This window comes from uncultured Fibrella sp. (genome assembly GCF_964250085.1).
Classification (GTDB): Bacteria; Bacteroidota; Bacteroidia; order Cytophagales; family Spirosomataceae; genus Fibrella.
This window is the reverse complement of record NZ_CAXUEC010000002.1, coordinates 519,044-576,714: the sequence shown is the minus strand read 5'-3', so window position 1 is coordinate 576,714 and position 57,671 is coordinate 519,044. Positions and strand designations below refer to the sequence as shown.

Below are 57,671 nucleotides of genomic sequence, written 5' to 3'. Positions count from 1 at the left end.
CCCGATGTGATGGCCCACGAACTATGTCACGACGAGTTATTCGCTCGCCTGGGCTGGCTGACGATCAAGCGGCAGGTGCCCCAGTGGTTCAACGAAGGACTGGCGTTGATGGTCGATTATCGTTTTTCAAGTGGTGGAAGCACAGCCCGCGAACGATTTCTGATCTACGATGCCGAATGGAAATACCGGGCTTACGGCCCCGAAGGGCTCAGCCCGCAGGTGGTGCCGGTACTGTCGTCGCTCGAGACGACCCGCGACTTTTTCTACGGAGACTACAGCCGCGTGATGCTGGCGTACCTGACGGCTGGCCGCGAGGTGTCGCGCTGGTTGGCTACGGTTGGCCCATCGGCACTGCCCCGCCTGATCTCGGACTTGGCTGAGGGTCAACGGTTCATGGATGTATACCAGTTTGCTCACATCAGGAAGGCAGGTACGTCGCAAAAAAATGTTCAGTCCGCAAACAGTCCGTCGCATTAACGGATTAGTATCTTTGTAAATAGTCCCCCAACGCTTTGCTCCGATATGACCAACAACAAGTATGTAACCGCGACGTCCCGTAATCCAGGGACCACCACCGTCAAAGAAGCGTTTGACAAGCTGTTACAGGTCTACAAGCTACGGGGGCGCTTCAACGAAACGTACCTGGAAGCGTACTGGGGAAGAATGATGGGGCAGGCCATTGCCTCGCGTACGACCCGTCTCTACGTCCGCGAGAGCACGCTCTACATCGAATTGTCATCGGCCCCGCTCCGTAGCGAGTTGGTGAACGCCAAACAGAAGGTAATTCAGTTGGTCAACAAGGAAGTAGGATCGGAAGTCATTTCCGATGTCGTCTTCATCTGAGTCCAGAGTTGGTATTGCACGCGCAACCAGACCAGCACACAGGGAACCGCTTTGATGCTGTAGGGCACAAAGAACTCATTCTGCCACACTTTAGGGAATAGGTCGGTGGGTGAGAAAGAAGTAAAAATAATCACCAGTGCCAGCAGCACCTTGTCGAGCGTCGACACCGGCGAGTCGAGCGTTACCCACCACAGGGCTACCCCAACTACGGCTAGTACGTAGGTCGGCGACTCCGCCATTTTGTTGAAAATAATCACAAACAGCAGAAAATACGCCAGCATACGCCGCTGATACGTACGATCCTGCCAAAGGCTGATTCGCGCAAATGGCGCCAGAAAAAGTGTAATGCCGATCAGTTCGAGAATGCGCAGATTGCCGTCTGTTTTCGCCATGCCGAACCAGGCCACCAGAATCCCCGGCACCGAAATCAACGTACCCAACTTACTATCGACCACCACACGCCCCCATTCTACGTATTCGCTCACTACACTACTCCAGGGAATCATTGTCCAGGGAGCCAGGCCAAGCAGTATCGTCCAGACGACCATAGCGAGTAAGAACTGCCCTTTTTTGGGGTAGAACAGAAAGAAAATGGCGGCTCCTACCCCGTAGAATTTGATGTACAGGCATAGGGTGAACAACAGCGCCGCCAGCCATACCCGCTGGTTGCGCAGGTAATAAATACCCAGCAGCATAGCACCCACAATGAAATTATTGCTCTGCATGTTCTGGGCGGTGATCAGGGCTTCGGCAAAGACGATCAGCAACACGATCGTCCGTTTCCGGTTGGCATCGGCATAATCGCTGAGGTAATACCAGATACCTGCTACCAGCATAGCCGCGTTCAGCAGGTTCCAAAGCAATACCCCGAGCCAGTTGGGCAGGTAATAGAATGGCCCCATCAGCCAGGCAAACGTGGGGCTGTACTTATAGTTGTCTTCAAACAACGTTGGGTGCAGGCCGTAAATCGTCTTGTCGATCAGAAGGTTATGAAACGGCTTGGCAAACATCAGGTAGTTATTAAACTGCCCGAGTGCATATTTCTGGCCCGCCACGGCAGTGAAAATAACCAGCGTAATGGCGGCCATCCGGTAGGGCGTCAGCCAGCGAAAGGTGCTGGTAGGAAGCGTGTTTGTCACGAGAGAAAGTGTGTTGATAAGAGTTTCAAGTGTTCTTGGCTGTGTTCTTCGCGCTCGGTTCGGGCTATGCCCGGTGCAAGTAATGCTCCGCTACGATAAGCATGTCAAATTCAAATTGATAGCTTAAAAGAAAAGCCATCGAAAGCGGAGCATCACTTGCACCGGGCATGGCCGGTGTAACCGAGCGCGAAGCAATACACCACTAGGTCAGTGTATCTGCAAATTCACCCATAGTCGTATACTCACCGTGTTGCCGAAGAAACCGGAGCAGGGCTTCAACCCGGTCGAGGAGTTCATCGCGGGAGTAGCGCTTAACGTACCCGGGAATCTTGTCAAATTGGGCCAGATCGGTGAATTCCCAGGGGTGTACGTACAGGTTCACAAACCCGTCGGCGCGGAGGGTTTGCAGGCAGAGTTGCTTGTACAGCGCAAATGGGAAGTTTTTCAGGCTGAGCCAGAACAGGGGTAACCTGATATGCGGCGTTACCGAAGCCGGAATCTGCCAGATCGTTTTCTCGCGGAAGGGCAGCCGGGGCTCGCCCCAGTGGTTGTAGCGGCCGGGGATGAACGTGGGATGCAGTGATGAGTTGTATACGTACCCGGCCGCTACCAGGTCGTCGGGGTTGGTTTCGCCCATCCGTGCCCGCCGGAATCCCCGGATGGGTTGGCCGAGCAGGCCTTCCAGCGCCTGTTTCGACGTGGCCAGATCAGCCGGTTCAAACGTGGTGTGGTAATACCCGTGCGACGCTATTTCGTGGGTTTTGGCCAGGCGTTTCATCAACTTGGGTTCGTGCAGGGCGTAGTTGGCCGTAGTAAACAGCGTGGTTCGCGCCTGCAACGCATCAAACCGCTCGGCCAGCAGGCGCAGTCCTTTAGTCGAGACGGCAATCTGGTCGCTGAGCGAGAGGTCGTGGCCATATTCGACGGCCGTATCAAACTCCTCTACGTCAACGGTGAAGAGTATATGTCGGGGGTTGGTAGTTGCCATGTAATGACTTCCTCAATCTCGCTTGTGTCACCGATGATGTACGGCGGGCGACGTTTCACCTCCACAAACGTTTTCCCCAAATATACGCCCATAATACCGATGACGATGAACTGAACCCCGCCAATGAGCACTGTCAAGACAACCAGCGTGGTCCAGCCGGAGACAGTGGCGTTGGTGAAAAAGTATTCATACAGCACTTCCATGCCCACCAGTACGGCCAGCAGCGCCATCACAAAACCAACGGCAACCGACACGTATAACGGTTTGGTGCTGAACGAAGTGATGCCCATCATGGCCAGTTGCAGCATCTTTTTAAACGAGTATTTGGTTGTGCCGGCAAAGCGGGCAGCGGGTTCATATTCGATGCGGCATTGCCGGAAACCCATCCACGAAATCATGCCGCGCAGAAAGAGATCGTTCTCTTTAAACTGTTTCAGTACGTTCAGTACTTTCCGGTCGAGGAGGCGGAAATCAGCGGCGCCGTCTTCAAGCTCCAGGTCAGAAGCGGCGCGAAGAAACTTGTAGAAATTGCGCGACGTAAACCGTTTTTTCCAGGGGAGATTCGGGTCGGGCGTGCGAACGGTATACACTACATCGAACCCCTCGCGCCATTTTTTAATCAGTGTTGGAATCAGTTCGGGTGGGTGTTGCAGGTCGGCATCGAGGCTAATGGCGCAGTCGCCCCGTGCATGGTCGTAGCCAGCCCGCAAGGCTACCTGATGCCCGAAATTCCGGGAGAACGACAGAAAACGAACTTCGTCAAACGTCTGGCTCAATTGCCGGAGCACCGCTTTTGTCTGGTCGGTACTGCCATCGTCGATAATCAGGATTTCGTAAATTCCCAGTGGTTCCATCACCGCCCGAAGCCGCTCAACCAGGAAGGGGAGGTTGTCTTCTTCGTTGAAGGCGGGAATAACGAGACTGATCAGGTTAGGAATAAGCGGGGCGTTCATGAAAGGCAGCAGGCTACACAGAAAAAACTGGTAACAAATATACAAACGAGAGTGGCTGTACCTACCTACAACCAGTCGCCCAGTAACGTAAGTAAGTCTTGCTCAGTAATATCGCCCGTCATCTGGATATCGGCCTGCTGGTAAACCGGTAACCGCTGAATCTGCTTTTGCCGTAACACATCGAGTAGTGCCTGATCATCAGCGTCGAAAAGTGGCCGTTCAGGCGTCGTGGTAGGAAACTGCCGGGCGTGCGTGATCATGCGTTGAGCCAGTTCCTCGGGCGCCACGTCCAGAAAGACCGATAAACCCGTTGCTTTGATATAGGCCATGTTATCGTGAAAACAGGGCATACCGCCACCTGTTGCAATCACCAGGCTACCGCCCGGCCTGATCGTTCGGAGCACACGGGCCTCTGCTTCGCGGAAATACGCTTCGCCTTTCTGCGCAAAAATATCGGCCACACTGCGCCCTTCTTCCCGAATAATCAGCCGGTCGGTATCAACAAAATGATAATGTAGGGCACGGGCCAGTCGCTTGCCAAGCGTACTCTTGCCCGACGACGGCATGCCAATCAGGTAAATGTTCTTCATGATAGATGGGACGGAAGTCCAACGGTCAGGGTCTAACATCCAAAGTCGCTCCGCTACATCTGGTCAAGGTGATGTAGCGGAGCGACTTTGGACGTTAGGCCCTGACCGTTGGACTTCTAAGTTTACTTCACCGCTTCCAATACCTCGGCTTTGCCCGGTGTGCGGTTGTTATGCCATTTGCCACGTACCACGCCATTGCTGAGTAACCACGTACCTGGATCGGCGCGCATGATGGTTTTCAGTACGGTGGCGTCGCCTTTATACGCGGGAATATCGAGCAAAAACTCTTTCTTGAACGCATTGATGGCTTCGTCAGATGCCGAGGTCAGCAGCAATGGCGTCACCGTCGTTCCTTTCAGCTCGTTGACCAGCGTTCGGATGGCGGGCAACGTACCTGCGTCGATCGTGGCGGGGTCTTTCACGATAACAAACAGCTTGTTGCCCTGAAAACTCTGCTCGGTGAAATCGCCCTCTGTATCGCTCCAGACCCGATAATCAGTAATCTTTGGCTTGGCCGATTCGTTCAGCGTAATCATCTCTTTAAACTTGAACGTCGTATCGGTGGGGTACTTTTCCATCTCATACTCCTGCCCGTCTTTGGTCATGATGTAGCTGAACCGCAATGGCTCCGACGGCTTCATCTGCGCCGGAATGTTCTTGCCCACGGCGTAGGGAAGCATATCGAGCGGCGACAGGTATTGAATGGCCCAGACGCCAAGCCCTACCGACAGCACAAACGATAGAAAAACGGCCCATCCCGTCTTGCGGGATTTCATGCGGTTTCGGTGCCCGATAATGAACAGAATCAGCACCATCAGCACCACGTCTTTGGTAAACGATGTCCAGGGTTTCAGTTTCAGGGCCTCGCCAAAACAGCCGCAGTCGGTTACCTTATTGAAATAAGCCGAATAAAAGGTCAGGAACGTGAAAAAGCCAACCAGCAACAACAGCAGCCAGGTAGTCAGCTTGGGACGGTACGACACCAGCAACGCTACGCCCAGCACCACTTCGGCGGCGCACATAAACACCGAAAAGTAGAGCATATACGGAATGAATGCGTGAAAGAACCCCGCCAGCGCAGGCAGGTCTTCGGCAAACACCTCGAAATATTCCGTCATTTTGATCTGCGTCCCGACCGGGTCATTCATCTTGATCAGGCCCGACAGAATAAAGAGCAATCCAACCAGGAACCGGGCAATTCGGGCGATGGTCAGCATCGTGGGCGTTCCTGTCTTTACGGGGGGCTGTGGTGTCGTTGCGTTCATGTTGAGGTTAAAAAGAGGCGTTGGTACAAACTTTATTCCAGAGTCAGTTTTATGAGGCAAAAGACGGCGTAATTAATCATGTCCATGTAGTTGGCGTCAACCCCTTCCGAGATGAGCGTAGCCCCCTGATTGTCTTCGATCTGTTTGGTACGCAGTAACTTCATCAGAATCAGATCGGTCATCGACGAAACGCGCATCTGCCGCCAGGCTTCACCATAATCATGGTTTTTGGCAAACAGCAAGTTCATCACCCCATTCATCTGCTTGTCGTACAACTCCTCAAGTTCATCGGTTGGAATGTCGGTGCGCGTGTCGGCGTTGGTGGCCAACTGCATCTGAATCAGGGCCATAACGCAGTAGTTGATGATGCCGACAAACTCAGGTTCAATGCCTTCGCCTACTTTGTTGACGCCCGTCTCCTGCAAGGTGCGGATGCGCTGGGCCTTGATATAGATCTGATCCGTGATGCTTGACAGCCGTAAAATGCGCCAGGCAGTACCGTAATCATGGTTTTTTTTCAGGAATAACTCCTTGCAACGCAGCACGACCTGCCGATATTGGGCTTCTGTAGACATAAATTCAGTTTACTGTTTTCTGTTTACCGTTTTCTGTTGCGCTGCCACAAGCGTTCGTCAATTGTAAGCAGCGCAACAGATAACGGTAAACAGAAAACAGTAAACATATTTTTTGATGCTCAAAATTACGCAAAAAACGCTGAACTGCCGGGGGCGGCTTGTCGATCTGACGGTGCCAAAGGTGATGGGAATCCTGAACGTGACGCCCGATTCCTTTTATGCCGGCAGCCGGCTCGATGTGGGCCGGGAGGTAGAAATTGCCGCCCGAATGCTCGACGAAGGAGCCACCTTCCTGGACGTCGGTGGTTATTCGACGCGGCCCGGTGCGGCCGATGTTAGCCCGGCCGAAGAGGCTGATCGGGTGCTGCCGGTTATCGAAGGCATTCTCGATAGCTTCCCCGACGCACTCATTTCCGTGGATACGTTCCGGGCCGATGTGGCGCGGCTGGCCGTTGAGCAGGGTGCCGTGCTGATCAACGACGTGGCCGGTGGCACGCTCGACCCGGCGATGTTTGCTACGGTGGCTGAACTGGGCGTCCCGTACATCCTGATGCACATGCGGGGTACGCCCCAGACTATGCAGGCGAAGGCAACCTACCAGAACGTAACGCTCGACGTGATCGATGAACTAGCGAGTCAGCTAGCCCAACTACGTACCCAGAGTGCTTCGGGGTTGCCTGTCGACGTAATTATCGATCCGGGCTTTGGCTTTGCCAAAACGGCCGAGCAGAATTTTCAACTTCTCAACGAATTAGCGGCGCTGACTACCGTATTCAGTGAGCCGGTGCTGGTCGGTATATCCCGAAAAGCAACTATCTGGAAAACGCTAAACGTGACCGCCAATGAAGCACTGAATGGCACAACGGTGCTCAACACGGTGGCTTTACTAAAGGGAGCGGTCATCCTGCGTGTTCACGACGTACGGCAAGCGGCTGAGGCTGTGATACTTACACAAATGATGAAAAAAGTTTGATCTTCCTCTTGTGTTCATAGGTGTAAACGCCTACTTTTGCAGTCCCAAATCGGTACTCAACATTGAGTTACTAATTTGGACAATGATCTGGTAGCTCAGCTGGTAGAGCAATACACTTTTAATGTATGGGTCCTGGGTTCGAATCCCAGCCGGATCACATCGAATTAAAAAAGGCTGGTAGCAAAATGCTACCAGCCTTTTTTGTGTTCTCAGTCTCTGCCAAACTTCAGCGACGTACCTACGAGGAAACCCGTGCCCATGTACTTGCCGCCCTGAATCTGTCCCACCACTTCGACACGGAAGAAGGGAAAACCGGGAATCAGGCCATCAAGGCCGTAACCTACTTCGGTATAGTTCCTGCTGGCGGGGGTGCCCAGGTAATGCACGAAGAGGTTTTCTTTCAGACCCGCCAGCCGCACCAGCGTTAGTTGGGTGATCAGCAACTGCCGAAATTCGCCAAGTACGTGGGCTTCCGCAAAGCGACTGGGCGTACTGTATTGATAGTAGGGCAACATTCTGAATGAACTCACCGGGTCGCCCAACTGGAAAAAGAATTCGTTACCCTGGAAATGCTTGACGTCGGGGAAAAAGACGGACGAACTGTTCATGAACCCACCCGCCGACAGTTGATAAGCCAGTCGGCTGCGGATGCCTGTTTCAACGGAATGTCGCCAGGTAACCTGACCAAAATCATAGTCGACATCAGAGCCGCCCACGCCCGAAATACCTTTGCGGTAGTTGAGCGTCAGAAGCGGCGCTTCGCTATTGCGTAACTGGATGCGTTTGCCGTTGCGAATACGATACCGAAGTTCGCCCAGGCGCAGTGAGGCGTTCAGGTTGAGGGTCAGGGCCTGATGCACGGGAAAAGCCGCGCTTTCAACTTCACTATTGGCGGGGCGGTTGGGCGTGTAACTAAACTGGTTCCAGTTGATCAGCGGCTTGATCCCTTCTTTGTAGTTGGCCAGTTCGGTGCGTTCGGCATATTCGAGGCTGCCGCCAAACTGCAACCGCCCTTCGATCGGGAATGACGATACGTTTAGTTTCAGATAATCTTTCTGAAACAGCTTCATGAAGTTGCGCTCGAAAAGCACCGTTGTCAGGCCATTCAGGCTGGGGCTGATGGGGTTATCGGGGTTCAACTGCGCCACAAAACGCCCGCCGGACAGTTCCAGGTACGTTCGTTTATGCTGGTAACCTACTGTGCCAAAGCCAATAAATTTTCCCCGCCCAGTCTGATAGCGCCCCAGCCCCGACCAGGACCAGAACGTCTGCTTCACACTGTCGATGCGGTGACGATAGCGGAGCGAGGCGTCGAGTGTGATGCCTTCCACGGTGTTGAAATTGGCCGCCGCCAGCGGGCTGGTCCACGTGATCGACGTAGCTCGTGATGGGTTCCAGGTTTGTGTGCCAGTCAGGACGTTGAAGGAGGTCCGGGATTTCTTTTTCGCAGCCTGTACGCGCTTTGTGCTATCGGTCAGGGTTACGCCTTTACGAATGGCCACAATGCTGTCGCCCTTCTGGTAGCTGACCACCTCAGCTTTGGTAAGCGGCACGGTGCGCAACGAATCCCAGAAGGCATTGCTGCGCTTTTTGGCCAGCGTATCGATCACCGTTGAGTCGTTTCGGACTACGGCCACGTCTTCTTTCCGCGCTTTTCGTGCCTTGTATTCCTGCTTCTCGTATTCTTTGACGAGTTGCTTCATGTTTTTGGTCGAAAATTCTTTTTGTTTTGCGACCGCATCCGCAAAGGGCTGGTTCTTCACGTCGGTCTTGCTTAGTGTGCGCGCCGGTGGGTTGAAGCGCTCATCCACCACCTTCACATCTTCCACAAAGCCGGGATTTAGGGTGAAGTCGCGGAAGGTCTGGTTCCGTACAAACTGGGCGGTGAAGGTGGCTCCCATGAACGACCCGTTGATCTCGAACTGCTGGTTGACCGGCATCCAGACATTTTTTACCGGGCTACAGACCACCTTTGTCAATATGCTGAACCCCAGCTCATTGCGCGTCTCTAGCTGGGCGCTGTAGACAGCCCACGTGTCTTCAATAATATAAAGTGTGCCACGCATTACGCCATCGCCAAATTGCTTGGGAATCACCTTGATCTTCGACACGTCGACGCCCTGTTCGTGAAATGTGCCCTCATATTCGAACTTGTAATACCCAAATGCATTGGGGGCCAGCGGTGATACGGCGCCCAGCAGTTTGGGCGTGTAGAGCGTTGCGTTGTAGTAGCTGGAAACCTGAATAAAGTCACCCTGTGAGTTGCGGTTAGCGATAATGCGTTGCTTGACGGTATTGGGCAATCGGAAATCGACCTCAGCTATGGTTTCATTCAATACGGGCCGACCTACCTTAAAATTGGCTTCCTTCTCGGCTTCTTTCAACTGTTTCTGATACAGGAATGTCATCGGCAGTTTGTGCACAACAATCGACGATTTGGTGTAAACCCGGGCGGTGAACTGCTGCACCTGCAACTGGTGAAAACGGGCTTTGGCAATGGCTCGCCGCATGATACTCACCGCCGGGTCTTCTGTGTTTTTGCCGATCTTTACGTCCTGCAACGTGATCGACTGTTGGGTCATCGTTACGTTAATTTCCTGATACCCATCAGTAATCGTCACGGATTTTGACTCAGCTTTGAACCCCAGAAACTGAAAAACGATCTCGTACTGACCGGGTTTAAGTGCCAGTTCGTAGCGGCCTTCTTCGTTGGCGATGGTGCCCAGGGTGGTTCCTTTGGCGGCAATGGTGGCGAAGGACATGGCCTCTCCCGTATTGGCTTTTACAATGCCCCGGATGCCCTGTGCCAGTGACGCAGAAAGGCTGAGGATCAGAATGCTGGTAGAAAGGAAGACGATTCGTAGAAACAGAAGCATAGGGATGGATCAGGTACGTAGGTGATGAGGTAGGCAAAGAACGGCAGCGAAGCCATTTGATATGTTGCTTTTATATGAAAGGAGGGTAATAGAGGTTAAATATCACGTTTCAAGGCATAAAGATGTATCACCTGGATGCCGTTTATTACGTAAACGTTGTACGCCATTGGAATAATGTCGTGAATCAAACGGCGGGCAGATTTGTACTACTGTCGCATCCCCCCCCAGGTTATGAATAAGAAGACTACGCTCGACGGTAAACTGAGTATTGGTTCGGACTCGTTGCCCCACAAATCGTTTCAACAACGGCTGGCCGACCGGCGCCGGGGCAGCAGCACACTCGTTGAGCAGGAAGAAAAACGGGAAGACCTCGGTTTCGGCACAAAAATTAATGATTCGTCGTCGCGGCTGGTCAACAAAGATGGCAGTTTCAACGTCGTGCGGGCGCATCAGGGTTTCTGGAATCAGGTAAACCTCTACCACACGCTGATTACCATGCCCTGGCCAAAGTTTCTGAGCCTAGTATTTACTTTTTATATATCCTCCAACACGCTGTTTGCGACCTTCTACGGGCTGCTTGGCTACGACCACCTGGTTGGGCTGAGTAACGTAACACCCGACACGACCCTTGGCCGGTTTATGGGTGCCTTCTTTTTCAGTTCGCAGACGCTGACCACCGTGGGCTATGGCCACATCAGCCCAATGGGGTATTGGACAAGCGGTCTGGCTGCCATTGAATCCATGTTTGGTTTACTGCTCTTTGCCATGGCTACCGGTTTGATGTATGGCCGTTTCTCGCGCCCCGTAGCCAGTATCCGGTACTCGGCAACATCTATTTTTGCGCCTTATCTCGATATCAATGGCTGGATGTTTCGTATCATCAATCAGCGCACCAATCAACTGATCGACGTACAGGTTGAAGTGTCGCTGTCGCGGCTTGAAAAAAAGGCAGACGGTATGCTGTATCGCCGCTACTATCCACTTAAGCTCGAACGCAGTAAGGTTAATTTCTTCCCGGCCAACTGGACACTGGTTCACCCTATTACGGATGAGAGCCCACTCTATGGGTGCACGGCCGAACAACTGGCCGAGTCGGATGCCGAATTCCTGATTTTGTTGCGGGGCATTGAAGACACCTTCAACCAGGCGGTACATAGCCGGTACTCATATCGGTTCGATGAGGTACGCTGGGGAGCTAAATTCAGACCGATGTATACCGGGACCGATAAAGGAAGCAGAGCCTCACTGATAGACCTCGATCAACTCGACGAAACCGACCCCGCTGAACTCAATTAACAGTGATCAGTTATCAATGATCAACTAACAATGATCGGCATCCAGGTACGTTACCGGGCCTATTAATTAGTGTTAACTGCTCATTGATAACTGTTAACTGATAATTGTTAATTGATCATTGTGAAGACTCCTCCCTTTCTACAGCCGGGCGATACCGTGGTTATTGTGGCACCGGCCAGCCAGTTTCCGTACGAAGACCTCCAACGTGCGTTCGATGTGCTACGGCACGATTGGCAGTTAACTGTGCTCGAAGGCAATCACTTACGGGCGCAGGCGGGTGCATTTGCCGGTACAGATGAACAACGCCTGGCCGATTTTCAGCAGGCCATCGATGACCCGTCGGTGCGGGCAATCTTCGCGGCGCGAGGTGGCTACGGCTCTTATCGCCTGGTCGACAAACTTGATTTCACACCTCTGCTGACGCAGCCAAAATGGATTGTCGGCTTCAGCGATATTACGGTGCTGCTGAGCCATCTGCAACGGCTGGGTGTTGCCAGCCTTCACGCCATCATGCCCCGGCAGTTCCGCCTGGATGGCATCGCCGATGATGTTGAAACATTGCGCCAGTGGCTGTTTGGCGAACCTGTTGCGCCCTATGCGGCCCCGGCCCACCCGCTGAACCGTCTGGGATCGGCCACAGGTACGTTAGCGGGCGGTAATCTGTCGATGCTTATGCATACGCTGGGTACGTCCTCTGAAGTAGACTGGACGGGCAAATTGCTATGTATCGAAGATATCGACGAGACCATTTTTGCCCTTGACCGGATGATGATTCAACTTCGGCGGTCTGGCAAAATTGCCGGGCTGGCGGGCCTGCTTGTGGGTACGTTCTCCGACATGCGCGACAATACGACTACGCCATCGGGTACAACACCATATGATGTCATTGCCGAGGCTGTTGCCGGCTATACGTACCCGGTTGCTTTTGGCGTTCCTATTGGCCACGAAGGGCGCAATCTGGCGATACCGGTATGTCTGGAGGCAACACTGAACGTGGGAAAGGAGGGAAGCCTGCTTGTATTTTGATGGTGGATGCTGGCTATTGGACGCTGGATTAGTAACCAGTCCGGTATCCAATAGCCAACACCCTGCTTCTATCGCTTGATAAGCGGGTAATCGCCTCTAATCTTCAGGGCGGCCCGGCTAAGTGGCTGAGGACCGCGCTCCATCCAGTAGCTCTTCACCCGAACGGGGATAATGGAATTTAGCTGGCCCGTTACACCGCAGTCCTGTCGGCCAGATATCCAGGCGTTGGCTGAGCTATTTTTAACAATATTGATCCGGCCAATGTCAAGGTTGGTAAAGCATTTGCAGTCTTCTGCCAGGCCAACCGGGTCGAGTACAACGATGGTAATATCCTGTACATTCGGCGTTTTTCCTTTGGCAATCTGCTCGCTCATGTGCCGTAACAGCGTTGGCAACTCCTTTGTGGTGAAGATGGAGTCGTTTCTAAGCCCCCACATTTGCACGGAGGTAACATGCCCTTTTGCTTCTGAACCGTAGCGCTCAGATACTTTGCCGAAATACAACTGAGTGGTCTGTAACGATGTGCCATCCGTTTTCCAGTCAAAAGCGCCGTCGATGAAACGGGCATCCGTGTTGGCTTCCAACTGCCCGAAAAGCTCATCCGAAAACTCGCTGTTCCAGCGGGTCACCTGCTTGACCAACTTTGCCGGATCAACACCCGTCCAGAAAATACTACCGTTTTCGGGCGAACTATAAGTAAAACCCACGTCCAGAAAGTCGATCATTTCACGGGCAAATTTGGCCCGTGCCTGATCATTGCGCAGAAAATCGTTGGTGTAGGCACTGGCGGCCGTAGCGGCATTGTTTGGGCCCGAAACACCTGTTATGGAGCGTTGCCCCCCGGCTACAGCCAGTGCCCGACGCATAGCTGCCAGCCGGATCTGCTCGTTGAACGGAGCCGCTCTGATCTTTTGCTTCACTTTCTCGAGAAGGGCCGGGTCGCTGGATATCCGCCTGAACCACTGTTGAGGGTTTTCTCCCGGATTTTTGGGGATGATGCGTCCGTAGAATTCGATGAGGTCATCGCGTAGTTTCAGGTTCATGGACAGAAGAGAGAGTTGATGTACTTCGCAGAGCAAACTCCTGAAACGGGCGGTCGAAACGTGTCGGCAGCGATAAATCAGCAGGATGAATAGAACCAAAAGTAAGGTAATGTATGGCAACCTGATGCTGGTTGCGGGTAACCTTAACCAATATTTACTGGCTGGTTACCAGGTTACTTACAGGTACGTTCCCGTTTATAGCCCGGTAGGGTTTTTTGCAATTGCCTACCAAATCAAACCTCGTCGACCACCGACGTACCCGACGACTGGTCGCCCGACGTCCACTGCCAGGTTTCATGTAGCCGTATTTTTCCGTTGGGCAGTTGCTCCGGCACCGACTGGCATTGGCCGGTCATCAGTTGTCCGTCGGTGTTGATCTGGTGGTAGCGAAAGTCCAGTTGCCCGGCTTCATCGACAAGTCCCAGCAGGTGTCCCGCCACAATACGGCCGCCGCTGTACTCGGCCATGAGTACATTGCCAACCTGTTTATAGTGAAAGATCGTCTCGGCCGATGTTTCTCCGTTACCGCTATTGCTGACGGCCCGAAACGTTTTGTTATTGTAGTACATATGCGGTTAAAAGCGTCGCTTTGTCAGCATGCGATTACGCTTTGCTTGCCGACAAGCCAATGATTGGCTGGCTGCTTACGATGGCGTTCCAGTAGCCTTCGTCGTGGGCGGCAACACCTTCGGGAGATGCTTCCACGGCATGCCATTGAATGGCCGAGAGGCCAGCCTGGCTCAGGGCGGTTTCGTGGGTGGATTTGGCCAGGTGGTAATTCGTGACGGCAATGTGCGACATATCCGACTGGTAGAAACGCCAGGTAATTTCGGCCCCTTCCGAATAATCGGCGTTCTCCCGCGTGAAGCCATACGGAAACATGGCCTCAACGGCCGCCTGATAATCGGGGTTGCTGTTGATGGTGACGAAACGGCCGCCCGGCTTTAAATGATTGGCGATGACCTGTCCCATCCGAAAGAGTTCGTCGGCAGTCTGGGCGTAGTTGAGCAGGTACGTGGCGCAGATCAGATCGAATTTTTGGTCTAGGTTCAGCAACAGCGCATCCTGACAGTGATAGACCAGCCCAAGCGGATTTTGCGCTTCTGCTTCCTTCGCCAGTTGAATCATCCCGTCGGAGATGTCGACGCCAACCACTTCGGCCGCTCCCCTCAGCTTAATTTGTCGGGTGTAAAACCCTTCGCCGCAGGCCAGGTCCAGCACGTGCAGGTTCGAGAGGTCACCGACTACCTGAAAGAATGTGTATGACTCAATGTGTTTTCGCCAGGGCAGCATTTTGGAAGCCTGGTATTCCCTGGCAATGGCGTTGTAATTGGTCGACATACGGTGCCGGTTTAGGTCCTGTTGGTTTGGCTTTATTGGTGAGTTGAAAAATAACCATAACCCATTGATACCTCATCATTTATCAGCTATACGGTAACGGAAGTGGGTTGCGCACCGCGGACTTCAGTCCGCATTTTCAGGCGATAAAATGCGGACTGAAGTCCGCGGTACGCAACCCACTGATCGTAAACGACCGATGCCATCGCTGGGAGGCAATGGCATCGGTCGGCGGTTGTCAGGTACGTTACCTAATCGTATGGCTACTAAAAACGGCTTATACGTTTACCGTTATTTTCTTGCTGCTGATCGGCTGTTGTCCCCGCAATGAAAACCACAAACCGGCTACCACCAGGGCAATCAGGAGGAGGTTGGCGAACAGGTCGAGGCGGTTGCCCAGCGCAACCACGGGCGGGTCGAAGCGGAATTCGATGGTGTGTTTGCCCGCCGGTACCCGCATGCCACGCAGGATATAATCGGCGCGGAAATGGGGCGTTTCCTTGCCATCAACAAAGGCTTTCCAGTCTTCCTGGCCACGGTAATAAATCTCCGAAAATACCGCTACCTGTTCCGTTGGGCTGTCGCTCTGGTAGGTCAGCTTATCGGGTGAATAGGCCGTTAATTGAATCGACCCCGCTGGTGTCAACGTACCTGGAAGCCCCGATAACTGGTCGGCGAAACGCTTGTCGACAACGGCCGTTTGCTGAGGAAGCAGGGTTTTCAGAGCGGCCATTTCTGCGTCGGCGTCGGCTACCTGCTGCACCGTCTGAACGAACCAGGCATTACCCAGCGCATTGGGGTTTATCTGCGGGGCCGGGTTGCCCGTCGGTCGTCCGGTACTATCAACGGGCGCGGCAATCACGTATTTCACGTTCAACATGTTCAGGATGTTGTCGGTGTTTTCGGGGAAGGCGTAGCTGATCATTTCCTGATAGCGCTGTAGTTTCGCCGCGCTATAGCCGCCAATTGATTTGTGGAAATACGACGCCCGATTGTCGTTCATGAAACCGAAACCGCCTGTATTTTCAAACACCCGGTAGCTGAGCGACTTGTCCTGGAGAATCTGCGCGTCGGCAGGCGTTTCCTCAAACGCCGAATCGACGGTTGAATGGGAGATGAAGCTTTGGTTATTGATAAACCGACGTCCCAGGCTATACACATCAACGGTATTCAGTAGGAACAGTAACGGCAGCAATAGCCCGGCTTTTAGCTTGTCGGTCAGGAAAAGCCAGATCAGTCCGCCCGCCAGCGTAATGTAGAAGAATGCCCGGAAGGCATCGGCCCGCAGCAAACCGGCCCGGTCGTCCTGCAAGGCGCGTAGAATATCGCCACCTTCGGGGCCAAACATGGCGGCATCGTTGGCTCCCTGAAAATCGAACAGGCTACCGCCTAGTAGTGCCAATACCAGCGCGAGGCCACCTGTGAGGCCAAAAGCGATCAGAAAAGGTCGCTGAATGGCTTTGAAGGTCGGTTTTGTTGTGAGCAAAGTTTGCAGGGCCAGGGCTGCTCCGCCCCCCAGGAAGATGGGCGTCATGGTGAGGGTCATGGTCACCGCCCGGAACTTGTTGAAATAAGGCAGGTAATTGAACAGGAACCCGTTGAACCACAGCATGTTCTTGCCCATCGCCAGCAACAACGTCAGCAGCAGACCGCCCAGCATGAACCAACGCAGAGACGACCGGCTGATGAGCATGCCCAGCACAAATAGAAATACCAGCATAGCCCCTGCGTAGGCAGGTCCGTTTGTGGTGCCCCAATAGGTCGGTATCTGACTGATCAGTTCATCGGCCGATAAACCTTTGTCGACCAATACTTTGTAAGTTGCCGATTTGGCATCGAGTGAACCCGCTCCGGCCAGGCCACCATACAGGTTTGGAATAAGTAGGGTCAGCGCTTCGCTTACGCCGTAGCTATATTGGAACGCGTAGTCTTCATCGAGCCCATCGGCAGGCTTGGCGCGGCCCGACGTTTCGGCTGTTGCCGCTTGTCCAGGCGCAGTAACGGCAGTCGTTTTTGCCGTCAATTCCGACTTGCCGCGCGTCGTTTCTTTCGAGTATTGGTTCAACACCAGCAGCCGCTTGCTGAACGAAGCCAGACCAACGCCCGTTGTGACGCCGAAGATCGCCAATCCGATCAGCAACTGACGTACCTGGCCAAGTCTAACCAGCCGGATACCTTCGATCAGCGCGTAAAGGCCGATGCATAAAAACAGGTAATACGTGATCTGTACGTGGTTGGCGCTGATATTCAGGCACGAAAACAGCGCCGTTACTGCCGCCCCCGGCCAGTAGCGACCCCGGAGGCAAAGTACCAGCCCGGCGATCATGCCGGGGCCGTACCCCAGCGCCAGAATTTTAGAAATATGACCGGCTTCAATCGTAATCAGGTTCCACGACGCCAGCCCATACGCTACAGCTCCGATAGCCGCTAGCCACCCCCGCGACGTACCTGAGAGTGCCGGGACGTCCTCCTCGCCGCTTAGGTTGTTTCGGCTCAGCAACACGACCAGCAGAATGTACATGCCAAGCATCTGCATGAAAACCACGTCAATCGGTCGGGGAAATAGCCTGAGCACGGCCGCCGCTGCCCGGCCAACGTATGTATTTGGGTAATCGTGGGCGATGAGGTAGCCGGGCATGCCGCTAAACAAGGCATTGGTCCAGTTGGGGAACTGCCCGGTTTCTTTTTTGTACTGCCGCAACTCCATCGTGGCGGCGTTGCCCTGCCGAACGTCCTGAAGCGGTAATTCTTTCCCCTGCCAGGCGGGCAGGAAGTAGAGAGAGGTAATGACGAACAGCCCGAAAATGAACAGTAAATGGGGCCGTAATCGCTGAAAGAAGGTGCTTTGTTCCATACAGGGCAAAGTTAGGGGTAAAACCTGTAGGGGCAACCCATCGTGGTTACCCGCTTTCGGGTGTAACAGCGCCCGCCTACAGAGATTTACCAACTAGCTTCTTAGCGGTCGCTATCGCGCCCGAAAGCGGGCAACCACGATGGGTTGCCCCTACAATCATATAAACCCATACTGCTTCAGCACCGCTTCGGGTGGGCCGTCCCAGTTGTTGGGGGTGTTGCCTTTGTAGCCCAAATCTTCAATGCCCATCTTGCTGGTGTAGAAACCAGTGAGTGTGTAATTGCGCATCAGCGAAAAGAACGCCACCCCCTGCGATAGTTCCGGTTTGGCTTGTTGCGGGTACGCAATCAAATCTACCATCTCGATTTGTTGCGCTTTGGTTGCCTCCGCGAAGGGCTTGCTAAAGCGTTTCCGGCACTGGTTATCCAGCCAGGCCAGACCACCCCGCATAGGCGTCTGGTTGGCAGGCTGATCTTTCATCAGAAACTCGATAAACGCCGGTACGCCTGCCTGCGACGCGCTGCCCGATTTGGCATCGGCGGGCAGAATAATGTCGACTAGTATCGTAACTGTGCGAAGCTCAGCGGGGGTGAAAAAACGCTCGGCATTGAGTTTGGCATCCCGCTCCGCCTCGAATGGCTGGCGTCCGCCCGGAATTTTCAGGGGCACCTTCTTGTCGGGCGGTGCCGGTACCGCCGCTTCCACGGGTCCAATAGCCAGGCCAAGGCTACTCAGCGACAAGGCTTTTAGTGAATCTCTGCGCTTCATAGTTTGTCTACAGTAAAAGTTTGTGGTTTGTAGTCCGTAGTTAGTGGTTCTTCGACCATCGGCGATTGGGTATTGTATTTGAAACCCCGGTGTTCCGACGTTTTAAGGTAATTGATAAATGAAGCAGTCATTCGTGTTATTTGATCCGCTTTCTGGTATAAGCTGTCAAACTGTTCTTGTGAAAGGTAAGACCGGTCATAGGCTCTGTAGAGTTGTGACTTAACTTCATCCGTTGACCCCATAGCGAAGCCTAAAAATTGAATAAACTCTTTACGATTACCTCGCCCAAATCCCTCCGCAATGTTATCCATAATAGACCCGCTCGCGTCGTTAATTTGCCTCTTGTGACCCAGATCATTTCTAAACGGGAGTTGCTGAGTCTGATTGAATACCAGTAATGCTAACTTGCGAGCCGCCTTCCAGACGTTCAAATCGTCAAACCGTTGTACTGTAGCCATTAGGTGATAGGTTAGAATTTATGGTTCGTTGTCTGTGGTTTGTAGTTGGCTAACGCGTCAGCAATACGCTTGCGTCAGCCAACTACAAACCACAGACGACGAACCACAAACCAAGTCAAATATTCTTCCGCTTCACCTGATCGATCAGGTACTCAGACGTGCGCATTGAACTGGCGAGGATAGTCCAGGTTACGTTCTTATCGCCCTGCGTGACAAACGGCGCCGCATCGACAACAAACAGGTTCTTCACATCGTGAGCTTGCTGGAAACCATTCAGTGCCGACCGTTTGGGATCGTTACCCATCCGAACGGTGCCTACTTCGTGAATGATCTTGCCGGGCGCTTCCAGTCCGTAGCCATGATTGGTGTTCGGGCCGGGTTTAGGACCGGTTGGAATGGCACCCATCGCACTGAAGATCTCCTCGAACGTATCCTGCATGTGCTTCGCCTGCTTCACTTCATAGTCAGACCATTTGTAGTTGAAGCGCAGGGTCGGAATCCCGTATTTATCCACCTTCGTGGGGTCAATTTCGCAGTAGTTGCTTTCGAGTGGCACGGGTTCGCCCCGGCCAGCCATGTTCACGTAGGCCCCGTAGAACCGGCGGGCGTCCTCTTTCAGGCGCGAGCCGTAGCCACCGGCGGGTAGCGACTGGCCATTGGCGTATGGATACTTGCCATTCATGTTTTCCAGCCCCATGCCAAAACCGAACGAAGGCATACCCATGCCACCGCCGTACTCGATATGGTACCCACGCGGGAAATCCAGTTTCTTGTTGTCGAGCCACCAGGGCGTGTATACGTGCATACCGCCAACGCCATCTTCGTTGTAACGTACCCGGTCCATCAGCGCCGGTACAAACGCCGACCGCGACGCCCCCGTCGAATCGTTCAGGTATTTGCCCACCACACCACTGGCATTGGCCAGTCCGTCCGGGTGGCGTGCCGACTTCGAGTTGAGCAGAATCCGGGCCGACTCGCAGGCACTTGCTCCCAGCATCACCGCCTTGGCGCGTACCGTATGTTCCTGCAACGTACCTGTATGCACAAAGCTGACGCCCGTGGCCAGACCCGTTTGCGGATCGGTAAGCACTTCGCGGCACATCGCCCCGTTGATCAGCGTAACGTTGCCCGTTTTCACCGCTGGAATACACAGCACCGACGACGACGAAAAATCGGCGTAGGCCTGGCAACCCCGGTTACACTGGTTGCAGTAAAAACACTGACCACGTTCATTATTAATGGCTTTTGTCAGAATAGACAGGCGTGATGGAATCACGGGAATGCCAATGCCTTTGCCCGCTTTCTGGATCAGCAGTTCGTGCAGACGCGGCTTTGGTGCAGGCAGGAAGTGCCCGTCGGGCTCATTGCGCATGCCTTCTTTCGACCCAAAGACACCAATCAATTTGTCGACCCGGTCGTAGTAAGGGGCCAGATCGTCGTACGTAATTGGCCAGTCGTCGCCCACGCCGGTGAGTGATTTACGCCGGAAATCGTCGGGACCAAAGCGAAGCGAAATACGACCCCAGTGGTTGGTGCGTCCGCCCAGCATCCGGGACCGGAACCAGTGAAATTCGGTGCCCGCTTTAGCCGAATAGGGTTCTCCCTCAATGTCCCAGCCACCCCAGGCCGCGTCGAAGTCGCCGAAAGCGCGTGTGGTGCCTGCGCCGCGCCGGGGTGATTCATACGGCCATTTCAATTGCGTAATATACTTCGGGTCGGCAGGGTCGAAATAACCGCCCGCTTCAAGCAACACCACCTTGGCGCCGGCTTTTGCCAGCATGTAGGCAGCCATACCGCCGCCAGCCCCGGAGCCAACAATAGCGACGTCGTATACGGTGGGAGTTTCTTTGATCTGAAAAGAATCCATGTAGTGCCCGGTTTTGATTTGGATGAATTACAACTGGTAAAGACAAATTCACGCAGAATATCCCTATTGAGTAGTCTGGAAAGTCAGACGGGTTGAGTGCTGGGTCTGGACAGGCGTTAGTAGTGATCTGCCTTTTCTCTACTAACGCCTGTCCAGACCCAGCACTCAACCCATCTGATTATCAAGGCTGTCTGTTAATTACCACTCATGAACACGGCGTTGCCAAACAGGAGCTTGCCATTGTACCAGAATCCCCGGAATAATGGGTTGTCGGCCAGGTAGATCACCTGACCACGACCCAGTTCCTGCACGCCGATGGCGAGCGTCTGCTTCAATTTCTCTTTGGCGTTTTTCCCGGCGAAACCAGCTACTAAATTGCTGTCTTTCAGGTAACCTACGTTCCAGCCGTCTTTCAGAATATCGTAGCTATGAGCGTCCTGAACCAGGGTGTAATAGCCGCCGCCAAGCCCGAAGCCCAAGGGGTGGGTAGCATCCAGGTTGAGCCGGTAGATGCTGCCCGGCGTCTCGTCCGAAACGGCAACCCGCTCACGATCAGCGTATATTTTTAGCGAATCGGTTAATGCTCTTTTGCCTTTCGCCTTATCCTGATCGCCTTTATCATCCTTCTCCTTCAGATCGAATCCCTCTTTCCCCACCAGCGCACCCGCCGCCCGTTCCATCGCAATCAGTTTGCCGCCGCCGCGTATCCAGTCGCGGATCGACGCCAGCGTGCGATCGGTTAAGATGCGGCCATATGAATAGCCATTGGCCAGTACCAGCACGTCGATTTGGGTCCAGTCCACACTGCCTAGCTCAGCGCCATTGATCAGGCTGATGGGGTATTTCAGTTCCTGATCGAAGTAATGCCACACCTCGCCCACCGACGTTGCCGACGTGCCATCGCCCGATACCAGTGCCACGCGGGGAGCCTTCAGGGCCATAACGAAATCAGAACCGAAATCAGAGCCCTTCGTCACGAAACCGGTTGTCACGGGGAACAGCGTGACGTTCAGATTGGCCGCTTCCTGCCGAACCAGTTCGTCGAATCGGTTGCCGAGGCGTTCGTTACCCGCTCTGGTGATCAGCAACGTACCTGCGCTATATTGTTTACCAGCCAGCTCAAACGGCTTCTCGGCGGTACGTACCCGGATTTTTCTCTTCAGTAAACCCGCCAGCAACTGCACCGACGGCATAGACTGCCAGTTGGCCAGGTAGGCATAGGGCCGGTCGGTACTCGCCGAAGCGGTGGAGGTGGAAGCCGGTTTGGCCGTTATCGCCACCGGATCAATCCGGCTCGTAAGGCCATAGGTTTGCAGGCCAAACGCGTAGGGGAGCGACCAGGCCGTGATGTCGTAGGTAACCGAGTCTTCCAGCATCGACTTTGGCTCGAAGAGAATTTTGAGCAGTGTAGATTTTGGCTGGTAAGCGCTGATGATCAGGTCCTGTTCCTCAATCGAAACGCTCTTGTCGTTGGCCTGCGTCATGTAATTGTACACGCCCTGCAACGTACCTGACGGTTTACTTTTGGTACTGCCACCAGCCGAAACCGTCTGTGCTTTGCCCGCCGTTCCGTAAAGAATATGGTTCTTGTCGAGCAATTGGCGAAGGGCCGACAGCTTACCTTCATCGCCACCGCTCTTTACTACATATGTTTTATATAAACCGACGGGTGTATTCTGTGCTTTGTCGAAAAACGACCCAAACTCCTTCACTACCTCCGCCGACCGGTCGGCTACTGATTCGAGGGTGGCAAACGAAGAGGCTACATGGTGGTCGATGCGCTGCCAAAGCGTCAGCGTGTCGCCATCGTCTTTGCGAACAGCCAGTCCGGCCCGGCTATTGCCGCCCTGTTCGTAGGTCATGCCAATGGCACCATTGTAGGTTGGGTACGTGTCGCCGTAGCTGGGGTAGAACAGATCGAACCGTTCGCGGGTGTAATAGAGCCAGTGATTCTTGTCGAAATAGCGACTGCAATACTGCCCAACAACGGTCTGGAACTGCCGTTGAAAGGGGGTAATATCTTCGTGATACGGCTTGGCAGAGGGGGCAAAGTAATAGGGACTGTTGTAGCCCATTTCGTGAAAATCACCGTGCAGATGCGGCATCCATTGCTGATAAAGGGCCATCCGCTGCTGCGTAATTTCCTGCGTTTGCCAGGCCCAGTCGCGGTTTGGGTCAAAATAGTAGTGCGTGTAGCGCCCGCCGGGCCAGGGTTCGCTATGTTCGCGGGCAAACGGCGTCGGATCAGCCACGCGGCCCTGCATCTGATTGTACCAGTTCACATACCGGTCATGCCCGTCGGGGTTGAGGCCCGGATCAAGAATGACCACGCTGGTTTCCAGGATTTTCGGCGAAATGGTGAATTGGGAGCTGGCCTTACCAGGTTCCAGCAGGCCGTATAGCACCTCCAGAAACGCCTCTGAACTGACGGCCTCATTGCCGTGTACATTATAGCTCAGCCACTGAATAGCAGGTAGTGCTTTGCCCGATGGTTTCCCGGCCAGCATACCGATCCGGCGCAGGTTATCGGTGCGGATTTCTTCCAGACGGGCCATATTGGCTTCACTGGCAATGGCTACCACGGCCAGTTGCCGACCTTCATAGGTAGTGCCGTAGGGAATCACTTTAACTCGATTGGGAGCCAGCCGGGCAATTTGTTCGGCATAGGCAATAACGCGATGATGAGGTGTGTACCGTTCGCCAATTGTGTAACCCAGAAACTGGGCCGGAGAGGGAAGCGTACTTTGAGAAAACAGCGGTGTACAGAGCAGAAATGTACAGCAGGTAAGGAAAGCGATAAATTTTTTTTTCATGCCATTGGCGGGTAAAACAGGTTGAGATTGAGCGGATTGTTACTCGTCAAAAATAGCAGTAAAAGGGGCTGAACCCATTTTTTGAAGAAAATTTTAGGGGTAGGTGTTGCATTTTACGATCATCGCCGTACTTTTGCATCACGATTCGCTGACGGCGTGGTTGAGTCATCAAAAACACGTCAGGTCTGTTAAAAGACGGTCGATTCGTCTAGCGGTTAGGACACTGCCCTTTCACGGCAGCGACACGGGTTCAAGTCCCGTATCGATCACGTAGTACAGCCCCGGTGCCGAAAGCATCGGGGCTTTTTTTTGTGATCCTACCATCAATAAAACCTGGTCCGTCGACCATTTGGAGTAGTAAGTCTACACTGTAATTGCTTGATTGGCCTATCCGATTTACCTTGCTATTTTTAGTAACTATATATTATTTTATGTGTATATACAAGGGTTTTAATTCGTGAAAAGTACTTTTTAAACGACAACTGCGGTTGCTTTTTTGTCTATCTTGCCCGCCAGAACAGGTAGAACATGAGGGTAATCCGGCAAGCGAAACTGCATTTCAAAGAAGGTAATTCCGACAAGGTTTATGAGGTTGATTTAGCCGAAGTTGGGGCGGGTGAGTACGTCGTCAACTTTCGCTACGGGCGTCGGGGAGCCGCGTTAAAGGAAAGTTCGAAGACGACGTCGCCCGTTGGTCTGGCGCAGGCAGAAGCGCTGTTTAATGCCCTGGAAGCTGAAAAACGCAAGAAAGGGTACCTCACCGATGGCGTAGCTGTTGTTGTGCCAACGGCAGATTCTGTAGTAGTTACCGACAAACCAGCCAGTCGGGAAGAAGCCATTGAACGCCGGCTTACCCTCTTGGCAGCAGGTCAAAATACCTTCCCGACTGCCTGGAAACCATCGAAAGTAATCTGGATGGCGGGCCAGTTAAAGCTTCAGCAAACGGTACCATCATTGCTGCGTCTGGTTGAACGGGCCGGTGGCGTAAAAGGCGACGATTTGCAGCGATACTCGACAATCTGGGCGCTGGGTCGTTGCGCCGGGTCACCGCACGATGTGCAGGCCATCCAGACCATTCAGCCTTATTTTACCAACCCAATTTACAGCGATAAAGTAAGGCGAATAGCGGGCGAATCCTTACTGCTACTTCTTACGGGTACTCAACGGCAAGCGCATCTAAACGACCTGATAAACCAGTTGCCGTCTGATGTGCAGACGCTTGTTGCGGTTGCCGATACGTCAGGCCTGACAGGCTGGCTCAGGACGCAGGTGCTGGAGGCTACCCCACCGCAGGCCGACACGCTGGAAACATTGTATAGTCTGGCCCCGGATCACCCATTTGCGAGGCAGCCGTTGCTTGCCACGCTACGGCAAATACCATTCAGACCGGGCTATTTCCGGGCGGCACGGCACCTGCTGAAAACGGCCGAACTCCGCGACGATTTTGAGGTACAGGGCCTGCTAGCTTATCGGTTCGAGAAAACGCGCGCTTTCTACAGCAAACCGTTGCGTGATTATTATTCGGAGAGCGAGAATTCTGATCCGCCCAGGTACGTATCGGCTATTGGGGCGAAAGTTAAGGTGAAGGCCGAACTGAAAAAACCGGATAGCCGACTGGCCTATTCCAACGTGACCCGGCAGTTCATGCAGAAACGGCTGCAAACCAGCCTGACTACGTTAGGCGAAGCCGGGCACACCAACTACGTTCGGCTGGCTACGGCCATTCTGATCAGTTACGATAAAGCGACTGATTACGAAGCGGGCTATTCGCATGACGAGACGCGGTGGGAGAATGTGCCGGGGCAACGAAACAAACAGTACGTTACCTACACGCGGTACTTTCCGACCTATGCCAACGCCATGCTGATGAACCAGATCCTGTTCGGAAACAGTACCCGCCTGGCCATTCACTGGAACGGCATGTGGGCTGAAAAAGAACTACGGCCACAAGCGAATAACGCGGTGGCGGCGCAACAACCGAAGTCGACGACTCTCGGCGTCCTGAGTTCGCTGTTTGGCCGGGTTGCTGAACTGCTGGGGGTACAACAAACCGAGTCGGCCACGACTCCCGCCTCAGAGGGCAAGGCCGACGTATCTGTTCGGGAAGAAATGTATCCCAACCTATGGGATTCTATGCCACAAGCGTATGTGCAGTTGCTGCTTCGGGCGCGGGTAGACGAAATTCACGCGTTTGCCTATCGAAACCTGATTCGTCACCCCGATTATGCCGCCATAGAGGCGCGGATCGACCTGCCGATGGTGACGCAACTGCTGCAATCACCCTTCGAAATTCCGGCCCGTTGGGGTGTGGAGTTGATTCAGAAGCGGTTGAGCGATCGGCCCGACACCAGCCTGATCGCTTTGTTGTTGCAAAGCCCCGTAGCCGAGGTTCGTGAACTGGGCCTTCAACTGACTGAGCAATACGCTGATACTACGCTGACCGATCCCGGTTTTGTGTTGCAATTGGCACTGTCTGAGCACAAGAATCTGCGAACTGGTATCCGTGCGATGCTGCAAAATCGCCCGCTTACGCCTGAGCAACAACAATCACTGCTGGGTAGAACCGTTGCCCAGCTACATCTGCTGACAACCAATGATGAGCTGACCAACAAACGCATCAGAAGCGTTACGGACCTGTTATTGGCGTATGCTTCGGCTGGTTTTGCCAATATAAGTGAGGTCATTTTGCTCGATCTGATCCAGATTCCCGTTGATGCAACCAACGAGTTGGTGGTCCGGCTCCTGAAAGCCAATGGAAGCCTGCCTTCGCCTGTACTTCTGGCGAAACTGGTAGCCAGTCCGGTTGAGTCAGTTCGTAAACTGGCTGACGATCTGGTCGTTGTGCCACCGGTGCAGGATGAATTCAATGATAGTTACAAACGGGTGCTGCTGCCCGAACTGGTATTTATGTTGACCCATAAAGAAACTGGTGAGGGCGTACATCAGGCGGCGGCAACGTTTATCAGAACGTACCTGACCCATGTGTTGCCACTATTGGCTATGCCAGAAGTGCTTCGGCTGGTGTATGCCAATTACCGTCCGGCGCAGGAAACCGGTTTACTTGCCTTGTCGGTGTCGACAGAGCAAGCCAATCTGACCATTCGGCAGGTCATTGCCCTGGGCAACCATGACCTGCTGGCGGCCCGGCAATGGGCGGTTCAGTTCTTCTACGGCAACGTACCCAGAATCCGGTACGAACGCGACGAAGCCATCCGTCTGCTCGATGCGGAGTGGGCCGACACGCGGCAGGGAGCCATGCAATTCTTCCGCGATCACTACACTGCCGACGACTGGTCGCCGACTACGCTGATTGCCATTGCCGATTCGGTACGAGCTGATATACAGGCGTTTGGTCGCGAATTGATTGGCCGGTTCTTTACCGACCAAAATGGCCCCGAATACCTGATGAAACTAAGCCAGCACCCCGGCGAGGCGGTTCAATTATTTGCCACCAACTACCTGCAACGCTATGCTACCGACCAGCCCGAACGGCTGCGCGAACTGGCGTTTTACTTCCGAACGGTGCTCATGCGGGCGCATCGCGGGCGGGTGGCCAAAGATCGGGTGCTGGCGTTTTTACAGCAGGAAGGGCTTAAATCGGAGGAAAATGCCAGGTACGTTGCCAAACTCCTGACTGAGGTGTCGGCGACTTCGGCCATTGGCGACAAGGCTTCCTGCCTTCGGATTTTACACCGTTTGCAAACGCGTTATGCCACCATCACGGTGCCTTTTGTGCGGCAGGAAGTAGCTTTTCCGCTATAAGTAGTTAGTCACTCACGTAGACGAATCAGCAAGGATGCTCTTTAATTATAAATTCAGTGGCAGCACGTCGGTGGTGAGCAATGCCAGTTCAGTGGGCATGTCATTTGCGCCCGACACCAACCGCACGCCTACCTTTTTTGTGGGAAAACTGCACCGGAAACTGGCTTTTCGGGAGGCTATTTCGGCCCTTCACGATGTTGTCGTGTCAGATATGCGGTTTCAGCCCCGCGACAAAACAACGTACCTGGAATGGGCCGCGCAGCAGGAGGCCATCTGGCTGGGCGAATACATGGCCGAACTGAACATTGGCGACGTGAAAGAACGCATCGCCGATCTGCGGGGGCAATTGCAAACGGTACAGCGGCAGATGAACGACAAAATGCAGCCTTATTTTACGGCCCGGCAGCGGTATTTCAACTTCCTCTACGAACGTGACAAAGATGCCTGGTTCGTGCTCGACCCCGTCATTACGGTTCACCCGGATGAGGTATTTTTTGAGTGCTTTTCGCAGGATGAGTCGTCGTATGGCAAATTATCGGCGAATTATAATGTCTTCAAAGAGATCAACGAGTTTGCCTGCGGCACCACCAACGTCGACTATTCGGCCGATCTGTACAACGAATTTCAGAAGATACGGGATTACAAAGAGACCGATTTCAGCATCGACCCATCCGGCTTTTCGGTGCAAACCACGGATGAAGAGGCGTACAAAGAAGTGAAGATCGACCTGCCCGATAGCTGGGTACGTGGCTTTCTGCAAGTGTCGTCGGCCATGACGTTACCGGCCACGACGCTGCACCTGCACCCGATGGATGTGCATGATATTTGCCTGATGCTGAGGCGGTTCAAAGAGCGAAAAGGCCCGCGTTCCATCCGATTCAAACTCACGCCCGGCGAGCCGGTGAAGCTGGTTTTCGAGCCGTGGAACAAAGAAATGGTGTGTGCCCGCTCACGGTATGATGGCGCAGAAGCCAAAGAAATCCGCATCTGGGGACGTCGTCGGCTGTTAACCCTGGAACGGCTTGTGCCGGTGGCGCGTGGGTTTACGGTGCATCTGCTGGGGTCGGGTTTACCCTCGTTCTGGCTGGCCGATCTGGGCGACATGACCTTCACGCTCGGCCTGTCGGGCTGGTCGGCCAATGACTGGTCGCGGCTGGGTAACTTCGATTTGATGGCCCCGCGCGGCGAAATTGCCCCGGCCACGGCGCAGGTGGTATTCGACGAACTGAAGAAAACGTGGTTTGCCACGCCCGATGCGCTGGCCAAACAGTTGGGCTACAATCAGCAAATGGTGCTGGCTGCGCTGGGTACGTATACGCAGGCAGGCCGCGCCATCTACGACCTGCATCAGGGCGTATACCGGGTACGTGAACTCAGTCAGGACCCGTTGCCGACCGATCAGCTTCGGTTTGCCAACCCACGGGAAGCGGAAGCCAATCGGTTTGTGGCCGATGGAAAAGTGAGTTTGCAGGCCAGTCAGTTGCCCGAAGGTGTTCGGCTCAAAGGCAGTGTAACGTCGGCCGGTAATCACACCTACCACCCCGAACTGCTGATTGACCTGGACGAGCGCATGGCCAAAGCCACCTGCGACTGCGCCTATTATGGGCAGAACAAGCTGATGAATGGCCCGTGTGAACACATGCTGGCGCTCAGGATGGCCTACGGACGAGTACCTCAGTAGGGGGTGGTCCAGGTTCAGAAGTCAAGTTTAAATGTACTAACAAATTACTAATTGTTATTGCCTGACAACTTGTCGGGATGTAGATTGCAGCATCAATGCGTTAGTGACAGAGTTGATTCTAAAAGCCTTGCGTTTCCTTCGGGAAAAGAATGATGTTTCGTCATTCGGGCAGTAAGACTACACACGCGTCACTACGCCAATCGTTACTGTGGGGGAGGGGTACTAGTGCACTACTTTCGGTGCCCCTCCTGTGGAGGTAAGTAGTGCACTAGTACCCCTCCCCCTGGAGTTGATTGGCATAGTTCTGAGTTTGATCGAAGGTATATTTATTGATCGCTCTGGCACTAACGCATTGATTTTTCTTCTGCAAAACGGCCGCTTTCGGCCCTGCATCTCCGCAACACTGTCGGGCGTATCCGTTACGAAAGACGCATGACCCGTCAGGAAATTTACGACCGCATTCGCGACCTCGGCTCAAAAGATGCTTTTGTGTTGGGCGAAATGAAACGGCTCGGCTTCTGGAACGCCGACCAGCCCACCGTTGAATCGCAGTTAATTGAGCAGCAGGCTACACTTCAACGCCAGCTTAATGAACTGATCGACAAGCAGAATCGCTACAACAACCGGCAGGCCATGCTGGCCGAAATGCGCAAAAGCCGGATGGCCGCTGCCCGTCAACGCCGTGAAGAAACAAAGAAACGCCGCGAAGAACTTCGTAAACAGCGCGCTGAAGTATGGCAGAAAAAGAAGGAAGCAGACCTGACGTACCTGGGCGAAGGCGTCTCCAAAGGGCTGGCCGGAAACACATCAGACCAAACCCGGCTAACGCAGTTTGGGTTGCCTCATTTCGAAAGCCCGCTGGCACTGGCACTGGCTATGGAGCTTTCGTTGAGTGAATTGCGGTTTCTGGCCTTTCATCGGCCCGTGTCTACGGTGACGCATTACAAATCATTTTATCTGCCTAAAAAGTCGGGCGGGAAGCGTTTGATTTCGGCCCCTATGCCGCGCCTGAAAAAAGCCCAGCACTGGATACTGGAACACCTGTTGCAGAAAATTACGCCCACCGAACAGGCGCACGGATTCACCACCGGCCGGTCGATTGTCAGTAACGCGCAACCGCATGTAGGGCAGGAGGTAGTGGTCAATGTTGACCTGAAAGACTTTTTTCCGACCATCAGCTTTCCGCGGGTAAAAGGCCTGTTTATCGCCCTGGGTTTCGCCGAACAGTTGGCCACGCTGCTGGCGTTGCTTTGCACCGAGCTTCCCACCGATGCCGTTTCGCTGGATGGACGTACCTATTTCGTGGCTACCGATGAGCGGCGATTGCCACAGGGGGCACCCACCAGCCCGGCCATTAGCAACCTGATCGCCTACCGGCTCGATCGCCGGTTGCAGGGCATGGCTACCCTTTTTGGGTATGCCTACACCCGCTACGCCGACGACCTGACGTTTTCCGCATCAGACACGGCCGCAAAACAGGTTGAACAGGTGTTGTGGTCGGTGAAGCAAATTGTTGATAGCGAAGGATTTACTGTGCATCCTGACAAGGTTTCGGTGATGCGGAAAGGAGGTCAGCAGCGGGTTACGGGCGTGGTTGTCAATGAAAAGCCGAGCGTTGACCGGGCCACGCTGCGCCGGTTTCGGGCATTACTGCACCAGATCAGCCTGACGGGTTGGGCTGGGAAAAGCTGGGGAAACGCCGTCGCTGATCAGCAGGCTGACCTCAGAAACGTGGTGATGGGGTACGCCAATTTTGTGGCGATGGTGAAGCCCGAACAGGGGCAGGCACTTCGGGAACAGATCAACAAACTCGTCGGCGGATCAGGCTCTACTTCGTCGGGCAACGTACCTGCGCTCGAACAGTCGACACCTGCCAGCGAGTTGGACGCATCGGATACGTTGTTACAAACGCCACCTGATGCCAACGTGAGCAAAGACTGGTGGGATGTACTCTAATACTCGCTACCTCGTGTTAAAGGTGAAGCGGGCGTTGGCCAGCTAGCGGATTTAGGAAACGAGTGTATATTGGGCAAGACTGTCGAAGGGCAGCGAAAACGGCCCTAAAGTGATGCCCTAGTCCGCAATTACCCAATTATCCATGATCAAGACCATTATTTTCGATTTGGGCGCTGTGCTCATCGACTGGAATCCACATTATCTCTACGAAACGATCTTTACCGATGAAGCCGAACGCCATGCGTTTCTGGAGACAGTATGTACCGCTGAGTGGAATGAAGAACAGGATGGCGGCCGCTCCATTCAGGAGGCGACAGAACTACTCCTGAGCCAGTTTCCACAGCACGAAACCGCCATTCGAGCCTATTACGGGCGTTGGCCCGAAATGCTGAGAGGGCCGATAGAGGGCACAGTGGCCATTTTCTCCGAGCTGAAGGCGTCTGGCAATTACACGTTTTACGCGCTTACCAACTGGTCGGCCGAGACGTTCCCGATTGCGCTGGCGACATACGAATTTCTGTCGTGGTTCGATGGGATCGTGGTATCTGGCGTTGAAAAAGACCGCAAGCCCTTCGCCTCGTTTTATAACACGTTGTTGAATCGGTACAACATAGACCCTGCCCAGGCGCTGTTTATCGACGATAACCTGCGGAATATCAAAGCCGCCGAACAGCTAGGAATTACCAGCATCCACTTCACCACCCCCGACGCCTTACGAAGCGAACTCGTAGCGCAGGGCATTCTGGTGTGATCCAGTGCTTTGTCTGATATACTCATTTCAGAACCAGTTGCTAACGTATGTTTCTTCGACTAGGTGCTGAAATGAGTACACCAGACGAACGATTTGCCGATGGTAAATCCGGGAAAAAGTGCAGCGAGGTCCGTTTAACAACCGTATGGTTGATACTACCGCCGGTTTGACGACACTTTCCGAATTTGTGAAAAAATTCTCCCTGATCCTTTCGTTACTGGGCTGTTTTTCGGCTATGCAGGCACAACCCGTGAAGCGCCTGTACATCGCCAACGACGACCATACCGACTATATGTGGACGGCCGATGAGGCCAGGTATGACTCGGCGTTTGTCCATATGCTCGATTTTTACCTGCACCAGATCGACTCGACAAAAGGTAATCCGGCTGATTTTCAGGCCCGTTTCAACTGCGATGGCAGCTACTGGCTACGGGCGTATCAGAAGTACCGGTCGGCGGCTCAGTTCAACCGGCTCATCGCGGCCATCAAATCAGGGCATATTGGTAGTCCGCTCAATACGCTGGTGAGCTGCTACGGGGCTCAGCCAACCGAGGCTGTACTGCGGGGAATGTACTATGCCGGGCAACTGGAACGTACCTACAAGATTAGGTTCAGGCTGGCCGAGGCAATGGAAAACAACACGATTCCACTGGGGTTGAGCGCACTCTGGGCGGGTTCGGGTGCTAAATACAGTTGGAAAGGCATTGGCGGTTACGGTAGCCAGATGACCTACGAATACCGCGCCAACCGACGGCATCAACTTTACCGGTACGCGGGCCTCGACGCATCAAGCGTGCTGATGAAGTGGTATGGATACGACGGCCGCCCCAACGCCCACACGCCCTTTGGCGGCTACGCCGAATGCCGACTGATCATTAAAACGGTGAACCCAACGAAAGAAATCGGGCAACTCGTGGAGAGCCTTGACGCCTTTTGCGATACCATTTCGGTGAACTCAACGTACCCGTACAACGTGGCGGGGGCGTTCGGATACGGCCACGACGATCTGGAAACGTTCGTCTCCAACCCGTTTATCGAAGCCGCCCGAAACGGTACGAAACCTGGCCGGAAAGTGCGCGTTTCCAACGAAGAAGACTTTTTCGAGGATGTGGCGCGTAGTTACCCGCGCTTGCTCTCCGAATCGGTGAGCTATGGCAATGAGTGGGATCTGTACTGCGCCTCCATGAACGAAACCACGGCGCGGGTACGTCGCTCTACGGAAAAACTACGGTCGGCGGAGGCGCTTGCTTCGCTGGTGGCGTTGAAAAAACCTGCGTTTGCCAGCCACCTGACAACCGCTAAAAACCTGGCCTGGGAATCATTCGGCATGTACTGGGAACATAACTGGACCGCCGATGGACCGGTGAAACAGTCGGTGCGCGCCACCTGGCAAAACAAGATTCAGCAGCAAATCACCAGCTACGTCGACTCCCTCTTTGCGCTTTCAGCCAATATGCTTGGCAGTCAGATCAAAAAAGCGGTCCGGCCCCGATTTTATGTATTCAACCCCCTAAGCTGGACACGTACCGACATCGCCGATCTGGCCTACTTAGCTACGTTCCCGGTTCGTGTGATCGACGTGTCGAATGGCAAAGAGGTTGCCAGTCAGTTTATTACGAAGGCTGGGCGGCCATTTCTGCGCATTCTGGCCGAGAACATCCCGTCAGTTGGCTACAAAGTATTTGAGTTAGTGCCCGGCACGCCCACCGCCAGACCGGCAGCGGCTACGGTTTCTGGCGAGTACATCAGCAATGCACGCTATCGGCTGCGGCTGAGCCCGTCGGGGGCCATCACGGAACTATATGATATAAAAGCCAATGGGCGGCAACTGGTAAAGGCCCTCGACGGTATGTACGTCAATCACCTGGGTGTGGCTGGAGGAAATCCCGTAAACATCAACGAAGGCCGCCCGGTCGTGGTCGAAAATGTGGGTCCGGTGTCGGTGACAATCAAGGCTGTTTCGCCTGTTCCGGTGCCGCATACAGTGCGCGTCACCCTGTTTGCCAACGGCGGCCCGGCACGCATTGAGGTGGAAGACAGCATTCAGGCCAATTTCAGGGATGTAAAGACCTGGTCATTTTCGTTTAACCTGATCAGTCCAACTACCCACCACGAAGAGTTGGGTGCTATTCTGACCGCCAGAAAAGAAACGCAGGGTGGCCACTATGCCGCCCGGAACGCCCGCCTCGACTGGCAAACGTTCAACCATTTTGCCGACCTGAGCGAACCGGGTTATGGCCGGGCCGCATACGGCGTTACCCTCTCGAACGTGGATTGCAGCTTCTTCAAACTCGGCAACAGCACCGTCGATTCACTGTGGGGCCAGTCGCCGCAGCTTCACGCACTGGCGGGCGGGCAGGTCGACACTAAGCGCGAAGACAAGGGTGTACTGGGTATTCGCGGGCAGAATGGCGAAACCGGTTTCCTGTACGAGTTCGCGCTGACGACGCATAGTGCTGATTTTGAGCCGGTAGCCGCCATGACGTTTTCGCTCGAACACCAGAATCCACTGGTAACGGGGCTGGTCACCGGCTCGGTAGATACGTACCCGGCCCAGACGTTTTCGCTGCTGAAGACGGGCAACGCCAAGGTGCTGCTGTGGGGTGTAAAACCAAGCGAAGAAGGCATCGGTCAGGGCCTTATTGCCCGCCTCTGGAACGTACCCAGCCAACCCGCCACCCAAACTCTAACGGCGGCAATGCCCATTCGGCAGGCCTGGCAAACAACGCATATCGAAACCAATGAACGGCCATTAAAACCGGCTGGCAGGCAACTGAAAATTAACGTCAGGCCAACGCAGATCAACACGTATCGGCTACAACTGACCAACTGATCCCCACCATTTTGCTCTGACCATGCACGCAATCGGTATTGATATTGGTGGAACCCGCACCAAGATCGGGTTAGTAAACCTGCGTACAGGGCAGGTGGAGGAGATGCTGATTGCCCCCACCGAAACCAAAGACGGACCCCGCTTCTTACAACTGATCGGCGAGGCCATCAGCCAGATTAACGCTAAAACAAAGGCCGCCCAACTCCCGTTGGCGGGTGTGGGTATTGGCGTTCCAGGCTTCGTCTTCGAAAATGGCGTGGTCGATTCGACCTATGGGTTCCTTGATTTCATGGAAGACTACCCACTTGCCCGCTACATCGGGCAGCAGCATGGGCTACCCTGTTTGCTCGATAACGATGCGCGCGTTGTGGCGTTGGGCGAAGCAATTTACGGACAGGGCAACGGCGCGGGCCGAGTGCTGGTGCTCACGCTGGGAACCGGTCTGGGCCTGGGCTTCACCATCAACGGTAAGCTCGACGGGCCACTGCCTTTTGCCCACATGGGCGGCCACATGACCATCACGAACAACGATACGCTATGCTACTGCGGCAAAACCGGCTGCCTCGAATCGCTGGTGTCATCCACGGGCCTCATTCAGATCGCCAACCGAAACGGCTGGCCGCTAACGTACCCAGACTTACCCCTGACGGCCGAGACGATTTTTAACCAAAAAAAAGCGGGAAATCCCGACGCCGCGCTGATTGTGCAGGAATACATTGGTTACCTGAAAACCGGCATCGACAACTATGTCAACCTGTACGCGCCCGACGTTATTGTGCTCGGCGGAGGCATTGCCAAAGGGCTCCGAAACGAGACCGGCCGCTTGCACAATCCTGCGTTGCTCAACCCATTCAAAGCCTACAAAACCCGTATCGCCATTTCCTCGCTCGAAGAGCAGGCCGGTATTCTGGGGAGTGCCGCCTTATTCATGTAGTGACGAACCAACCAATCCATGAAAACGAAACTTGACGGATGGATTCTGTATTCGATTGCCGCCGCCTTTTTTTGGGGCACCTGGGGCGTCGTAGCCAAGCTCATCTCCGATCAGGTGAGTCCGTTTACCAACCACCTGCTCTTCAGCACTGGCATGTTGTTTACCCTGCCATTGGTGCTGAAAAAGAGCAGCCAGACGAAGCCAAATCGTAGAGGAATCCTGTGGGGGCTGGTCGCTGGTATACTGGCTGTAATTGGAAATGTTGCTGTCTATCAGTCGTTTACGTCCGGTGGTTTGGCGGCTATCGTCATTCCGGTAACCAACCTGTACCCCCTTGTCACGATTGTTATTGCGCTGCTCGTCTTCAACGAAAAGCTCAACTGGATCAACGGCATCGGTATACTGATGGCCATCCCGGCCGTGCTTATGCTCTCGGGTGAATCGCTGCTGTTCGACAACCCCGCCGCTTTTTTTCAGACCATCGGCCTGAACTCGTGGCTCCTGTATTCACTCGTGGCTCTCTTTTTCTGGGGCGTATTCAGTGCTGCCCAAAAAGAGACGACCAACTACATTTCGGCCGAATGGTCGTACATAAGCTTTATCGTATCGTCGGTCCTGATTGCGCTGGTGTTCATTAGCTTCGGCCTGGTTGACCTGCACGTATCGACCAAAACGCTGGGTCTTGGCTCGCTGGCCGGCTTACTGAACGGGCTGGGCGTGCTGGCTAGTTTTGCCGCCTACAGTGCCGAAGGGAAAGCGTCTAAAGTAACTACCATCGCCGGGGCACTGCAACCCGTTTTCACGATCGTTCTGGCCATTATCTTTCTAAACGAAAGCCTTTCGCTGATCGAATCACTGGGTATCGGCCTCGCCATCGTCGGTGCGTTGACGTTGTCGTACGAGAAAGACCCGGTAACTGTACCATCAAACACGACCTCTTAAGTACCCCCCAACCTCCATCTTGTGAATCCAGTCCTGAACGAAATTTTAGAGATTCCCCGGCGCGCCAGCGACGTGCTGGACAGTCTGATTGAGCCGCTGCCGCTCAACACAACGTACCTGGGCATGGGCTCGTCGTACTTTGCCCCGCTGGCGTTTAAATACATGGGTATACCCATTCGGCCCGAACTGGCATCGGAGTATGTCTATTACCTGGCTAAAGGCAAAAAAGAGCCAATGGCTGTTCTGCTGTCGCAGTCGGGTCGGAGCAGCGAAGTGCTCTGGTGCCGCGAGTTATTCGATCAATATATAGCCGTGTCCAACTACACGGACGGCGAGCTATGTACCGCGCCGAATGTGGCGCGGGTGCTGCCGATCAGGGCGGGCGAAGAGCACTATTCATCGTCGAAAACCTACGTAAATACGCTGGTGTCGCTGTTCAAAGGCTTTGGTTTTGCACCCGAAGCAACTGTGGCCCTGCTCACCGACCGGTTTGAGCAGTACCGGCAGCAGGGCGAACAACTAGCCAGCCAGATTCTGGCGGTACGCGATCAATACCCCATTCACGGCATGTACGTGACGGGTAGTGGTCCAAACATCGGCACGGCCTACGAGGCGGCGCTGATCCTGAGCGAAAGCACGAAGCTGAATTTCCACGGCCTGCCCATGGCCCAGTATGATCACGGCCCCAAGGAAACCGCCAAAGACAGCATCGTTATCCAGATTATGGCCCAAGGTGCGGCCTATGAACGTACCCTACGCCTGTCGGAGGTGATCGCCAAAGCGGGCGCACACGTATTTACCGTAGAAGCACCCGATGTTGAGGAGCATTTTTCGATCCTGCACAACATCATCCCCTTCAACTTCATGGCCTATTACATGGCCGAAAAGCTAAACATCGGTGAAACGTTCGTCGTCGGCGGTAAAGTGACGGAAGCCGATTGACTGTATGGTCAGTTGCCTGTGGCGTCATTGGTGGTCATTTGTAGAAAATAATGAATTACCATCAATGACTACTAATGACGCCGCAGGCAACTGACCACTTAATGACTATCTAATGACCAATTTTCATATGCAACAAATAGCCATGCTTGGCGGCGGCTTTATTGGCCGCTTCTACGCCGAATCGCTCCACGGACAGCGGAGCCGCGACCGGGTAATCGCCATCTACGCCCGTCGGGAAGAAACCGCCCGGAAATTTGCCACCGACTACGGCTGCACCGTCTGGTCGACGGATATGGAGGCCGTTATTGCCCACCCCGACGTGACGATGGTGTGCATTGCCCTGCCTAATAACCTGCACGCGGCGGCGGTTGAGCTTTGCGCCAAACACAAAAAAAACGTGGTGTGTACCAAACCGCTGGGGCGCACCGCCGACGAAGCCCTGCGGATGATGCAGATGGTGGAAGAGGCGGGTATTTTCGGCGGCTACCTCGAAGACCTGTGTTATTCGCCTAAATTCCTGAAGGCACTCGAAACGGTAAAAAATGGCGCATTAGGCCGAATCCTGTGGGCAAAATCCCGCGAGGCGCACCCTGGACCGCACTCGAACTGGTTCTGGGATAAAGAGCAGGCCGGTGGCGGCTGTATGCTCGACCTGGGTTGCCACTGTGTTGAAATTGCCCGTAGCTTCATCGGAAAAGACGTTCGGCCGGTCGAAGTGATGTGCTGGGCCGCCACGCAGGTAAAACCCATCGACGCCGAAGACCACGCCATTGCGCTGGTGAAATACGAAAACGGGGCCATTGGCCAGTTTGAGGTGAGCTGGGTTTTCCGGGGCGGCATGGACCTCCGCGACGAGGTCATGGGCACCGAAGGCACCATCTGGATCAACAACTTCCTGCGCACCGGTTTCGAAATGTACTCGTCGGGCAAAGGGGCCGATTATGTGGCCGAGAAAGCGGAAGCCAACTCGGGCTGGCTGTTTCCGGTGGGCGATGAGGTGAACGACCTGGGCTATAACCACATGTTTACCGACATGTTCAGTTCGTGCGAAGCGGGTCGCGAGCCTGCCGAAACATTCTACGATGGGTACGTGGTAAACGCCATTCTCGACGCGGCCTATCGCTCGGCCGATACCAAGCAGTGGGAGCCGGTGCAGCTACCCGTCTGGCGCGGTCGGGAAGGACTTACTCAGGAAAAAACGCTTACCGACTACGACGCTGATTTCTATCTGATTAAAGAGGAGATTACCCACGATGGCCGCCATAAATTGATCCTGAAAGACAAGATAAGTGGTAAAATCGTTGAGAAGGACCTGCCAAACCAATCGGTTGGGTAGGCGTGAGAGAAGTAATACCCTGACCGGGCCGCCTTTTCCGGTTCAGATCAACGCCATCGTCCATGAAAAACTATGTTTTCCTGTGCGGCTTCATCAGCAGTATTATCCTGTTTGGTAGCAACGTACCCACTATCTCGACCAAACCAGGGGCTACTCTGAACAGAATGGCCGGGGTTCGGCGGGCCGACGTGGTCATTTACGGGGGTACATCGGCGGCGGTGATGGCGGCGGTGCAGGTGAAAAAGATGGGCAAGTCTGTCATCATTGTGTCGCCGGATAAACACCTGGGCGGCTTGTCGTCGGGCGGGCTGGGCTTTACCGATACGGGGAATAAAGAGGTGATTGGTGGTCTGTCGCGCGAGTTTTACCAGCGGCTGTACACCCATTATCAGCAGGATGCCTCGTGGGCATGGCAGAAACAGGCCGACTACGGCAACAAAGGCCAGGGCACACCCGCCATCGACGGTAGCAGCCGGACCATGTGGATTTTTGAGCCGCACGCCGCCGAACAGGTATTCGAGGCGTTGGTAAAGGAACATAACCTGACCGTCTACCGCGATGAATGGCTTGATCGAACCACGGCAGGTCGGTCGGTAAAGAGCATTCAGAAAAAGGCAGGCGCGATTCAGTCATTCCGCACCCTGAGCGGACAGGCCTACGCCGGAAGAATGTTCATCGACGCCACTTACGAAGGCGATCTGATGGCGGCGGCAGGTGTAAGTTATCACGTTGGCCGCGAGGCAAATAGTGTCTACGGCGAAACGCATAACGGCGTTCAGGTGGGCGTGTTTCAGCATGGTCATTACTTTAAGGCCAACATTAGCCCCTACAACGTACCTGGCGATCCGGCGAGTGGGCTGTTACCGGAAGTGTCGGCCGAAAAACCGGGCGAAAATGGGTCGGGCGATAACAAGATCCAGGCGTATTGCTTTCGGATGTGCCTGAGCAACCATCCCGATAATCGCGTGCCGTTTCCAAAGCCAGCGGGGTACGATCCGGCACGATACGAACTACTGGCGCGGGTCTTTGCGGCGGGCTGGCGCGAGACATTTAGCAAGTTCGACCCCATTCCCAACCGGAAAACCGATACGAACAACCACGGCCCGTTCAGCACCGACTATATCGGCAAAAACTACGACTATCCCGAAGCGACGTACGAGCGTCGGAAGCAGATTATTCGTGATCATGAGTTGTACCAGAAAGGGCTGCTGTATTTTCTGCAAAACGATGCCCCCGTACCGGCCGATGTACACGAGAAGATGCAGCAGTGGGGGCTTCCCAAAGATGAATTCACAGACAATGGCAACTGGCCGCACCAACTGTACATCCGCGAAGCACGGCGCATGAAGGGTGTTTTCGTGATGAAGGAAGCTGATGCCCTCGGCAAAACGAACGTACCTGACCCCATCGGCATGGGCTCATATGCGCTGGATGCCCACAACGCTCAGCGATTTGTGAAGGCGGATGGGTACGTTCAGAACGAGGGCGATATTGGCGTGCATCCCGATAAGCCGTATTCCATTGCTTACGGCTCCATCTTGCCGAAGGAATCGGAATGTACCAACCTGCTGGTGCCGGTCTGCATGTCGAGTTCGCATATCGCCTACGGCTCCATTCGCATGGAACCTGTTTTTATGATTCTTGGTCAGTCGGCAGCGACGGCGGCGGTGCTGTCTATCAACAAAAAAGTGTCGCCGCAACGGTTGCCGTACCAAGAGTTGAAACAGGTATTGTTGACTGATAAACAGCGCCTGACGTTGTAGAGACGCATACTTGCGTCTGGGAGGCGTCAGCTTTTGTAACAATCGAATTGCTAATTGCTGACGCCTCCCAGACGCAAGTATGCGTCTCTACACAAATCAACCAATACAATTTGGTCACCATGCACAACACACATATACTACTCAGGGTACTGTCAATAGGTGCTGTTGCGCTGGTCGGGCTGCTGGGTCTGGAAATCAGTTCGCCTGAACCCGATACCAACTGGGCGGAGTATAACGGTGATGGGCAGCGAAGCCATTATTCGGTGCTAAAGCAGATTACGCCCGGTAACGTACAGCAACTGAAAGTGGCCTGGAGCTACGCGTCGGGTGGAGCCGACACGGTGCGCAACAGCACCCAGATGCAGTGTAATCCGATCGTTATTGGTGGTGTATTGTACGGGGTGTCGGCCAATACACAGGCGTTTGCCGTGAATGCGGCGACGGGGAAAGAAATCTGGAAAACCAGCCTGCCCGATACCGACGGCACCACCAGCCGGGGCGTTACCTACTGGGCCGAGGGGAACGACGAGCGGATTTTCTTCGGGGCGGGTGGCGGCCTCTACGCCCTCGATGCAAAAACGGGCAACGTCATCAACACATTCGGAAAGGCCGGCCGAATCAACCTGAAAGATGGAATCGACCGACCCGGTGGCGATAATTACGTTCGACCCAATACGCCGAATACCATTTATAAAAACCTGCTGATCGTGGGCACCCGCCTGGCCGAAGGGGAAACGGCGTTGCTGGGCGACGTGCGTGCCTTCGACACCCGGACGGGGCAGCTTGTCTGGACGTTTCATACCATTCCCGAACCGGGCGAGTATGGCTACTCAACCTGGGCACCCGCCAATCCCCGGCAGCGACTTGGCGGGGCCAACGCCTGGGCGGGCATGGCCATCGACCGGGCGCGGGGCATCGTCTACGTACCTACGGGCTCGGCGGCGTATGATTTTTATGGCGGCAATCGGAAAGGCGATAACCTCTTCGCCAACTGCCTGATTGCGCTGGATGCCGCTACCGGCAAACGGCTCTGGCATTTTCAGTTTGTTCACCACGACATCTGGGATCGTGACCCGCCTTCGCCGCCCAACCTGCTCACGGTTGTTCAGGGCGGCCCCGACGGTCGGACCCAACGCATCGACGCCGTGGCGCAGCTTACCAAGCAGGGCCACGTGTTTGTCTTTGATCGGGTAACGGGTAAATCCCTGTTTCCGGTGGTCGAAAAAGCGTTTCCGGGCGATGGCGTGGCGGGTGAACAAACGAGTAAAACGCAGCCAATTCCGCTGAAACCAGCCCCGTTTACGCAGCAGACCTTTACCGAAAAAGACATCAATCCCTGGACATCAAACCGGCCCGCTATCGTGGCCATGCTGCGCAACGCCCGTACGGGCAGTCCGTACATTCCGCTCACCTCGGAAACGACCGTCTTTTTCCCCGGTACGGATGGGGGAGCGCAGTGGGGTGGTGCCGCCACCGACCCGGAAGGGACGATTTATATTCCGGCGAAGCAGAATCCGTGTTATTCGACGCTGATTTTAAAGGAACAGCCCGTTGCCAATGCGCTGGTATCGAACAACCAACTGTATACGGCAAACTGTGCTGCCTGCCACGGGGCCGACCGCCGGGGAAACCACGACGGGTCGTATCCGTCGTTGCTTGGTATCGACAAACGCCTGTCGACCGAAGCCATCAATCAGGTGTTGCTAAAAGGGCGGGGAATGATGCCGTCGTTCTCGCACCTGCCTGACGCTGACCGCAAAGCGATCGTTGATTTTCTTCAGAATAAAAGCAGTGCGGTGCAGGCAGTCCAGGCCAAAAAAGGAGACGTGCCATATCAGCATACGGGTTACAACCGCTGGTACGACAGCAACGGGTATCCCGTGAGTGCGCCGCCCTGGGGTACGTTAACGGCCATCGACCTGAACACGGGCGAACACCGCTGGCAGGTTCCGCTGGGCGAATACCCCGAACTGAGCGCCAAAGGTATTCCGGCAACGGGGACAGATAATTATGGCGGTCCGCTGGTAACGGGCAGTGGCCTGCTGTTCATTGCCGCCAGTAAAGACGGGCAGTTGCGGGCTATCGATAAAAAAACGGGCAAAACCATCTGGCAATCGGCCTTGCCAACGGCTGGGTACGCTACACCCGCTACCTATTCGGTGGGAGAGAAGCAGTTTATTGTCATCGCCTGCGGTGGCGGAAAGTTAAAGTCAAAATCGGGCGACAGGTACGTTGCCTACGCACTTCCAGATCGTTAACCAGACGTTGGACTTTAGACGTTGGACATTAACAACGTCCAACGTCTAAAGTCCACTGGTTACGCCAGGAACTGGCTAACGATGGCCAGTACATCCTGTTTGCTGAGCGGCTCGTCGAACGATTCCGTCACGATCTCGACCGATTTGCCAGAGGCACTTGTCAGTTCAACGCCGAGCTGATTGGTGACGTTTTCGCCCGCGTAGATAGCCGCCGGTAAAGCCGTTGAATCAGCACCGGTGATCCAGCCTTTGACACCCCGCAGTTCCCGCAGCCGCGACGCATGACGGGCTTCGACCGAATGAATGTTCAGGGCCACCTCCAGAATAGCCGGGGCATTCTTCAGGTTGGTTGCCTGCCCTTTGTAGGCTCGCACGCCCGTGTCTTCAAAGGCCTGGGCCAACGTCAGGTACGTGTCGAAGCTGGCAAATACGGTTGGGTAAAAACCTTTGCCGGTAAAATCGAACGTTGGTTTAGGCACCGCCTGCATCCCGAGCACCGACTGCAATAACCGGACGTGGGCTTCTTCATGCTTGCGGATCTGCCGGAAGATCTTCATGTACTGGCTGGGAATCAGGCCGGCCGTTTCGGTGCCCCGAATGTAAAATTCAGCTTCCAGGTATTCGAGCGTCAGGGCGAAGTTCAGCACGTCTACCACGTTGGCGGGTAACCCCGATTGGCCATAGGCGTTGGTCAGGGCCGAGGTAAGTACCGCAGGAGCCGCCAGTTTCGCGGCTTTTGTGGCCCACATGCTGAACAGGTGGCGGCGTGATACATGAGCTAGCCGGTCGATAATCTCGCCATCGACGGATTCCAGCTCGTTGAGCATATTTTGCAGGTTCATAGCTGAGTGTCTGTTTTCGATGATAAAGAAAATTAGGCCAGGCTAAAGACGAGTGTCTCTTCGATAAACGGAGCAACAATAGAGAGTACTTCGCCGGGTTCACGAGACCGTTCCAGCCCCTGGCCGTTCACGGGCAGATCGCCGGCAAATGCATCCGAGTTGGGAAATTGCAACTCGCTCAGGTAGGCCGCATGCCGGGCCTCGACCGACACAATCTTACCCGCCGTCAGCAGGTATGCGTCCGTTTTCAGGTATTTACCAGCACCGTTATAGGCCGACACGCCAATGTCTTCGAACATACGCCCTACGTCGATGGCTACAGAGCGCTGTTTGAAGTTAATGCCGCTGAAGTTCAGCGTCAGTCTGGGAATAGCCGCTGACCCCAATGCCCGCTTGAAGAATTCGCGGTGAGTCACCTCGTGGTCGCGAATGTCCATCAGCCGACCGAGTTCCTTCGACGTGAACTCTGGCGACGGGTTGGCCAGCATCAGTTCATAAAATGTTGAATCGAGTTGCTCCAGCGCGTAGGCGTAGTTCAGGATCGCAATCTCACCCGTGCCCAGATCTACAACGACACCGTTGCTCGCTTGCCGGGCATACTTGCCGAAGTTGTAATCGTTGAGCGTTGATGAGGCAGTAACCTCATCGGCGGTTGGTGTGCAGGATGACAGGATGCCACCCACTACCGCCGCACCACCCACATAACGCAGGAAGGACCGACGACCTACCCCGTCGAGGCGGGCAGGCGCTTCTGGTAATACGTTAAGTTTTTCCATAATCGTAGAAAATAGATATTGGTTTTCCTTTCACCATTTGTTCGGGAAAGCACCAGCAATAATCGGTTTCCGGCTTTTTGGATATAGATATTGAGGATACGGAAACGGCGGCTACACATGCCGATGCCAGGACAGTATGGCCGTTTATGTCGGCTTGCCTCGCTTGGTCGATGCCCTGCTTCGCTATCCGGGTTTGCCCGACTCAGGATTAAGTAAGGATACGGGCACCACCAACGGAAACACGTTGCGGGTCATTGGTTCGGGTAGTGCATTCCTCATCGGCACCCGGCAAACCGACCAGACAAACTACTCACTTGCCGACCCCGGAGAGTTGGTCAGTGTTACTCATCTGCAACTACATATGCTGGCTCGCGGGGCACAGTATGTTATTGATATGTAATGACTTGTCTGTTTTGTAGCTAGTTTTCGCCTTGTATGTCCTTGTGATAGAACAAGTATAGATTGTGTGCTTATTTAAGCGACAAAGTTGTAGAATATGTACACCTGTCTCTAAAAAAATATATACCTTCAGGAACTTAGCGTCATAGTTAAATAAACACCTCTTTCCATTCATCGGTTTAGCCGGAAACATGCTAAGCCAGCGTGTATGGTTCATTCTACACCCAAAACGAATAACGTGATTAAGCCGTCAGAATCATGGGCTGTGGCAGGCAGCTTCGAGTCGATCGAGGCCTATCGCAGCCTGATCGACCTGGTGGCGCAGGCTGTCTGGGAGACCAACGCCAATGGTCAGGTTGTTGCCGATTCGCCAAGCTGGCGGGCTTACACGGGCCAAACCGAAGCTGAGTGGCTGGGCGAAGGATGGGTTAACGCAGTTCATCCCGACCAACAATCGTATGCCCTACAGAACTGGCGGGAGGCTATTCGGACACATACCTGGGTTAATGCTGAGTTTCGGTTGCGCAACCCCGCTGGCGGCTGGCGATGGACCAACGTGCGGGCAGCGCCAGTGCTGGACGCCAACGGTGAGGTGAGCAAGTGGGTGGGTATGAACATCGATATCAGCGAGAACCGACGGACGGGAGAAACGCTGCGTGAATCGAAAGCGAATTACCAGACCCTTTTCGAGAAGATCGACGAAGGCTGCTTTCTCTGCGAGATCCTGTACGACGAGACGAATGCCCCCATTGATATTCTGTACCTGAGCGCCAACCCGGCCGCTGCCCGGATGGTTGGGCAGGATTTCACGGGTCGGCGGCTACGGGAAATCGACGCCAGTTACGAAGACTACTGGTACGAGATCTTCTACCGGGTTGCCCGAACAGGCCAGAGTGAACGGATGGAACAATACGCCGAGTCAGATAAAAAGTGGTACGATTTCTCCGTGTTCAAAGTTAGCGATCGGGGAAGCCGGATAGCGGTTGTTTTTCAGGATGTTACCGGGCGAAAACGCCAACAGGCGAGTGCTGCTTTTCTAATTGATATACAGAACAACTTCACCAATCTATCGTCTACCGATGAGATCATGCAGACCATCGGTGCCAGAATTGGTGAGTACATGCAGGTGAAGACCTGTAATTTCCTGGGTGTAGACTTAACACAGCCCGAAGAAATAACCGTAAGCTATGGCTGGGCATTGGATGGTTACCCAGACCTGCAGCATCAGAAATTTCGCATTCAGGATTTCATAAGTGGTGGCGAATTTCATCGGGTAAGCCGACAGGGAGAGACGATGGTCGTTTGTGATACCCGGACAGACCCGCGTACAGACGGCGAGGCGTGCGCCCGGTTGAGGGTAGGCGCGTTTGTGAGTGTTCCGTTCGCTAATTCCGGGGAGTCGAACTATCTATTTTCCGTTTCAGACGGGCAACCGCGCGCCTGGCGCGACGACGAGATCAGCCTGTTCGAGAAACTGGCCAATCTAATTTTCCCCCGGCTCGAACAGGCACGTACCCAGGAGGCATTACGCCGCTCGGAAGAGCGAATGCGCATTGCCATTGAAGCGGCCGAGATGGGAACCTGGGAATGGAATTTGCCCGATAATGAAGTCTACTGGAATGAGCAGCATTTTCTACTCTTCGGTATGCAACCCCACCAGCGGGCCGTTACTCCCGATGAATTCATGCGGCATGTTCACCCGGATGATATCGACCGGATAAAGGCTAAGCTGACCTATGCTATTCAGGGGAAAACCATATACAAGGCTGAGTTCAAGGTCGTGCACGAAGATGGAACCGTACGCTGGATGAGTGGTTACGGGCGTGTTACCGCTGAAGAAGACGATAAGGCTACCCGGCTCAATGGCGTCATATTCGATATCGACGACCGGATAGAGGCCGACGAGGCGCTGCGCCAAAGTGAAGAGCAGCAGCGCATTGTTATGGCCAGCATCACCGACCACGCCCTGATCACGACGGATACCCACAACGTGGTGACTAGCTGGAACGTCGGCGCTCAGAAACTGTTCGGCTACACGGCAGAGGAAGCCATTGGCCAATCGGCCGCCTTTATTTATACGCCGGAAGATCGGGCAGCAGGCGTGCCGGAAAAAGAAGCTCAGACCGCCCAACAACAGGGGCAGGCTGCTGATGAGCGGTATCAGGTCCGAAAAGACGGCTCCCGATTCTTTGTATCAGGCGTTCAGTCACCGTTGTACGACATGCAGCAACGCCTGCTTGGGTACGTTACCGTAGCGCGTGACCTAACGCAGCGCCAGCAGATGGAAGAAGAACTGCGCGAAGCCGATCGGCGTAAAGACGAGTTCCTTGCCTTGCTGGCTCACGAACTACGAAACCCGCTGGCGCCAATCCGCAATGTGTTGCAACTACTGAAACTGACGAGCGGTGGAGACGAGACCATCGGTCCCGCGCTGGCAATGATGAGTCGGCAAGTCGATCACCTGGTTCGTTTAATCGACGACCTGCTCGACGTGAGCCGAATCAGTCGGGGTAAGCTCGAACTACGCCGGGAGCGGCTCGACTTGACGGCCCTGGTGCAGCAGGCTACCGATGTGATGCGGCCACTGTACGACAGCTACCGTCGTCAGTTGGAGGTGAACCTGCCCGATTTTCCTATCTATCTGTATGGCGACGCTACCCGACTCACTCAGGTGGTCACGAACCTGCTGACCAATGGCGCTCGCTATACCCACTTGGAAGGCCACGTCTGGCTAAGTCTGGAAATTGAGGTGACCGACACACTACCCGGATTGGCCGATGGACCGCCTATGGGTGTGGCGGCTGTTCTGCGGTTGGGCGACAACGGCATTGGTCTAGCCGCCGACCAGTTGGAGCGCATTTTTGACTTATTCGTGCAGGTAGACTCGTCACTCGATCGGGCGCAGGGCGGCCTGGGCTTAGGACTGACGCTGGTTAAGCAACTGGTTGAGTTGCATGGCGGGCGGGTAGAGGCCCGGAGTGCAGGTTTGGGCCGGGGCAGCGAGTTTATTGTTACGTTACCTACGTTACTGAAACCAACTAAATCCATGAATCAAGTAAGTGAACTAGCCAGTGCCATAGGATTAAGACAGCGTATTCTGGTCGTAGATGACAATCGCGATGCGGCCGATACATTGGCTATGTTGCTGAAATTAAAAAAGCACGAGGTACACGTGCGCTACAGCGGGCGCGAAGCCATCGAAGCGGCCGAAACCCTTAAGCCGGAGATCGTTCTGCTGGATATCAGTATGCCCGAACTGGATGGATACCAGACGGCAATGCTGATTCGGCAACAGCCGTGGGGTAGTAGCCTGGTGCTGATTGCCTTGACAGGCTACGGACAGGAAGAAGACAGGCGGCGTAGTTTTGAGGCTGGTTTTGATGGTCATCTGGTGAAGCCCGTCGACCTGGCAACCTTACTGCAACTGATGAGTTCACTTCGTTCCGTGAGGGGTTAGGTGAATGGCAATGCAGGGGCAGTTGCGAACGCCAGGCCGGGTATTTCGGTGACTTGTCGAGTTGTTTCTGGGTGGTCATAGGGTTGGGCAGGTAGTCAACGTACCTGTTGAGGTACTCCTGCTGGCCGTTTAACCGATAAGGAGTTGATCAGGCTTCGTAAAAAAAGCGACCATTCGGAGTTTACCGGTGCCGTGTAACCTGGTTCCCGTGATTATGCTCAGTGGTTCCGACAGGCGGTCCGATATCAGTGAAGCCTACAGTTGGGGTAGCTCCTCCTACCTGGTTAAACCGATCACCTTTGCCGGTTGGCTGGATTACTTCAAGCAACTGCGGACCTACTGGTGGGAAACGGTGACCCTCCCCGTGATTCGCCCGTCGTTCTCTTTTTGAGGGGTAGTAGTCGATGATTGGAGCATTACTATACTACTCATTTTCCAGCTCATCTGGTGAGAAACCAGGCTGGTTTACTAGAAAATGAATGCCCGAATAGTCTCGCGGGGGAAAGTCGAGCGCCAGGTACGTACCTGGTGCCCAACTTCCAATACAATAGGTGGCAGCGAGCGACAATGTACGTAAATGAGGTATATTCAACGCGATATATTCATTTACGTACCAATGAAACAGCTTTTCAGCCCTGGCACACTACCCTGCCTCCTGCTGTTTTTACTCTTATCTGCTTTGGCGGTACAGGCCCAGGTGACTCAGGAAGATAGCCAGCTAGTCAGTAAGCCACAACCGCTGAGGAGGGAAAATTACCGCCTGAAAGCAGCGCTGTCGAGACCCGTCGGCTCCGTTGCCGTGGCCGATTCGCTGCTGACCCTGTCGCGCCAGCTTGCCTATCCGTCGGGCCAGATCGTTGCGCTTTGCCAACTGGCCAGTATACAGTTGCCGCAACAGCCTCAACAGGCAGCGGCTAATCTACAGGAAGCCAATCGGTTAGTCAGTCAGCTTCAGGACACCAGAGAAGCGGGTTGGGTGATGGGGCAGGTAGCCCGAATTCAGGCCAACACCATGCGCAGTTCTCCGTCATTGGCGGCTTCCTTTTCGCCACTGATGGAGTCGGTGGGTAAGGCCCTGAGCACCAGCATGGTCTGGCGTAGCCGAACCAAAGACGGTACATCTGTTTTCGGTGAAGCAATGCCTCCTACAGACAAACGCACGATGGATCGGCGAGCCTCACCCGAACGCCCGGCCGACTACGTACCACCAATTCCCGGCCTTGATTTTGACCCCAGCCGACTGCGTTATCTTCGGGTCAAGCCCGATTTCGTAGACCGGTTGCTCGACACCCTGATCCTGTTCGATAAAAGCAGCCCGCAGGTGGTTCAGCAATTGACCGCCCGCAAGAAACTACGCGATTCAAACCAGGCGTTGAGCACGGCCTTTGCCCGCGAAGGCGATTATGCGCAGGCATACCGCTACTTTTTGCAATACACGGCCTACAAAGACAGCCTCACCGCCGAGGCAACCAGTCGGCGGCTGGCTTCGCTGGCGTACAAGCAGAATTTGCTAAAAAAAGAGTCGCAGATTCAATTGTTGACAAAAGATCGCCAGCTTCGCGAGCAGGCGTCGAACAGGCAACGGCAGTATGTGCTGGTGTTGATTGGCTGCATTGCCCTGCTGATCGGCTTTTCGTATATCCTGAGCCGGAACAACCGCGCCAAACACCTGGCTAATCAGCAACTTAGCGAACAGAAAGAAGCCCTTCAGGAAACGCTGGCGCAACTGAAAACCACGCAGACGCAACTGATTCAGGCCGAAAAAATGGCGTCGCTGGGTGAGCTGACGGCGGGTATCGCCCACGAAATTCAGAACCCGCTCAACTTCGTCAAGAATTTCTCGGAAGTCAGCACGGAGTTGGTTGGTGAACTCATCGAAAACCAGCAGCAGCCGCAGCGCGACGATGAACTGGAGGCCGACCTGCTGACCGATCTCCACCAGAACCTTCGGAAAATAACCGAACACGGCAACCGGGCCTCGTCGATCATCAAAGGCATGCTGGAACACGCCCGCACCACCGGCGACAAGAAAGAACCTACCGATCTGAATGCGCTGGCCGACGAATATGCCAAACTGGCTTTCCACAGCATTCGGGCAAAAGATAAAGACGATTCGACGGTTGGATTTACGGCCAAACTAACCATCATTCCCGACCCTGAACTGGGTAAACTAACTATTGCCCCTCAGGAAGTGGGGCGGGTGATTCTCAATATTGTCAACAACGCATTTCATGCCGTACAGAAGCGGCAACAAACGGCTGGGCCTGACTACCAGCCCGAGGTAATCGTACAGATCAGCCGGGAAGCAAATCAGGCCCGTATCCGTATCAGAGATAACGGAACGGGTATTCCGGCGTCGATCAGGCAGAAGATATTTCAGCCATTTTTTACCACCAAACCCGCCGGACAGGGTACCGGCCTGGGGCTGTCGCTCAGCTACGACATCATCACAAAAGGTCACGGCGGAACGCTTTCCCTCGACAGTGAAGAGGGCCAGTTCACCGAATTTACCCTGACTTTGCCAACAGCTACGGCTTGATCGGAAACGTACCTGGCACCCCAAGCCTGTCGAAGGCGGTCCCGCGTCCGGGCCCAGCGTCAGCAATACTGGCCTAACCAATTCTTATGAGAAACCTCTGCCTAAGGCTGGTCATCATCACCGTGTGGGATACGCTGATTCAGCCGCTGGGCGAAGGCCGCTACGACACCTACGGCTTCCTGAAAACATTCTGGGACAAGGTCGTTGACCGCCATCTACTGGCGGGCACCAGCCTGACCATCACGACCGATTAAAGCAGCGCTATGCCGATGAGGAAAGCCACATGGCCAGGTACGTTGTCACCAACCAGGATCGGGAGTCGGGAAAAAATAGCCATTTCCCGTTTAACAGATAAACAGCCCTACGAAGGTGCATCTAATGCTCAACATCTCTGTTTGCCGGTTTCTGCCGATTGATTTACTACGTCTCTTTCGTCTAGCTGTCGCTATCTGTCTGCTTGTGAATGTTGGTAGCCCTGCCTGCCGGGCGCAACCAACGGGGAAACGAATCGAAGAGCAGGCCGCCGCGGTTACGGCTGGTCGGGACTCACTGGCCAATCAGCGAAGCCGGATCGAAGCGGAGTACCTGGCCAAAGCCACCGCCAATATTGAAAAATACCGGAAAGGCGACGCGCAGCTAACGTTTGTCGATGCGGCAGGCAAGCCGTTACGGAACGTGTCGGTAACGGTCAATCAGGTAGCGCAGGATTTTCTGTTTGGTAACCTGGTGTTTGAACTGGGGAATTTTGCGCCGAAGGTGCCGTACAAAGTCGACGTCTTCAAGGAGCGGTTCAAAGCCCTGTTCAACTTTGCCATTCTGCCTTTTTACTGGGCGAAATACGAACCCAAACCCGGTATGCCCGACTGGAAAAGCAACCAGGAGGCTATTGAGTGGTGCCGCGCCAACAACATCACGACCAAAGGCCACCCCCTCGGCTGGACGTCGCCATCGGGCACGCCGAAATGGCTGCTTCGCATGCCTGCACAGGAGGCTGAAGCCGTTTACAAAGCCCGGATCATTAATAACGTAGTGGGTTATAAAGGGCAGATCGATATCTGGGATGTGGTAAATGAGCCGGTAAATACGGTGCCGTGGGAAAGTGCCCTGAAAGACACCGCCAATAATAATGACTTTCGCTACAGTGTCAACGACGTGTCGGTTGAGTCGATCGCGCCCTGGGTCGAGCGGTCGTTTAAGTGGGCGCACGAGGCAAACCCCGACGGGCATTATATTCTGAATGAGTACTTTACACTGGCGATTCCGAAGGTCAGGGAGCGGTTTTACCGGTTGTTGAAAGACTTGCGGAGCCGTAATACACCGATCGGCGGCATTGGCATTCAGGGCCACGAACCGCGCGAGATGTGGTTTTCACCCGTGGAGGTGTACAAGACCTTTGATCTGTATCAGGAATTTGGCCTGCCCATCCACATCACCGAACTCATTCCGCAGTCGTCGGGAAAAGCGATCACGGGCTGGCGAACAGGCACCTGGACAGAAGAGGCGCAGGCCGAGTTTGCCAAACAATTTTACACCCTGGCCTACGGTCATCCGGCCGTGGCGTCGATCAACTGGTGGGGGCTGTCCGACAAGAACATCTGGCTGAAAGGAGGCGGGTTGCTGGACGAGGCCTACAATCCCAAGCCCGTGTACAACACGTTGTTGACGCTGATCAAGACCGACTGGATGACTAAAAATGTGACCGTTTCGACCAGTAAGCAGGGGAAAGCGGCTTTCCGGGGATTTTACGGCAAGTATCAACTGGTAATTACGAAACCCAACGGAAGCCAGCAAACGCTGGAGGTTCACCTACGCGAAAAAGCAGCTAATCAATGGACGTTTACGCTGTGAATTGACCAGATATTACCCCATTTCTACTCCCTTGTAAATGAAACGTCTTTTATTTTCTGGTAGCCTATCTACCCTTCTTCTCATCACTGGTTTGGCAAAAGGACAGTCGTTGCAAAGCTGCCGGGCTGTGTTGAGCCATGATACGCTGGTGCTTGAAAACGACCGGATAGCCCGGCGGTTCAGTTGGAACAACGGCCACCTTATTACCCTGAGCCTGACGGATAAAAAGCAGCAGAGAACCTGGAACTGGATCAGTATAGACCCTGACTGCTCGTTTCCCGGCCACGCAAAGGCGGGCGATAATGGCCAGTTGGAAACAAAACAGGTGGTGGGCCAACTCAACCAGACCGACCATCTGGAGGTGAGCGTCACCACCCGGCTGGGTACGTTGTCGGTGCGGCGGGTCTTCCGAATCTACCCCGGACTGGCGGCGCTGAACTGTACGTTTTACCTGCAAGGAAAGGCGTCGGCTGAGTGGCAGCAGGCGGCTAAAAAGGCGGCGGGCGGTATGGATTTCAAGAACATTGAGTCGCAGGATGACCTGAACAAGTTTTTCGCTACGGCACCTGCTATGGATAAACTGGCGCTGGCGGGCAATCACTGGCGGGGCCGGGCCGTTGAGTTCGTGGACATGACCGACCGCAATAATACGCTGGTCAATGAAGTGGCTTACAACCTGTACCGTCAGCCCGGTTATTTGACAGGCAACCTGCTCTGGCTCAATGATGGTTTGTCGGGCTCGTCGTTTTTTATCCTGAAAGAGTCGCCCGTTTCGGCGGTGCAACTGGCTAATCCGGGCTTCGATTTTCTGGTCAAGAATGGCAGTGTGCAACCGGTGGGCGTTGGCATTATTCCCGCTGATCTGTCGGAAACGGCCTGGGTGCGTGGCTACGGCTACACGCTGGGGCTGGGTGGTGCGTCTGAACTGGAAGGCCTCCAAACGCTTCGAAGCTATCAGGATGCTAAGCGCCCCCGCCGCCCCGCCCGCGACGATATGATTTTGATGAATACCTGGGGAGACCGCAACAAAGACACCAAAATCAGGGAGCAGTTTATCATCAATGAGTTGCAGAAAGCGGCCGGGCTGGGTGTGAGCCGGTTCCAGATCGACGATGGCTGGCAACTTGGCAAGTCGATGAATTCGGCTACGCCGGGCGGCAGCAGCGAAGCCATCTGGAACAATCCTGCGTACTGGACGCCTGATCCTGAACGGTTCCCGAACGGCCTGAAACCCGTTATCGAGGCGGCTCGAAAACTGAACATCGAACTTGGCTTATGGTTCAGCCCCAGCATCGACAGCAGTTTCCGGCATTGGGACAAAGACGCGCAAACCCTGATTGGCCTCTACAAACAGTACGGCATCCGAACGTTCAAGATTGATCTGGTGCAGATTCCCGATAAAACGGCGGAGGTCAATTTTCGGAAATTCCTCGACACGGTACAGGCCGCAACCAGCAATAATGTGGTCTTTAATATGGACGTAACGGCGGGGCGGCGCAATGGGTATCACTTCATGAATGAGTACGGCAATCTGTTTCTGGAAAACCGCTACACCGACTGGACGAATTACTATCCCTACTGGACGCTGCGTAACCTCTGGAACCTGTCCAGGTACGTGCCCGCTCAGAATTTGCAGATCGAGTTTCTGAACAAGTGGCGCAATGCCGACAAATACCCGGCTGGCGACCGGTTTGCCCCGGCCAATTACCCGTTCGATTACCTGTTTGCCATTACCATGATGGCGCAACCCCTGGCCTGGTTCGAGGCAACCGGTTTACCCGCCGAAGCCTTCCAGACGGCTCAACTGATCAAGACGTACCGGGCGTTGCAGCCGCAGATTCATGGCGGGCAGATTTTCCCCATCGGCGATGAACCCAGCGGCAAAAGCTGGACCGGATTTCAGTCGATTCGTTCGGAGAAAGACGGCTTTCTGCTCGTTTTTCGGGAAGATAATGCCGAGCCACAACAGGCGATACGTACCTGGCTTCCGGCCGGGAAACGGGTACGTCTACAGCCAGTATCGGGTAGAGGGAAAGCGCTGGAACTCGCCGTGTCGGCCGATGGCAGGCTACCGGTTACGCTGCCAACCGCCAACAGCTTCGGCTTTTACCGATACACCATTCTGTAATACGGACCGGGCATTCCTGCTCGGGCTGAAATGTGCGTTATGGTTGGCGGTTAATGCCTTCGCGCCTGCGGTATTCGACGGGCGACAGGCCCATCTGCTTTTTGAAGAGCCTCGAGAAGTAAAACGGATCGTCGATGCCAATCTGCGAGGCCACTTCATTGATGCGTAAGTTGCTGAAATGCAGTAGCTGGCAGGCTTTCTGGATGCGCAGGTGATTGAAGTACTCAATTGGGGCATAACCGGTATCCTGCTTGAATTTTCGGCAGAAGAACGACATGGACAAATTTGCTGCCTGGGCAATATTATCCAGTGTTACCGGCTCCGACAAGCTTTTTTGCATGAACAGGATTGCCTTGTTCGTTGGGGTGGTGGGTATGCTGGTAGCCAACTCTTTCTGGAAGTTTTCGGGCAGGATAAACGAAGCCAGAAAGAAAGGAAGTGCCAGATTGGCGTACAACAGATTGGAGGTACTGTATCCTTTCAGAAAGGTATCGAACATCCGGTCGAAGAGGCCCACCCGTTCGTCGGAATAAGGCACCCGAACAACCTGCGGTGTGTCATTTGGGCTGTCTATGATGGCGCTGACCGATTCGTGACAGTGGGTTCCGCTGAAATGAAACCAGTGAATGGTCCAGGGGTCGGCCGGGTCGGCCCCGTAGGCGTGTGGAATGCCCGGCGCGATGACGATTACCTCACCCGCCTGGACCACAATACGGCCTTTAGGCATCTGTAGCCATCCCTGACCGGCTGTACAGTAGAGCAAGATCACCTGCGAAATGCCAGCCGGCCGCTGGTAATAGTGGTGAAGGGCCTTCGGGTAAAAGCCCATTCGGGTGATGAACAGGCTACTGATCAAGGGCATAGTTCGGCACTTGTCGACCGTTTCCTTCGGAATTTCAATGATTCGTTCGCCGGCAAATCCACGGCTTTTTCGTGTTACCATACCCGTTGGTCTGCGTTGGTTCGATACGCAGAGTTAAAGATAAAATAATCCATGTTTAGGCTAAAATACTTCATTCGAGCAGTCTTGGAATAACTGAATTTTGTGGGTGTAAAGTGCAATCGAAATGCCTTTACTGCTACCCTATGGCATCTAAATCCTTTTCATGAAGACCTTTTTCCTCTTTTTACTCAACAGTTTTACCAGTGGCCTACTACTGGCGGCCGACCCCCCATTTGCCAAATGGACCAATACCGAGTTGCTTCTCAACAACGGCTTAGTCCAGCGTACCATTAAACTTCCATCGGCCGCCGCAGGTACGTTCCTTACAACGAGCTATAAACCCGTTGCTGGTGAGTTCAAGTATTTTCAGAAGACGAATGCCGACTTTCAGTTTGAACTGAACGACAAGGTCTATACTGGATCAGACGAGTGGCAACTGGTAACGGTTCAGAAAATTACCGATGAGCGGCAGGGTGATGGGGCCGCTGCAACGCTCAGGAGCAAGGACGGTGCGGCCGAGGTTACGGTAAACTTCTTGCTGTATCCCGGTTTGCCCGTCATCCGCAAGAGCCTGACGGTCAAGAACCTGGCCAACGAGCCAGTTCGCCTCGAATCGGTCGATGTAGAGAAATTTACGGCGACCGCATATTACGCCACCACGTTTAGCTGGATTTGCCACGATTATGGACGCAGACGGTCGATCGGGCCGTACGACGGCAATTTTCAGGATGCGTTGCTGACGGTTCACAACAGCGACTGGCAGCAGGGGATTGTGATTGGTAACGAAGCCGCCGGGGTGGTAAAACACACGTCGGTGTTTTGGGATGAGCCCACCCTTATCAGCGGACTGACGCACAAAAATGCGCGCTTCCCGTTTCGGAAATACATTGGCAAAGGCGAGTCATTCACTACGCCGCAGGTATTCACGATCGTATACAACAACCACAAAGACCCCGACGAGGTACTGAATACCGTGGTGCCCGATTTTGTGCGGAAACACATGGGCATCCGCCTCTCTGAACTGGCGCAGAAACCCACGTTCGTCTACAATACCTGGGTGCCTTTTCGGAAGGAGATCAATGAGAAACTGGTGATGGAACTCGCTAAATCGGCGGCCGATGCGGGCATGAAAGAATTCGTGATCGACGATGGCTGGGCGGATAATTATGGCGACTGGATCATCGACAAAAAGAAATTTCCCAATGGCCTGAAACCCGTTTTCGATTATATCAAATCGCTGGGTATGAAGCCGGGCATGTGGATTAGCGTTGGCAGTGCTTCGCCCGACAGTAAAGTGTATCAGGCGCATCCAGACTGGTTTGTGCTCGACGAAAAGCAGCAACCGGCCAACCTGCACGAAGATGATCTGAAGATGCGTACGGCCTGCTTCGGGACCGAGTGGCGGGGTTACATCAAAGATGTGCTGCTGAAACTGGCACTCGATTATGGCCTGGAATACATGAAGCTTGATTTCACGGTGGTGACCAGTACGTACCGGTTTGGCAATAAAGTAACGGGTTGTTATGCCACCGGCCACAAGGGGCATACCGATCATCACGAGTCGTTGTACAGTAACTACGAAGCAGTGTGGAAGCTGTTTGACGAGCTACACGCCGCCAAGCCTAACCTCTTCATCGACTGCACGTTCGAGACGATGGGCGGCCTGCAACTGATCGATTATGCCATGCTGAAACATGCCGAAGGCGACTGGCTGTCTAATTTTTACGGCCCGCCAGATGCCAACGTGGATCTGCGCGTGCGGAACATGGCCTGGTGGCGGTCGCCTGCCGTTCCTGCTACGGCGCTGGTCATTGGCAACCCCGAAATGCAGGACCCTGGCTGGGAGATGCATATCAAATCGCTGGCCGGTGCCCTGCCCATCATGCTGGGCGATCCCCGGAAATTAGCCGCCCCTG

At 54.3% G+C, this 57,671-nt stretch carries 42 protein-coding genes and 2 tRNA genes (2 of these 44 running past the window's edge); 26 read left to right on the top strand and 18 right to left on the bottom strand.

The genetic code is table 11. The annotated features are described in order from the left end of the window. On the top strand, positions 1-477 hold the 3' portion of the coding sequence (locus tag ACFE8Q_RS07870) for a hypothetical protein (RefSeq protein WP_375444820.1). Its footprint begins 381 nt before the window's first position; 477 of the gene's 858 nt are visible here — the last part of the coding sequence; the start codon falls outside the window, past its left edge; it ends in the stop codon at positions 475-477. A gap of 45 nt (positions 478-522) precedes the next feature. Further along, complete coding sequence (locus ACFE8Q_RS07865) at positions 523-843, top strand: DUF721 domain-containing protein (RefSeq protein WP_375444819.1); 321 nt, start codon at positions 523-525, stop codon at positions 841-843. Here the strand turns inward: ACFE8Q_RS07865 and ACFE8Q_RS07860 are convergent. The 6 genes from ACFE8Q_RS07860 to ACFE8Q_RS07835 form a co-directional block, all read right to left on the bottom strand. After that, positions 786-1,982 carry a glycosyltransferase family 87 protein gene (locus ACFE8Q_RS07860; protein ID WP_375444818.1) on the bottom strand — a complete coding sequence of 399 codons (1,197 nt, stop codon included), beginning with the start codon at positions 1,980-1,982 and terminating at the stop codon, positions 786-788. The genes ACFE8Q_RS07865 and ACFE8Q_RS07860 overlap by 58 nt on opposite strands. A gap of 202 nt (positions 1,983-2,184) precedes the next feature. Beyond that, positions 2,185-2,970, bottom strand: coding sequence for a polysaccharide deacetylase (locus tag ACFE8Q_RS07855; protein ID WP_375444817.1), 786 nt, complete (start codon positions 2,968-2,970; stop codon positions 2,185-2,187). After that, the gene (locus ACFE8Q_RS07850) at positions 2,925-3,923 is read right to left on the bottom strand and encodes a glycosyltransferase (protein ID WP_375444816.1); all 999 of its coding nucleotides are present in this window, start codon (positions 3,921-3,923) and stop codon (positions 2,925-2,927) included. The genes ACFE8Q_RS07855 and ACFE8Q_RS07850 overlap by 46 nt, the downstream gene beginning before the upstream one ends. Positions 3,924-3,988: 65 nt before the next feature. Then, on the bottom strand, positions 3,989-4,513 hold the full coding sequence (locus ACFE8Q_RS07845; RefSeq protein WP_375444815.1) for a shikimate kinase: 525 nt from the start codon (positions 4,511-4,513) through the stop codon (positions 3,989-3,991). A 122-nt stretch (positions 4,514-4,635) separates the two neighbouring features. Next, on the bottom strand, positions 4,636-5,778 hold the full coding sequence (locus ACFE8Q_RS07840; RefSeq protein WP_375444814.1) for a BT_3928 family protein: 1,143 nt from the start codon (positions 5,776-5,778) through the stop codon (positions 4,636-4,638). Positions 5,779-5,810: 32 nt separating this feature from the next. Continuing rightward, complete coding sequence (locus ACFE8Q_RS07835; RefSeq protein ID WP_375444813.1) at positions 5,811-6,353, bottom strand: DUF1599 domain-containing protein; 543 nt, start codon at positions 6,351-6,353, stop codon at positions 5,811-5,813. A gap of 115 nt (positions 6,354-6,468) precedes the next feature. Between ACFE8Q_RS07835 and folP the strand changes: the two genes are divergently transcribed. Further along, positions 6,469-7,326, top strand: coding sequence for a dihydropteroate synthase (gene folP, locus ACFE8Q_RS07830; RefSeq protein WP_375444812.1), 858 nt, complete (start codon positions 6,469-6,471; stop codon positions 7,324-7,326). 84 nt (positions 7,327-7,410) lie between these two features. Next, a tRNA-Lys gene (locus tag ACFE8Q_RS07825) sits at positions 7,411-7,483 on the top strand. Between the two features lie 52 nt (positions 7,484-7,535). On the opposite strand, the gene ACFE8Q_RS07820 is transcribed toward ACFE8Q_RS07825, so the two are convergent. After that, positions 7,536-10,202: a DUF5686 and carboxypeptidase regulatory-like domain-containing protein gene (locus tag ACFE8Q_RS07820; RefSeq protein ID WP_375444811.1), complete on the bottom strand. Its 2,667-nt coding sequence runs from the start codon at positions 10,200-10,202 to the stop codon at positions 7,536-7,538. Between the two features lie 231 nt (positions 10,203-10,433). On the opposite strand from ACFE8Q_RS07820, the gene ACFE8Q_RS07815 reads away from it, so the two are divergent. Beyond that, on the top strand, positions 10,434-11,498 hold the full coding sequence (locus ACFE8Q_RS07815) for an ion channel (RefSeq protein WP_375444810.1): 1,065 nt from the start codon (positions 10,434-10,436) through the stop codon (positions 11,496-11,498). 120 nt (positions 11,499-11,618) lie between these two features. Then, positions 11,619-12,524, top strand: coding sequence for an LD-carboxypeptidase (locus tag ACFE8Q_RS07810; RefSeq protein WP_375444809.1), 906 nt, complete (start codon positions 11,619-11,621; stop codon positions 12,522-12,524). A 68-nt stretch (positions 12,525-12,592) separates the two neighbouring features. Here ACFE8Q_RS07810 and ACFE8Q_RS07805 read toward each other — a convergent pair whose 3' ends face one another. The 8 genes from ACFE8Q_RS07805 to ACFE8Q_RS07770 form a co-directional block, all read right to left on the bottom strand. Continuing rightward, complete coding sequence (locus ACFE8Q_RS07805; RefSeq protein WP_375444808.1) at positions 12,593-13,567, bottom strand: hypothetical protein; 975 nt, start codon at positions 13,565-13,567, stop codon at positions 12,593-12,595. Between the two features lie 233 nt (positions 13,568-13,800). Continuing rightward, positions 13,801-14,136, bottom strand: a complete 336-nt coding sequence (locus ACFE8Q_RS07800; protein WP_375444807.1) for a n-acetylglutamate synthase — start codon at positions 14,134-14,136, stop codon at positions 13,801-13,803. A 34-nt stretch (positions 14,137-14,170) separates the two neighbouring features. Then, entirely contained in the window at positions 14,171-14,944 is a 774-nt protein-coding gene (locus tag ACFE8Q_RS07795; RefSeq protein ID WP_375445151.1) for a class I SAM-dependent methyltransferase, read from the bottom strand. Positions 14,945-15,182: 238 nt separating this feature from the next. Then, positions 15,183-17,759 (bottom strand): hypothetical protein, encoded by a 2,577-nt coding sequence (locus tag ACFE8Q_RS07790; protein WP_375444806.1) that lies wholly within the window; start codon positions 17,757-17,759, stop codon positions 15,183-15,185. Between the two features lie 156 nt (positions 17,760-17,915). Then, positions 17,916-18,527 carry a gluconate 2-dehydrogenase subunit 3 family protein gene (locus ACFE8Q_RS07785; protein ID WP_375444805.1) on the bottom strand — a complete coding sequence of 204 codons (612 nt, stop codon included), beginning with the start codon at positions 18,525-18,527 and terminating at the stop codon, positions 17,916-17,918. Beyond that, the gene (locus ACFE8Q_RS07780) at positions 18,524-18,985 is read right to left on the bottom strand and encodes a four helix bundle protein (protein WP_375444804.1); all 462 of its coding nucleotides are present in this window, start codon (positions 18,983-18,985) and stop codon (positions 18,524-18,526) included. The genes ACFE8Q_RS07785 and ACFE8Q_RS07780 overlap by 4 nt, the downstream gene beginning before the upstream one ends. A gap of 115 nt (positions 18,986-19,100) precedes the next feature. Further along, a complete protein-coding gene (locus tag ACFE8Q_RS07775; RefSeq protein WP_375444803.1) occupies positions 19,101-20,852 on the bottom strand; it encodes a GMC family oxidoreductase in 1,752 nt (583 codons plus the stop codon). Positions 20,853-21,046: 194 nt separating this feature from the next. Beyond that, on the bottom strand, positions 21,047-23,665 hold the full coding sequence (locus tag ACFE8Q_RS07770; RefSeq protein ID WP_375444802.1) for a M14 family zinc carboxypeptidase: 2,619 nt from the start codon (positions 23,663-23,665) through the stop codon (positions 21,047-21,049). Between the two features lie 197 nt (positions 23,666-23,862). On the opposite strand from ACFE8Q_RS07770, the gene ACFE8Q_RS07765 reads away from it, so the two are divergent. The 12 genes from ACFE8Q_RS07765 (at position 23,863) to ACFE8Q_RS07710 (ending at position 42,823) form a co-directional block, all read left to right on the top strand. Next, positions 23,863-23,934 (top strand) — tRNA-Glu (locus tag ACFE8Q_RS07765). A 259-nt stretch (positions 23,935-24,193) separates the two neighbouring features. Further along, a complete protein-coding gene (locus ACFE8Q_RS07760) occupies positions 24,194-27,427 on the top strand; it encodes a WGR domain-containing protein (protein WP_375444801.1) in 3,234 nt (1,077 codons plus the stop codon). 34 nt (positions 27,428-27,461) lie between these two features. Beyond that, positions 27,462-29,108, top strand: coding sequence for an SWIM zinc finger family protein (locus ACFE8Q_RS07755; RefSeq protein WP_375444800.1), 1,647 nt, complete (start codon positions 27,462-27,464; stop codon positions 29,106-29,108). A 432-nt stretch (positions 29,109-29,540) separates the two neighbouring features. Beyond that, complete coding sequence (locus tag ACFE8Q_RS07750; protein WP_375444799.1) at positions 29,541-31,064, top strand: reverse transcriptase domain-containing protein; 1,524 nt, start codon at positions 29,541-29,543, stop codon at positions 31,062-31,064. Between the two features lie 142 nt (positions 31,065-31,206). Next, entirely contained in the window at positions 31,207-31,815 is a 609-nt protein-coding gene (locus tag ACFE8Q_RS07745; RefSeq protein ID WP_375444798.1) for an HAD family hydrolase, read from the top strand. A 187-nt stretch (positions 31,816-32,002) separates the two neighbouring features. Continuing rightward, the gene (locus ACFE8Q_RS07740) at positions 32,003-34,648 is read left to right on the top strand and encodes a glycosyl hydrolase-related protein (protein ID WP_375444797.1); all 2,646 of its coding nucleotides are present in this window, start codon (positions 32,003-32,005) and stop codon (positions 34,646-34,648) included. 22 nt (positions 34,649-34,670) lie between these two features. Continuing rightward, positions 34,671-35,582, top strand: coding sequence for an ROK family protein (locus ACFE8Q_RS07735; protein WP_375444796.1), 912 nt, complete (start codon positions 34,671-34,673; stop codon positions 35,580-35,582). An 18-nt stretch (positions 35,583-35,600) separates the two neighbouring features. Continuing rightward, positions 35,601-36,524, top strand: a complete 924-nt coding sequence (locus ACFE8Q_RS07730) for a DMT family transporter (RefSeq protein WP_375444795.1) — start codon at positions 35,601-35,603, stop codon at positions 36,522-36,524. Between the two features lie 21 nt (positions 36,525-36,545). Further along, positions 36,546-37,466: an SIS domain-containing protein gene (locus tag ACFE8Q_RS07725; protein ID WP_375444794.1), complete on the top strand. Its 921-nt coding sequence runs from the start codon at positions 36,546-36,548 to the stop codon at positions 37,464-37,466. Positions 37,467-37,593: 127 nt separating this feature from the next. Continuing rightward, a complete protein-coding gene (locus tag ACFE8Q_RS07720; protein WP_375444793.1) occupies positions 37,594-38,802 on the top strand; it encodes a Gfo/Idh/MocA family protein in 1,209 nt (402 codons plus the stop codon). A gap of 164 nt (positions 38,803-38,966) precedes the next feature. Beyond that, positions 38,967-40,565 carry an FAD-dependent oxidoreductase gene (locus tag ACFE8Q_RS07715; protein ID WP_375445150.1) on the top strand — a complete coding sequence of 533 codons (1,599 nt, stop codon included), beginning with the start codon at positions 38,967-38,969 and terminating at the stop codon, positions 40,563-40,565. Between the two features lie 119 nt (positions 40,566-40,684). Continuing rightward, positions 40,685-42,823 carry a PQQ-binding-like beta-propeller repeat protein gene (locus tag ACFE8Q_RS07710; RefSeq protein ID WP_375444792.1) on the top strand — a complete coding sequence of 713 codons (2,139 nt, stop codon included), beginning with the start codon at positions 40,685-40,687 and terminating at the stop codon, positions 42,821-42,823. A gap of 59 nt (positions 42,824-42,882) precedes the next feature. Here the strand turns inward: ACFE8Q_RS07710 and ACFE8Q_RS07705 are convergent, their stop codons facing one another. Next, complete coding sequence (locus ACFE8Q_RS07705; protein WP_375444791.1) at positions 42,883-43,665, bottom strand: ferritin-like domain-containing protein; 783 nt, start codon at positions 43,663-43,665, stop codon at positions 42,883-42,885. Between the two features lie 32 nt (positions 43,666-43,697). Continuing rightward, a complete protein-coding gene (locus ACFE8Q_RS07700; RefSeq protein ID WP_375444790.1) occupies positions 43,698-44,441 on the bottom strand; it encodes a ferritin-like domain-containing protein in 744 nt (247 codons plus the stop codon). Between the two features lie 136 nt (positions 44,442-44,577). Between ACFE8Q_RS07700 and ACFE8Q_RS07695 the strand changes: the two genes are divergently transcribed. The 7 genes from ACFE8Q_RS07695 to ACFE8Q_RS07665 all read left to right on the top strand — a co-directional run bounded on the left by ACFE8Q_RS07695 (position 44,578) and on the right by ACFE8Q_RS07665 (position 54,812). Next, positions 44,578-44,841, top strand: coding sequence for a hypothetical protein (locus ACFE8Q_RS07695; protein ID WP_375444789.1), 264 nt, complete (start codon positions 44,578-44,580; stop codon positions 44,839-44,841). A 207-nt stretch (positions 44,842-45,048) separates the two neighbouring features. After that, positions 45,049-48,297: a PAS domain S-box protein gene (locus ACFE8Q_RS07690; protein ID WP_375444788.1), complete on the top strand. Its 3,249-nt coding sequence runs from the start codon at positions 45,049-45,051 to the stop codon at positions 48,295-48,297. A 214-nt stretch (positions 48,298-48,511) separates the two neighbouring features. Next, positions 48,512-48,688 carry a hypothetical protein gene (locus tag ACFE8Q_RS07685; RefSeq protein ID WP_375444787.1) on the top strand — a complete coding sequence of 59 codons (177 nt, stop codon included), beginning with the start codon at positions 48,512-48,514 and terminating at the stop codon, positions 48,686-48,688. Positions 48,689-48,913: 225 nt separating this feature from the next. Then, a complete protein-coding gene (locus tag ACFE8Q_RS07680) occupies positions 48,914-50,836 on the top strand; it encodes a sensor histidine kinase (protein ID WP_375444786.1) in 1,923 nt (640 codons plus the stop codon). 86 nt (positions 50,837-50,922) lie between these two features. Further along, positions 50,923-51,090 carry a hypothetical protein gene (locus ACFE8Q_RS07675; RefSeq protein WP_375444785.1) on the top strand — a complete coding sequence of 56 codons (168 nt, stop codon included), beginning with the start codon at positions 50,923-50,925 and terminating at the stop codon, positions 51,088-51,090. Positions 51,091-51,214: 124 nt separating this feature from the next. Then, positions 51,215-52,684, top strand: a complete 1,470-nt coding sequence (locus tag ACFE8Q_RS07670; RefSeq protein ID WP_375444784.1) for an endo-1,4-beta-xylanase — start codon at positions 51,215-51,217, stop codon at positions 52,682-52,684. A 37-nt stretch (positions 52,685-52,721) separates the two neighbouring features. Further along, positions 52,722-54,812, top strand: coding sequence for an alpha-galactosidase (locus ACFE8Q_RS07665; RefSeq protein ID WP_375444783.1), 2,091 nt, complete (start codon positions 52,722-52,724; stop codon positions 54,810-54,812). A gap of 37 nt (positions 54,813-54,849) precedes the next feature. On the opposite strand, the gene ACFE8Q_RS07660 is transcribed toward ACFE8Q_RS07665, so the two are convergent. Then, positions 54,850-55,755 carry an AraC family transcriptional regulator gene (locus ACFE8Q_RS07660; RefSeq protein WP_375444782.1) on the bottom strand — a complete coding sequence of 302 codons (906 nt, stop codon included), beginning with the start codon at positions 55,753-55,755 and terminating at the stop codon, positions 54,850-54,852. A gap of 163 nt (positions 55,756-55,918) precedes the next feature. Between ACFE8Q_RS07660 and ACFE8Q_RS07655 the strand changes: the two genes are divergently transcribed. Beyond that, a protein-coding gene (locus ACFE8Q_RS07655) for a glycoside hydrolase family 36 protein (RefSeq protein ID WP_375444781.1) crosses the window boundary here: on the top strand, positions 55,919-57,671 show its 5' portion. 365 nt of this gene lie beyond the right edge of the window; only the first 1,753 of its 2,118 coding nucleotides appear in the window; the start codon lies at positions 55,919-55,921; its stop codon lies off the right edge, out of view.

Bases quoted from the DNA above. Each gene is read 5' to 3' on its own strand.
- ACFE8Q_RS07675 (WP_375444785.1), top strand. From the start codon at position 50,923: ATGAGAAACCTCTGCCTAAGGCTGGTCATCATCACCGTGTGGGATACG.
- ACFE8Q_RS07835 (WP_375444813.1), bottom strand. From the start codon at position 6,353: ATGTCTACAGAAGCCCAATATCGGCAGGTCGTGCTGCGTTGCAAGGAG.
- ACFE8Q_RS07670 (WP_375444784.1), top strand. From the start codon at position 51,215: ATGCTCAACATCTCTGTTTGCCGGTTTCTGCCGATTGATTTACTACGT.
- ACFE8Q_RS07785 (WP_375444805.1), bottom strand. From the start codon at position 18,527: ATGAAGCGCAGAGATTCACTAAAAGCCTTGTCGCTGAGTAGCCTTGGC.
- ACFE8Q_RS07755 (WP_375444800.1), top strand. From the start codon at position 27,462: ATGCTCTTTAATTATAAATTCAGTGGCAGCACGTCGGTGGTGAGCAAT.
- ACFE8Q_RS07865 (WP_375444819.1), top strand. From the start codon at position 523: ATGACCAACAACAAGTATGTAACCGCGACGTCCCGTAATCCAGGGACC.
- ACFE8Q_RS07665 (WP_375444783.1), top strand. From the start codon at position 52,722: ATGAAACGTCTTTTATTTTCTGGTAGCCTATCTACCCTTCTTCTCATC.
- ACFE8Q_RS07685 (WP_375444787.1), top strand. From the start codon at position 48,512: ATGCTCAGTGGTTCCGACAGGCGGTCCGATATCAGTGAAGCCTACAGT.
- ACFE8Q_RS07775 (WP_375444803.1), bottom strand. From the start codon at position 20,852: ATGGATTCTTTTCAGATCAAAGAAACTCCCACCGTATACGACGTCGCT.
- ACFE8Q_RS07660 (WP_375444782.1), bottom strand. From the start codon at position 55,755: ATGGTAACACGAAAAAGCCGTGGATTTGCCGGCGAACGAATCATTGAA.
- ACFE8Q_RS07820 (WP_375444811.1), bottom strand. From the start codon at position 10,202: ATGCTTCTGTTTCTACGAATCGTCTTCCTTTCTACCAGCATTCTGATC.
- ACFE8Q_RS07735 (WP_375444796.1), top strand. From the start codon at position 34,671: ATGCACGCAATCGGTATTGATATTGGTGGAACCCGCACCAAGATCGGG.
- ACFE8Q_RS07710 (WP_375444792.1), top strand. From the start codon at position 40,685: ATGCACAACACACATATACTACTCAGGGTACTGTCAATAGGTGCTGTT.
- ACFE8Q_RS07690 (WP_375444788.1), top strand. From the start codon at position 45,049: ATGGTTCATTCTACACCCAAAACGAATAACGTGATTAAGCCGTCAGAA.
- ACFE8Q_RS07805 (WP_375444808.1), bottom strand. From the start codon at position 13,567: ATGAACCTGAAACTACGCGATGACCTCATCGAATTCTACGGACGCATC.
- ACFE8Q_RS07720 (WP_375444793.1), top strand. From the start codon at position 37,594: ATGCAACAAATAGCCATGCTTGGCGGCGGCTTTATTGGCCGCTTCTAC.
- ACFE8Q_RS07845 (WP_375444815.1), bottom strand. From the start codon at position 4,513: ATGAAGAACATTTACCTGATTGGCATGCCGTCGTCGGGCAAGAGTACG.
- ACFE8Q_RS07730 (WP_375444795.1), top strand. From the start codon at position 35,601: ATGAAAACGAAACTTGACGGATGGATTCTGTATTCGATTGCCGCCGCC.
- ACFE8Q_RS07770 (WP_375444802.1), bottom strand. From the start codon at position 23,665: ATGAAAAAAAAATTTATCGCTTTCCTTACCTGCTGTACATTTCTGCTC.
- ACFE8Q_RS07750 (WP_375444799.1), top strand. From the start codon at position 29,541: ATGACCCGTCAGGAAATTTACGACCGCATTCGCGACCTCGGCTCAAAA.
- ACFE8Q_RS07680 (WP_375444786.1), top strand. From the start codon at position 48,914: ATGAAACAGCTTTTCAGCCCTGGCACACTACCCTGCCTCCTGCTGTTT.
- ACFE8Q_RS07705 (WP_375444791.1), bottom strand. From the start codon at position 43,665: ATGAACCTGCAAAATATGCTCAACGAGCTGGAATCCGTCGATGGCGAG.
- ACFE8Q_RS07850 (WP_375444816.1), bottom strand. From the start codon at position 3,923: ATGAACGCCCCGCTTATTCCTAACCTGATCAGTCTCGTTATTCCCGCC.
- ACFE8Q_RS07790 (WP_375444806.1), bottom strand. From the start codon at position 17,759: ATGGAACAAAGCACCTTCTTTCAGCGATTACGGCCCCATTTACTGTTC.
- ACFE8Q_RS07800 (WP_375444807.1), bottom strand. From the start codon at position 14,136: ATGTACTACAATAACAAAACGTTTCGGGCCGTCAGCAATAGCGGTAAC.
- ACFE8Q_RS07780 (WP_375444804.1), bottom strand. From the start codon at position 18,985: ATGGCTACAGTACAACGGTTTGACGATTTGAACGTCTGGAAGGCGGCT.
- ACFE8Q_RS07715 (WP_375445150.1), top strand. From the start codon at position 38,967: ATGGCCGGGGTTCGGCGGGCCGACGTGGTCATTTACGGGGGTACATCG.
- ACFE8Q_RS07815 (WP_375444810.1), top strand. From the start codon at position 10,434: ATGAATAAGAAGACTACGCTCGACGGTAAACTGAGTATTGGTTCGGAC.
- ACFE8Q_RS07745 (WP_375444798.1), top strand. From the start codon at position 31,207: ATGATCAAGACCATTATTTTCGATTTGGGCGCTGTGCTCATCGACTGG.
- ACFE8Q_RS07840 (WP_375444814.1), bottom strand. From the start codon at position 5,778: ATGAACGCAACGACACCACAGCCCCCCGTAAAGACAGGAACGCCCACG.
- folP (WP_375444812.1), top strand. From the start codon at position 6,469: ATGCTCAAAATTACGCAAAAAACGCTGAACTGCCGGGGGCGGCTTGTC.
- ACFE8Q_RS07855 (WP_375444817.1), bottom strand. From the start codon at position 2,970: ATGGCAACTACCAACCCCCGACATATACTCTTCACCGTTGACGTAGAG.
- ACFE8Q_RS07700 (WP_375444790.1), bottom strand. From the start codon at position 44,441: ATGGAAAAACTTAACGTATTACCAGAAGCGCCTGCCCGCCTCGACGGG.
- ACFE8Q_RS07760 (WP_375444801.1), top strand. From the start codon at position 24,194: ATGAGGGTAATCCGGCAAGCGAAACTGCATTTCAAAGAAGGTAATTCC.
- ACFE8Q_RS07695 (WP_375444789.1), top strand. From the start codon at position 44,578: ATGGCCGTTTATGTCGGCTTGCCTCGCTTGGTCGATGCCCTGCTTCGC.